The organism is Brevundimonas sp. NPDC058933, assembly GCF_049315965.1.
GTDB lineage: Bacteria > Pseudomonadota > Alphaproteobacteria > Caulobacterales > Caulobacteraceae > Brevundimonas.
On sequence record NZ_JBMOSL010000010.1, the window covers coordinates 1 to 54,355 of the forward strand.

At 66.5% G+C, this 54,355-nt stretch carries 57 protein-coding genes, 2 tRNA genes and 1 pseudogene (1 of these 60 cut by a window edge); 37 read left to right on the plus strand and 23 right to left on the minus strand.

Annotated features, from left to right (window positions below):
- Window positions 1–189 precede the first annotated feature (189 nt).
- From ACOZBP_RS14085 to ACOZBP_RS14095, 3 genes are all read left to right on the plus strand, one after another.
- Entirely contained in the window at window positions 190–1,164 is a 975-nt protein-coding gene (locus ACOZBP_RS14085; protein ID WP_422676949.1) for a cation diffusion facilitator family transporter, read from the plus strand.
- 187 nt (window positions 1,165–1,351) lie between these two features.
- Window positions 1,352–2,461, plus strand: coding sequence for a CobW family GTP-binding protein (locus tag ACOZBP_RS14090; RefSeq protein ID WP_422676950.1), 1,110 nt, complete (start codon window positions 1,352–1,354; stop codon window positions 2,459–2,461).
- Entirely contained in the window at window positions 2,458–2,667 is a 210-nt protein-coding gene (locus tag ACOZBP_RS14095) for a DUF2093 domain-containing protein (RefSeq protein ID WP_178824386.1), read from the plus strand. The genes ACOZBP_RS14090 and ACOZBP_RS14095 overlap by 4 nt, the downstream gene beginning before the upstream one ends.
- A 182-nt stretch (window positions 2,668–2,849) precedes the next feature.
- On the opposite strand, the gene ACOZBP_RS14100 is transcribed toward ACOZBP_RS14095, so the two are convergent.
- Window positions 2,850–3,551, minus strand: a complete 702-nt coding sequence (locus tag ACOZBP_RS14100) for an alpha/beta fold hydrolase (protein WP_422676951.1) — start codon at window positions 3,549–3,551, stop codon at window positions 2,850–2,852.
- A gap of 87 nt (window positions 3,552–3,638) precedes the next feature.
- On the opposite strand from ACOZBP_RS14100, the gene ACOZBP_RS14105 reads away from it, so the two are divergent.
- The 3 genes from ACOZBP_RS14105 to ACOZBP_RS14115 all read left to right on the plus strand — a co-directional run bounded on the left by ACOZBP_RS14105 (window position 3,639) and on the right by ACOZBP_RS14115 (window position 7,368).
- Entirely contained in the window at window positions 3,639–4,604 is a 966-nt protein-coding gene (locus tag ACOZBP_RS14105) for a WD40 repeat domain-containing protein (RefSeq protein ID WP_422676952.1), read from the plus strand.
- 40 nt (window positions 4,605–4,644) lie between these two features.
- On the plus strand, window positions 4,645–5,349 hold the full coding sequence (mtgA, locus tag ACOZBP_RS14110) for a monofunctional biosynthetic peptidoglycan transglycosylase (RefSeq protein ID WP_422676953.1): 705 nt from the start codon (window positions 4,645–4,647) through the stop codon (window positions 5,347–5,349).
- 198 nt (window positions 5,350–5,547) lie between these two features.
- Window positions 5,548–7,368 (plus strand): ubiquitin-activating E1 FCCH domain-containing protein, encoded by a 1,821-nt coding sequence (locus tag ACOZBP_RS14115; RefSeq protein WP_422676954.1) that lies wholly within the window; start codon window positions 5,548–5,550, stop codon window positions 7,366–7,368.
- An 82-nt stretch (window positions 7,369–7,450) separates the two neighbouring features.
- Here ACOZBP_RS14115 and ACOZBP_RS14120 read toward each other — a convergent pair whose 3' ends face one another.
- Window positions 7,451–8,362 carry an isopenicillin N synthase family dioxygenase gene (locus ACOZBP_RS14120; protein ID WP_422677055.1) on the minus strand — a complete coding sequence of 304 codons (912 nt, stop codon included), beginning with the start codon at window positions 8,360–8,362 and terminating at the stop codon, window positions 7,451–7,453.
- A gap of 239 nt (window positions 8,363–8,601) precedes the next feature.
- On the opposite strand from ACOZBP_RS14120, the gene ACOZBP_RS14125 reads away from it, so the two are divergent.
- The gene (locus ACOZBP_RS14125) at window positions 8,602–8,814 is read left to right on the plus strand and encodes a hypothetical protein (protein WP_422676955.1); all 213 of its coding nucleotides are present in this window, start codon (window positions 8,602–8,604) and stop codon (window positions 8,812–8,814) included.
- Window positions 8,815–8,864: 50 nt separating this feature from the next.
- Here ACOZBP_RS14125 and ACOZBP_RS14130 read toward each other — a convergent pair.
- The 3 genes from ACOZBP_RS14130 to ACOZBP_RS14140 form a co-directional block, all read right to left on the minus strand.
- Window positions 8,865–8,940, minus strand: a tRNA-Ala gene (locus tag ACOZBP_RS14130).
- 86 nt (window positions 8,941–9,026) lie between these two features.
- Window positions 9,027–9,102 (minus strand) — tRNA-Ala (locus tag ACOZBP_RS14135).
- Window positions 9,103–9,230: 128 nt separating this feature from the next.
- On the minus strand, window positions 9,231–9,698 hold the full coding sequence (locus tag ACOZBP_RS14140) for a TIGR02300 family protein (RefSeq protein WP_422676956.1): 468 nt from the start codon (window positions 9,696–9,698) through the stop codon (window positions 9,231–9,233).
- Window positions 9,699–9,873: 175 nt separating this feature from the next.
- On the opposite strand from ACOZBP_RS14140, the gene aroA reads away from it, so the two are divergent.
- The 5 genes from aroA to mscL all read left to right on the plus strand — a co-directional run bounded on the left by aroA (window position 9,874) and on the right by mscL (window position 14,976).
- A complete protein-coding gene (gene aroA, locus ACOZBP_RS14145) occupies window positions 9,874–11,157 on the plus strand; it encodes a 3-phosphoshikimate 1-carboxyvinyltransferase (RefSeq protein WP_422677056.1) in 1,284 nt (427 codons plus the stop codon).
- Between the two features lie 324 nt (window positions 11,158–11,481).
- On the plus strand, window positions 11,482–12,135 hold the full coding sequence (cmk, locus tag ACOZBP_RS14150; RefSeq protein ID WP_422676957.1) for a (d)CMP kinase: 654 nt from the start codon (window positions 11,482–11,484) through the stop codon (window positions 12,133–12,135).
- A 208-nt stretch (window positions 12,136–12,343) separates the two neighbouring features.
- The gene (gene rpsA, locus ACOZBP_RS14155; protein WP_422676958.1) at window positions 12,344–14,047 is read left to right on the plus strand and encodes a 30S ribosomal protein S1; all 1,704 of its coding nucleotides are present in this window, start codon (window positions 12,344–12,346) and stop codon (window positions 14,045–14,047) included.
- Window positions 14,048–14,259: 212 nt separating this feature from the next.
- Window positions 14,260–14,550, plus strand: coding sequence for an integration host factor subunit beta (locus ACOZBP_RS14160; RefSeq protein ID WP_292034669.1), 291 nt, complete (start codon window positions 14,260–14,262; stop codon window positions 14,548–14,550).
- A 15-nt stretch (window positions 14,551–14,565) separates the two neighbouring features.
- Window positions 14,566–14,976, plus strand: a complete 411-nt coding sequence (gene mscL, locus ACOZBP_RS14165) for a large-conductance mechanosensitive channel protein MscL (RefSeq protein ID WP_422676959.1) — start codon at window positions 14,566–14,568, stop codon at window positions 14,974–14,976.
- A 13-nt stretch (window positions 14,977–14,989) separates the two neighbouring features.
- Here mscL and ACOZBP_RS14170 read toward each other — a convergent pair whose 3' ends face one another.
- Window positions 14,990–16,156, minus strand: a complete 1,167-nt coding sequence (locus ACOZBP_RS14170; RefSeq protein ID WP_422676960.1) for an N-acetyltransferase — start codon at window positions 16,154–16,156, stop codon at window positions 14,990–14,992.
- Window positions 16,157–16,377: 221 nt separating this feature from the next.
- On the opposite strand from ACOZBP_RS14170, the gene ACOZBP_RS14175 reads away from it, so the two are divergent.
- The gene (locus ACOZBP_RS14175) at window positions 16,378–18,159 is read left to right on the plus strand and encodes a peptide MFS transporter (protein WP_422676961.1); all 1,782 of its coding nucleotides are present in this window, start codon (window positions 16,378–16,380) and stop codon (window positions 18,157–18,159) included.
- A 121-nt stretch (window positions 18,160–18,280) separates the two neighbouring features.
- Here ACOZBP_RS14175 and ACOZBP_RS14180 read toward each other — a convergent pair whose 3' ends face one another.
- A complete protein-coding gene (locus tag ACOZBP_RS14180) occupies window positions 18,281–20,317 on the minus strand; it encodes a TonB-dependent receptor plug domain-containing protein (RefSeq protein ID WP_422676962.1) in 2,037 nt (678 codons plus the stop codon).
- A 148-nt stretch (window positions 20,318–20,465) separates the two neighbouring features.
- On the opposite strand from ACOZBP_RS14180, the gene ACOZBP_RS14185 reads away from it, so the two are divergent.
- Window positions 20,466–21,443, plus strand: coding sequence for a TraB/GumN family protein (locus ACOZBP_RS14185; RefSeq protein ID WP_422676963.1), 978 nt, complete (start codon window positions 20,466–20,468; stop codon window positions 21,441–21,443).
- On the opposite strand, the gene tldD is transcribed toward ACOZBP_RS14185, so the two are convergent.
- The 4 genes from tldD to ACOZBP_RS14205 form a co-directional block, all read right to left on the minus strand.
- Window positions 21,440–22,870, minus strand: a complete 1,431-nt coding sequence (tldD, locus tag ACOZBP_RS14190) for a metalloprotease TldD (RefSeq protein ID WP_422677057.1) — start codon at window positions 22,868–22,870, stop codon at window positions 21,440–21,442. The genes ACOZBP_RS14185 and tldD overlap by 4 nt on opposite strands.
- A 105-nt stretch (window positions 22,871–22,975) precedes the next feature.
- Entirely contained in the window at window positions 22,976–23,755 is a 780-nt protein-coding gene (locus tag ACOZBP_RS14195; protein ID WP_422676964.1) for a GIN domain-containing protein, read from the minus strand.
- Window positions 23,756–23,780: 25 nt separating this feature from the next.
- Window positions 23,781–24,353, minus strand: coding sequence for a DUF1700 domain-containing protein (locus ACOZBP_RS14200; RefSeq protein ID WP_422676965.1), 573 nt, complete (start codon window positions 24,351–24,353; stop codon window positions 23,781–23,783).
- The gene (locus tag ACOZBP_RS14205; RefSeq protein WP_422676966.1) at window positions 24,353–24,769 is read right to left on the minus strand and encodes a PadR family transcriptional regulator; all 417 of its coding nucleotides are present in this window, start codon (window positions 24,767–24,769) and stop codon (window positions 24,353–24,355) included. Before ACOZBP_RS14205 ends, ACOZBP_RS14200 begins: the two co-directional genes overlap by 1 nt.
- 249 nt (window positions 24,770–25,018) lie before the next feature.
- Between ACOZBP_RS14205 and coxB the strand changes: the two genes are divergently transcribed.
- The 11 genes from coxB (at window position 25,019) to ACOZBP_RS14260 (ending at window position 35,202) form a co-directional block, all read left to right on the plus strand.
- A complete protein-coding gene (gene coxB / locus ACOZBP_RS14210; RefSeq protein WP_422676967.1) occupies window positions 25,019–26,005 on the plus strand; it encodes a cytochrome c oxidase subunit II in 987 nt (328 codons plus the stop codon).
- A 23-nt stretch (window positions 26,006–26,028) separates the two neighbouring features.
- Window positions 26,029–27,681, plus strand: coding sequence for a cytochrome c oxidase subunit I (gene ctaD / locus ACOZBP_RS14215; protein WP_422676968.1), 1,653 nt, complete (start codon window positions 26,029–26,031; stop codon window positions 27,679–27,681).
- A gap of 64 nt (window positions 27,682–27,745) precedes the next feature.
- Window positions 27,746–28,723 (plus strand): heme o synthase, encoded by a 978-nt coding sequence (gene cyoE, locus ACOZBP_RS14220; protein ID WP_422676969.1) that lies wholly within the window; start codon window positions 27,746–27,748, stop codon window positions 28,721–28,723.
- A 5-nt stretch (window positions 28,724–28,728) separates the two neighbouring features.
- Window positions 28,729–28,983 carry a hypothetical protein gene (locus tag ACOZBP_RS14225; protein ID WP_422676971.1) on the plus strand — a complete coding sequence of 85 codons (255 nt, stop codon included), beginning with the start codon at window positions 28,729–28,731 and terminating at the stop codon, window positions 28,981–28,983.
- Window positions 28,984–29,027: 44 nt separating this feature from the next.
- The gene (locus ACOZBP_RS14230; protein WP_422677058.1) at window positions 29,028–29,546 is read left to right on the plus strand and encodes a cytochrome c oxidase assembly protein; all 519 of its coding nucleotides are present in this window, start codon (window positions 29,028–29,030) and stop codon (window positions 29,544–29,546) included.
- 56 nt (window positions 29,547–29,602) lie between these two features.
- The gene (locus ACOZBP_RS14235; protein ID WP_422676972.1) at window positions 29,603–30,481 is read left to right on the plus strand and encodes a cytochrome c oxidase subunit 3; all 879 of its coding nucleotides are present in this window, start codon (window positions 29,603–29,605) and stop codon (window positions 30,479–30,481) included.
- An 89-nt stretch (window positions 30,482–30,570) separates the two neighbouring features.
- Window positions 30,571–30,888 (plus strand): DUF983 domain-containing protein, encoded by a 318-nt coding sequence (locus ACOZBP_RS14240; protein WP_422676973.1) that lies wholly within the window; start codon window positions 30,571–30,573, stop codon window positions 30,886–30,888.
- Entirely contained in the window at window positions 30,885–31,607 is a 723-nt protein-coding gene (locus ACOZBP_RS14245) for an SURF1 family protein (protein ID WP_422676974.1), read from the plus strand. Before ACOZBP_RS14240 ends, ACOZBP_RS14245 begins: the two co-directional genes overlap by 4 nt.
- A 50-nt stretch (window positions 31,608–31,657) precedes the next feature.
- The gene (locus ACOZBP_RS14250; RefSeq protein WP_422676975.1) at window positions 31,658–32,872 is read left to right on the plus strand and encodes a M16 family metallopeptidase; all 1,215 of its coding nucleotides are present in this window, start codon (window positions 31,658–31,660) and stop codon (window positions 32,870–32,872) included.
- Between the two features lie 42 nt (window positions 32,873–32,914).
- Window positions 32,915–33,538 (plus strand): GNAT family N-acetyltransferase, encoded by a 624-nt coding sequence (locus ACOZBP_RS14255; protein WP_422676976.1) that lies wholly within the window; start codon window positions 32,915–32,917, stop codon window positions 33,536–33,538.
- Complete coding sequence (locus tag ACOZBP_RS14260) at window positions 33,535–35,202, plus strand: putative bifunctional diguanylate cyclase/phosphodiesterase (protein ID WP_422676977.1); 1,668 nt, start codon at window positions 33,535–33,537, stop codon at window positions 35,200–35,202. The genes ACOZBP_RS14255 and ACOZBP_RS14260 overlap by 4 nt, the downstream gene beginning before the upstream one ends.
- 174 nt (window positions 35,203–35,376) lie before the next feature.
- Here the strand turns inward: ACOZBP_RS14260 and ACOZBP_RS14265 are convergent, their stop codons facing one another.
- A complete protein-coding gene (locus tag ACOZBP_RS14265; RefSeq protein WP_422676978.1) occupies window positions 35,377–35,946 on the minus strand; it encodes a YqgE/AlgH family protein in 570 nt (189 codons plus the stop codon).
- A gap of 148 nt (window positions 35,947–36,094) precedes the next feature.
- On the opposite strand from ACOZBP_RS14265, the gene ACOZBP_RS14270 reads away from it, so the two are divergent.
- Together ACOZBP_RS14270 and ACOZBP_RS14275 are read left to right on the plus strand one after the other, a co-directional pair.
- A complete protein-coding gene (locus tag ACOZBP_RS14270) occupies window positions 36,095–36,583 on the plus strand; it encodes a peroxiredoxin (RefSeq protein ID WP_422676979.1) in 489 nt (162 codons plus the stop codon).
- Window positions 36,584–36,606: 23 nt separating this feature from the next.
- A complete protein-coding gene (locus ACOZBP_RS14275; protein WP_422676980.1) occupies window positions 36,607–37,068 on the plus strand; it encodes a very short patch repair endonuclease in 462 nt (153 codons plus the stop codon).
- On the opposite strand, the gene ACOZBP_RS14280 is transcribed toward ACOZBP_RS14275, so the two are convergent.
- From ACOZBP_RS14280 to ACOZBP_RS14300, 5 genes are all read right to left on the minus strand, one after another.
- The gene (locus ACOZBP_RS14280; RefSeq protein ID WP_422676981.1) at window positions 37,011–38,915 is read right to left on the minus strand and encodes an ATP-binding protein; all 1,905 of its coding nucleotides are present in this window, start codon (window positions 38,913–38,915) and stop codon (window positions 37,011–37,013) included. The two genes, ACOZBP_RS14275 and ACOZBP_RS14280, sit on opposite strands and share 58 nt — an antisense overlap.
- Before the next feature lie 68 nt (window positions 38,916–38,983).
- A complete protein-coding gene (locus ACOZBP_RS14285) occupies window positions 38,984–40,021 on the minus strand; it encodes a quinone-dependent dihydroorotate dehydrogenase (protein ID WP_422676982.1) in 1,038 nt (345 codons plus the stop codon).
- Complete coding sequence (locus ACOZBP_RS14290) at window positions 40,018–40,371, minus strand: DUF952 domain-containing protein (protein ID WP_422676983.1); 354 nt, start codon at window positions 40,369–40,371, stop codon at window positions 40,018–40,020. The genes ACOZBP_RS14285 and ACOZBP_RS14290 overlap by 4 nt, the downstream gene beginning before the upstream one ends.
- A complete protein-coding gene (locus ACOZBP_RS14295) occupies window positions 40,368–40,865 on the minus strand; it encodes a SixA phosphatase family protein (RefSeq protein WP_422676984.1) in 498 nt (165 codons plus the stop codon). Before ACOZBP_RS14295 ends, ACOZBP_RS14290 begins: the two co-directional genes overlap by 4 nt.
- Before the next feature lie 9 nt (window positions 40,866–40,874).
- Entirely contained in the window at window positions 40,875–41,645 is a 771-nt protein-coding gene (locus tag ACOZBP_RS14300; RefSeq protein ID WP_422676985.1) for a class I SAM-dependent methyltransferase, read from the minus strand.
- A 217-nt stretch (window positions 41,646–41,862) separates the two neighbouring features.
- Between ACOZBP_RS14300 and gloB the strand changes: the two genes are divergently transcribed.
- Window positions 41,863–42,591, plus strand: coding sequence for a hydroxyacylglutathione hydrolase (gene gloB, locus ACOZBP_RS14305; protein WP_422676986.1), 729 nt, complete (start codon window positions 41,863–41,865; stop codon window positions 42,589–42,591).
- 12 nt (window positions 42,592–42,603) lie between these two features.
- Here the strand turns inward: gloB and ACOZBP_RS14310 are convergent, their stop codons facing one another.
- Window positions 42,604–42,918 carry a YdeI/OmpD-associated family protein gene (locus ACOZBP_RS14310; RefSeq protein ID WP_422676987.1) on the minus strand — a complete coding sequence of 105 codons (315 nt, stop codon included), beginning with the start codon at window positions 42,916–42,918 and terminating at the stop codon, window positions 42,604–42,606.
- 180 nt (window positions 42,919–43,098) lie between these two features.
- Between ACOZBP_RS14310 and chrA the strand changes: the two genes are divergently transcribed.
- On the plus strand, window positions 43,099–44,298 hold the full coding sequence (gene chrA / locus ACOZBP_RS14315) for a chromate efflux transporter (protein ID WP_422676988.1): 1,200 nt from the start codon (window positions 43,099–43,101) through the stop codon (window positions 44,296–44,298).
- Between the two features lie 66 nt (window positions 44,299–44,364).
- Here chrA and ACOZBP_RS14320 read toward each other — a convergent pair whose 3' ends face one another.
- From ACOZBP_RS14320 to ACOZBP_RS14340, 5 genes and pseudogenes are all read right to left on the minus strand, one after another.
- Window positions 44,365–44,616 carry a hypothetical protein gene (locus ACOZBP_RS14320; protein ID WP_422676989.1) on the minus strand — a complete coding sequence of 84 codons (252 nt, stop codon included), beginning with the start codon at window positions 44,614–44,616 and terminating at the stop codon, window positions 44,365–44,367.
- A gap of 60 nt (window positions 44,617–44,676) precedes the next feature.
- The gene (locus ACOZBP_RS14325) at window positions 44,677–45,504 is read right to left on the minus strand and encodes a DUF4908 domain-containing protein (protein ID WP_422676990.1); all 828 of its coding nucleotides are present in this window, start codon (window positions 45,502–45,504) and stop codon (window positions 44,677–44,679) included.
- A 48-nt stretch (window positions 45,505–45,552) separates the two neighbouring features.
- The gene (phbB, locus tag ACOZBP_RS14330; RefSeq protein WP_422676991.1) at window positions 45,553–46,278 is read right to left on the minus strand and encodes an acetoacetyl-CoA reductase; all 726 of its coding nucleotides are present in this window, start codon (window positions 46,276–46,278) and stop codon (window positions 45,553–45,555) included.
- Window positions 46,279–46,378: 100 nt separating this feature from the next.
- Window positions 46,379–47,449 (minus strand): NAD(P)-dependent alcohol dehydrogenase, encoded by a 1,071-nt coding sequence (locus ACOZBP_RS14335; protein WP_422676992.1) that lies wholly within the window; start codon window positions 47,447–47,449, stop codon window positions 46,379–46,381.
- Window positions 47,450–47,526: 77 nt separating this feature from the next.
- Window positions 47,527–47,943: pseudogene (locus ACOZBP_RS14340) on the minus strand (DUF72 domain-containing protein); the annotation flags it as partial.
- Window positions 47,944–48,017: 74 nt separating this feature from the next.
- Between ACOZBP_RS14340 and ACOZBP_RS14345 the strand changes: the two are divergent.
- The 8 genes from ACOZBP_RS14345 to ACOZBP_RS14380 form a co-directional block, all read left to right on the plus strand.
- On the plus strand, window positions 48,018–50,441 hold the full coding sequence (locus ACOZBP_RS14345) for a DNA-directed RNA polymerase (RefSeq protein WP_422676993.1): 2,424 nt from the start codon (window positions 48,018–48,020) through the stop codon (window positions 50,439–50,441).
- A 37-nt stretch (window positions 50,442–50,478) separates the two neighbouring features.
- Window positions 50,479–50,766, plus strand: coding sequence for a hypothetical protein (locus tag ACOZBP_RS14350; RefSeq protein WP_422676994.1), 288 nt, complete (start codon window positions 50,479–50,481; stop codon window positions 50,764–50,766).
- Window positions 50,767–50,780: 14 nt separating this feature from the next.
- Window positions 50,781–51,029 carry a hypothetical protein gene (locus ACOZBP_RS14355; RefSeq protein WP_422676996.1) on the plus strand — a complete coding sequence of 83 codons (249 nt, stop codon included), beginning with the start codon at window positions 50,781–50,783 and terminating at the stop codon, window positions 51,027–51,029.
- A 390-nt stretch (window positions 51,030–51,419) separates the two neighbouring features.
- Window positions 51,420–51,611, plus strand: coding sequence for a hypothetical protein (locus ACOZBP_RS14360; RefSeq protein WP_422676997.1), 192 nt, complete (start codon window positions 51,420–51,422; stop codon window positions 51,609–51,611).
- Window positions 51,608–51,823 (plus strand): hypothetical protein, encoded by a 216-nt coding sequence (locus tag ACOZBP_RS14365; protein WP_422676998.1) that lies wholly within the window; start codon window positions 51,608–51,610, stop codon window positions 51,821–51,823. Before ACOZBP_RS14360 ends, ACOZBP_RS14365 begins: the two co-directional genes overlap by 4 nt.
- 13 nt (window positions 51,824–51,836) lie before the next feature.
- A complete protein-coding gene (locus ACOZBP_RS14370; RefSeq protein ID WP_422676999.1) occupies window positions 51,837–52,163 on the plus strand; it encodes a hypothetical protein in 327 nt (108 codons plus the stop codon).
- A gap of 9 nt (window positions 52,164–52,172) precedes the next feature.
- Entirely contained in the window at window positions 52,173–53,690 is a 1,518-nt protein-coding gene (locus tag ACOZBP_RS14375; protein WP_422677000.1) for a portal protein, read from the plus strand.
- Window positions 53,690–54,355: the 5' portion of a capsid assembly protein gene (locus ACOZBP_RS14380; RefSeq protein WP_422677001.1), read on the plus strand. It continues 186 nt past the right edge of the window; only the first 666 of its 852 coding nucleotides appear in the window; the start codon lies at window positions 53,690–53,692; its stop codon lies beyond the right edge, outside the window. Before ACOZBP_RS14375 ends, ACOZBP_RS14380 begins: the two co-directional genes overlap by 1 nt.

A 54,355-nucleotide genomic window follows, 5' to 3' on the forward strand; every position in this document is an offset into this window, starting at 1 on the left:
CTTCACGCCCATCGCTGACCTCCGCCAAAGCGGAGACCTATGAATCACGCATCAGGCCGCCCGTGAATCCCTGAATGTCGATTGGACCTAGGCCTGATCGCGGGGTTACTGATAGGTTATATATTTACATTCAATGACTTACGTTCGCCGTCGTTGACGCGGTGATGCGGGCGGGCCTAGAGGGGTTGCATGGGGCACGATCACGCACACGACCATGACGACCATTCCCATGGGGGCCACGACCATTCGGGTCATGACCATGGCCACGGCCATTCCCACGGCATCGGCGGGCATCATCATGGGCCGGTGGATACGGGCGACTGGCGCTACGCCGTTGGCCTGATCGTCAACCTGGCCTTTGTGGTCTGCGAGTTCGGGGCCGGGATCTGGGCTGATTCAGCGGCGCTGATGGCCGATGCGGGCCACAACCTGTCCGACGTTCTGGGTCTGGCCATGGCCGGCGGCGCGGCCTGGCTGGCGCGGCGGGCGGCGGGACCCAAGCGGACCTACGGCTATGGCAAGGCGACGGTGCTGGCCGCGCTGGGCAACGCCCTGCTGCTGATTTTCGCCTGTGGTGCCATTGCGTTTGAGGCCGTGCGGCGGCTGGCTGAGCCTGCGCCCGTTCAGTCCAACGTCATCATGGTCGTGGCGGGCATCGGCTTCTTCATCAACCTGGGCACCGCCCTGCTGTTCATGAAGGACCAGCACAAGGACCTGAACGTGCGCGGGGCCTATCTGCACATGATGGCCGACGCCGCCGTGTCGCTGGGGGTGGTCGTCGCCGGAGCCGTGATCCTCTTGACCGGCTGGGCCGTGATCGACGCCCTCGTCAGCCTGGCCATCGTCGTCGTCATCATGCTGAGCACCTGGGGCCTGCTGAAGGATTCGGTCAACCTGGCGCTGGACGCCGCGCCGAACGGGGTCGAGGTGGCCGAGGTCCGCGAGGCCTTCCTGGCCCTGCCGGGCGTCAGCGCGGTGCATGACCTGCACATCTGGGGGCTGTCGACCACGGACACGGCCCTGACGGCGCATCTGGTGCATGACCGGCCCGACGCCGACGCCTTGCTGGGTGAGGCCCAGGCCGTGGCCCGCAGTCGGTTTGGCGTCAGCCACACGACCTTCCAGCTGGAAAGCGGCGTCCTGCCCGACTGCCCGGCCTGCTGAGCTCACGCTTTCCTCCCCATGTCATGGGGAGGTGGCGCGGCGGCGAAGCCGACGTGACGGAGGGGGCGACTCCCCGTCAGCCGTCTGCGCCGCCCCCTCCACCGCTACGCGGTCCCCCTCCCCATGGAATGGGGAGGAAAGCGCGGCGCCCTTTTCTTTCTTCTCTTGAAGCTCCATCTAGCCGCCCATGACCCAGAAGACTCCTGTCACCGTCCTCACCGGCTACCTCGGCGCCGGCAAGACCACCCTGTTGAACCGCATCCTCACCGAGGATCACGGCAAGCGCTACGCCGTCATCGTCAACGAGTTCGGGGAGATCGGCATCGACAACGACCTGGTGGTCGGCGCCGACGAGGACGTGTTCGAGATGAACAACGGCTGCGTCTGCTGCACGGTGCGCGGCGACCTGATCCGCGTCGTCTCGGGCCTGATGAAGCGCCAGCGCCCCGGCAAGCCCGCCTTTGACGCCATCATCGTCGAGACCACGGGTCTGGCCGATCCCGGCCCGGTGGCCCAGACCTTCTTCGTCGACGAGGAGGTCAAGGCCAAGACCCAGCTGGACAGCGTCACCGCCCTGGTCGACGCCAAGCATGTCATGGCGCGCCTGGACGATTCCAAGGAAGCGCGCGAGCAGGTGGCCTTTGCCGACCGCATCATCCTGAACAAGGTCGATCTGGCCTCCGAGGATGAACTGGCCGTGGTCGAGCGCCGCCTGCGCGCCCTGAACCCGCTGGCTCCGATCATTCGCGCCGAGCGCGCCAATGTGCCGCTGGATCAGATCCTGGGCCTGCACGGCTTTGATCTGGAGCGGATCGTCGAGGTCCGCCCCGACTTCGTGAACCCGCCCCACGGCGCCGAGGGCCACGTCCACGACGCCGACTGCGGGCACGGGCATGACCATGGTCACGACCACGTTCATGACGAGCACTGCGGCCATGACCACGATCACGCTCATGGGCACGACCATCACGACCACGGCCCGCGCGGCCACGCCCACAACGACGACATCAAGGGCATCTCGCTGACGCTGGACCGGCCGCTGAACGGCGCCAAGTTCACCGCCTGGCTGGACAAGCTGCTGGGCGAGCAGGGCCAGAACATCCTGCGCGCCAAGGGCATCATCGACGTGGACGGCGAGGACCGCCGTCTGGTCTTCCAGGCCGTGCACATGATCCTGGAAGGCGACCTGCAGAAGCCCTGGGGCGATAAGGAACGCCGCTGGAGCCGCGCCGTCTTCATCGGCCGCGACCTGAACGAAGCTGAACTGAAGGCCGGGTTCGAGGCCTGCGCGGCATGAACCCGCCCCCGCGCGCGCGGGTCGAGGCCAAGGTCATCTACGGCACGCCCGAGTTCGAGATCGTCAAGGGCGGCGACCATGTGGTCTGCGCCGTCTCGGGCGCGGTCATCCCGCTGGACATGCTCAACTACTGGAGCGTGGAGTTGCAGGAGGCCTACGCCTCGGGCGCGCTGATGACCCAGCGCTGGGTCGAGACGCACAAGTAAGCGGCCGACCCTCTCCCGGCGGGAGAGGGCTTGAGCGCACGGCGGCGCAGCGATTGGCGAAGGCGAAAGGGTGAGGGGCTAAGGCCTCCGTCGGCGTAAGCCGGCGCGCCACGGCCTTCGGCCGACGTTCGTCCGCGACCCTCACCCTTTCGGCTGGCGGATCGCCTTCGGCTCTCCGAGCCTCAAGCCCTCTCCCAATGGGAGAGGGTATCCAGCCAATCCGTCATCACCTTCGCCAGCGACTGTGGCTGTTCCAGCGGGATCATGTGGCCGCTGTCGGGGATGTGAACCAGGGTCGAGCCCGGAATCCCGCGATGCAGTTCCTCGGCCTCGTCCGGCCCGCGCAGGCGATCGGCGTCGGCGGCGATGATCAGCGTCGGCTGAGTAATCTCGGCCAGCCGGTCCAGGTCGCCGGCGCGGGCCATGGCCGACTGGCGATGGAAGACTTCGCCGCCCAGCCGCAAGCCCATGTCGCGGACGCGCGCGATCATGGCCTCATCGGTCGCCAGATCGGGATGCAGGGACGAGACGATGGCCGGGCGGCTCAGGCCCTTGAAGGCCTTCGGCGCGGCCTTCAGAGCCGAGCGGCGCTGGCGGATCAACTCCTCGGTGTCGCCGCGGGCCGAGGTGGCGATCAGGATCAGGGCGCTGACCCGCTCCGGCGCGATCCGCGCCAGTTCGCGCGCCACATAGCCGCCCATGGAAAAGCCGACGGCGACGAAGGTGTCGGGCGCGTCGCCGAGGAGGGCGGCGGCCATGCTCTCTATGTCCTCGCCCCGGCTCAGGTCGGTGGCGACCAGCGGCCCGAACGGGGTCAGGTCGGCGGTCATGGCGTCCCACAGGGTCGCGTCGGCCATGAAGCCGGGAATGAGCAGCAGGGTCATGGGCGTCTCTATAGGCCCGGCGGGCGACAGACGCGACGGAGGAGGCTATGAGGCGCGTCTGACCTTTTTCTCTGCCTGCGAGCCGACATGACGACCTTCTCCTTCGACGCCCAGGTCACCGCCGCCCTGTTCGACAAGACGGGCGCGATCTTCGCCCTGGGCGACGGCTCGGTGCGGTTCGAGAACGGCGCCCGCAGCGAGGTCCATGACGGCGCCATCCTGTGCGCCTGCGTCCACCCCTCGGGCGAGGGCGTCGTCACTGGCGGCGACGACGGCAAGGTGGTGTGGAGCCGCGAGGGCGAGGCGGTGCTGCTGGCCACCGCCAAGGGGCAATGGATCGACTCCATCGCCGCCTCGCCGGCCTCCGGCCTGATCGCCTTTTCGGCGGGGCGCACCCTGTCGGTGATCGACGTGAAGGACGTGAGCTTCCGCCGGGATTTCCAGCATGAACGCACCGTCTCGGGCGTGGCCTTTGATCCCAAGGGACGGCGCATCGCCACCGCCACCTATGGCGGGGCGGCCCTGTGGTACGCCCGCATCGAGCAACAGCAGCCGGTCAAGCTGGCCTGGGCCGGGTCGCACCTGGCGGTGGCCTTCTCGCCCGACGGCGCCTTCGTCGTCACCTCGATGCAGGACGCGCAACTGCACGGCTGGCGGCTGAAGGATCAGAAGAACATGCGGATGGGCGGCTATCCGACCAAGGTGAAGAGCTTCGCCTTCATGGCCAAGGGTCAGTTGCTGGCGACCTCGGGCGCGCAGGGCGTGGTGTTGTGGCCCTTCATCGGCGCCAATGGCCCCATGGGGCGCGAGGCGACCGAGATCGGCTTTGACGAGACGACCCTGATCGCCCACGTCGCCGCCGCCGAACAGCATGGGCGGCTGGCCGCAGGTCTGGAAGACGGCCGCGTCTGGTGGGCCGATCCGGCCGGGCAGGGGCTGGCCTTCATCAAGGAGGACAAGGGCGCGCCCATCGTCGCCCTGGCCATGAGCGCGGGTTCGGCCCGCATCGCCTGGGCCGACGAGAACGGCCAGGCCGGCGTGGTCTCGCTGTAATCTCGCTTGCGCTGACGCTTGAGCCCGGCAGGATGACGGCATGACCCGTGCGAAGACCCGCAAGCGGCGCCCGCTGCTGACCCTGCTGCTGATCCTGGCCCTGATCCCGATTGGCGGGGTGGTGCTGCATCGCTTCGTGCCGCCGTTGTTCACCATCCTGATGGTCCAGCAGGCGGCGGCGGGCCAGGGCCTGGACTATCGCTGGCGGTCGCTGGACCATATCTCGCCGCGTCTGGTCGAGGCGGTGATCGCCGCCGAGGACGCCCGCTTCTGTCAGCACCACGGCTTTGACGTCGAGGCTATCCAGAAGGCGATGGCGGCTAATGAACGGGCCGAGCAGCGCGGCTCGGACAAGCGGCGCGGCGCCTCGACCATCAGCCAGCAGACCGCCAAGAACGTCTTCCTCTGGCCCAGCCGCGACTGGGTCCGCAAGGGCCTGGAGGTCGGCTACACCGGCCTGATCGAGGTCGTTTGGGGCAAGCGGCGGATCATGGAGATGTATCTGAACGTCGCCGAGTGGGCCCCGGGCGTCTATGGCGCCGAGGCCGCCTCGCGTCACTGGTTCAACAAGAGCGCCGACAATCTGACGGCGCGCGAGGCCGCGCGCCTGGCCGCCATCCTGCCCAGCCCGCGCCGCTATCGGGCCGCCGACCCCGGCCCCTATGTCCGCCGCCGCGCCAGCCGCATCCAGGCCGCCATGGGCACGGTGCGCGAGCAGGGGCTCGACGCCTGCGTCGACCGCTAAGGCGGCGTTAACCGTCGCCATAGGGCCAAGCCTTAACCGAACCGCGTCACCTTCGGTCAGAGTGCGGGTCTGCGCCCGTGGACGAATTCTGGGGTTGGAACGGTGAAGCACGGGGCGATAGGCGGACTGGACCGATGGGCGCGCGCGGCGCGGCGTTTTGCAGCGCGCTTCGCCAGAGGCAGGCGCGGCAACGTCGCGATGATGTTCGCCCTGGCCCTGCCGGCCCTGGTGATGGTTTCGCTGGGAGCCATCGACATCCACCAGGCCTCCAAGGTGAAGGCCAACCTGCAGGACGCGCTGGACGCCGCCGCCCTGGCCGCCGCCCGCTCCAAATACACCGATGATGCCAACCTGGACCGCATCGGCCTGGCGGCGCTGAAGGCCAACATGCCCGCCTATTTCAAACCGGACTCGGGCGACACGGCCAGCTTCAAGCTCGACGGCAACAGAATTGTCGCCGACGCCCGTGTGAACGTGAAGGTCATCGTCGCCAACATCGTCCTGCCGCCCTACGGCAAGATCCTGGACGACTACCTGCCGGTCGGCAGCCATTCCGAAGTTCTGCGCGCCTCGCGCGACGTCGAAGTCGCCATGGCGCTGGACATCACCGGTTCGATGAAGGGCCAGCCGCTTATCGACCTCAAAGCGGCGGCGACTGAGCTTATCGGCATCGTCGTGCAGGACCAGCAGACGCCCTTCTATTCCAAGGTCGCCTTGGTCCCCTACGCCGTCGGCGTGAACCTGGGAGGCTATGCGGCCAGTGCGCGCGGGGCGATTCCAGGCCCGGTTTCAATTACCGACATCCAGTGGAAAACAGGCGTAGCCAAGAATATTTCAGGCATCACCAGGGCCAATCCGGCGGTCTTCTCGTCGAGCAATCACGGTTTCGCCAACGGCGACGTTGTCTGGATCAGCGGCATCAGAGGCATGACCCAGATGAACGGTCGCGCGCTGGAGATCGTCAACAAGCAGAACAATACGTTCCAGGTCCGCGTCCCCGGTCAGTCCTCCGCTATCAGCACCTCGTCCGGGTACAGCACCTACACATCGGGAGGGACCATACAAAAGTGCGTGCTTTCCGACTGCTCGGTCCGGGTGACGGCGAACAATCACGGCTATGCCAACAGCGCCTATGTCTGGATCGACAAGGTTGAGGGCATGACGGACGTAAACAAGCGAGCCTTCCCGGTCAGTCAGGCGACGACCAACACCTTTTCGATCGGGGTCATCGCCCCATCCTACAGCGCCTACTCCGGCAATGGCGGCGTCTGGTGCACCACGCAGGGCTGTCAGGCCTATCGCTTCGACAATGCTTCGGGCGGCAAGACAACCTATGAGGTCAGCACCTGCGTCAGTGAACGGACCGGGGGGCAGGCCTATACGGATGCGGCGCCCACGGCGAGTGCACGCGTGGGGCGCAGCTATACGGACCCGTCGGGCAACGCCTGTCCTGCTGCTGCGGTCACGCCCCTTTCCAGCACGCGAGGGACCTTGACCGATCAGATCGATCTTCTGGAGGACGGAGGATCGACCGCAGGTCAGATCGGTCTCGCATGGGCCTGGTACATGATTTCGCCGAACTTCAATTCGTTGTGGTCCGGCGACAGTCAGCCGGCGGCCTACGATCCTGCAAAGACGTTGAAAGTCGTGATCCTTATGACGGACGGCGAGTTCAACACGCCCTTCTGTCAGGACGTGATCGCTAAAAGCGCCACGACGGGCAGCGGCGGAGCGGCAAGCCACATCAACTGCAACGCTACGAATGGGAATGCCTTCGGGCAGTCGGTGAAGCTGTGTGACGCCATGAAGGACCAGCAGGTTGTCGTCTACACGGTTGGGTTCAACCTGGGCGCCAATCCCAGTACCGGCGGCATGGGCATTGATACCGCTATCGAAGTGCTGAGAGACTGCGCCACCAGCGAAAACACCCACTTCTTCAACGCCAACAGCGGCACGGACCTGAAGGAAGCCTTCAAGTCCATCGGTCGCGACATCACTCGGCTGCGCATCGCGCGCTGACGCGGGCGACAGGCGCGCAAACAAGAGGACCGGCGGATGGATCCGCCGGTCCTCTATTCGTTCGGGCGATGTCCTGATCGGCCTAGATCAGGCGGATCTCCTTGAGGCGTTCCATCAGGAAGTCCTCGGCCAGGATGGTCTTGCCGGCGTAACGGTCGGGGTTTTCCGGGGTGATGGTCGAGGGCAGGGTCTCGATCGGGAAGTCCGGGTTGAAGTGCAGGAAGAAGGGCGTCGAATAGCGGGCGAAGCCGCGACGCTCGGGCGCGGGATTGACCACACGGTGCGTCGTCGACGGCAGGACGTGGTTGGTCAGGCGTTGCAGCATGTCGCCGATGTTGACCACCAGGGCGCCGGGCGGGGGGGCGATGTCCAGCCATTCGCCGTCGGCGTCCTTGAGCTGCAGGCCGGCCTCTTCGGCGCCCAGCAGCAGGGTGATGACATTGATGTCCTCATGGGCGCCCGCACGCACGCCCGGGGCGTCGGCGGGAACCGGCGGATAGTGCAACATGCGCAGGACGCTGTTGCCCAGCTCGACCTTGTCCTCGAAATAGTCGTCGCCCAGCTTCATGTAGCGGGCGATGGCCTTGAGGATCTTGCGGCCCAGCTGATCCAGGGCGTCGAACATCCCATAGAGGTGAGACTGAAAGCCCTCGATCTCGGTCGGCCAGACGTTGTCGCGCATATACTGGCGATAGGGATGGCCTTCCGGCAGTTCGCGGCCGACGTGCCAGAACTCCTTCAGGTCCACGGCGGCGGCGCCCTTGGCGGCTTCGACGCCGAAGGGGGTCAGGCCCCGCGCGCCGCCGGTGCCGGCCTGATGGTACTGGCGCTTCACATCCTCGGGCAGGGCGAAGAAGGCCTTGGCGTCGGCGATGGCGGCGTCGATCGTCGGCTGGTCCAGGCCGTGGTCGGCGATGACGGCGAACCCGTAGCGCGAGAAGGAGGCGCCCAGGGCGTCGGCGAAGGCCTGGAAGTCGGCGTCATAACCCTGCATCGACACGGGGACGATGGCGCGGGTCCTGGTCCTGTCCTCGGCGGAGGAGGCGGCCAAGGCGGAAGGGGGCGGCGATGAACTCACGGGCGAATAAGGCCTCTGATTGGGTGATCTGACGGTCTCCATACGCCTTGCCGGAACAAATTGGCAGCCCGGCGCCCTTTCGGATTCTGCTGCAAATCTTTGACTCTCAAGCGTCGCTGTTGTGGTGTGGCGGTTCAGTCAGAGGGGAATGACAGATGGACACGCGATTGCAGCCTGACCCGCCGAAAGGCGAAGGGGATTGGGCCCTGCTCCAGACCCGGACCGATCGCAGCTTCTGGCAGCAGACCGTGAAGGCGGGAGAGGGGCGGTCGATTACCTGGTTCGTGATCGTTCGTCCGCCCGAACAGCTCGCCTATGATACCTTCGACGAGGCCGAAGCCATGTTCGAGGCCATGGAAGACGAATGACGGTTCCAGACAGGACAAAGGCCCCGCGAGCTGTCTCGCGAGGCCTTTGATGGTGGAGCTTAGCGGAGTCGAACCGCTGACCTCTTGCATGCCATGCAAGCGCTCTACCAGCTGAGCTAAAGCCCCAGGCCTTGCGGCGAGGATATATGTGCGCTCCGGCGCGCCGGAGCAGATAGGACGAAGGCCCCGCGGGATTTCCGCAGGGCCTTCGATGGTGGAGCTTAGCGGAGTCGAACCGCTGACCTCTTGCATGCCATGCAAGCGCTCTACCAGCTGAGCTAAAGCCCCGAACCTTTCGGTCGGTCTCGCCGGAGACCGAGGTGGGCTGCGGCGAGGGGCGGAAACTATGTCAGGGCTTTTGAGAGATCAAGCCAGTCTGACAACTTTTTTTCCGCTTATTTTTCCGAACCTTGGTGTCAGTCGTCGTCGCGCGAAGGCTTGACGATGTCGTCGTCGAGGCTGTCGTCGTCCTCGTCTTCGATGAAGGGCACCGAGTCATCATCGTCGTCGCCAAGGGCGTCCTCGTCGTCGCCGTCGGACGCGCCCATGCCGGCGTCGTCGGCGCTGGGTTCAGCATCGTCGTCGTCGTCAGGGGTCAGGATCGGCTCATGGCCTTCCTCGTCGATTTCTGGGGTCGAGGGTTCGGCTTCCTCGTCCTCGTCGTCGGCGTCCTTCGCCTTGTCGGCCACTTGATCCTCGGCCTCTTCGTCCGCGGCGAAGCCCGGGCCGGTGCGACCGCGAACGCGGCGGTTGCGCATGGCTTCTTCAAGCGGATCGAATTCGGCGTCGCACTTGGGGCAGTGCGCCGGGCGACGGTTCAGGTCGTAGAATTTGGCCTGGCAGTTCGGGCAGACCTGCTTTTGGCCCAGTTCGGGATTGGCCACGGCATTACCTTCGGCAGGAGTTGAATTTTGGAATTCGGCCGGCTCCCTTGCCACCCACGGGGGCCGCTGTCAAAAGCCTTCTTCTCCGCGTCAGCGCGGCGTTTCCTGAACAATCGGAGTTTTTGGCCAGGTGACTGCCCCTTCGACCCTTACTGCGCGTCCCGTTTCCGTTCCTTTGAAGGGCGCTGTGCGAGCCCCGGGCGACAAGTCCATGTCGCACCGCTCGCTCATCTTTGGCGGCATGGCCGAGGGCGTGACCGAGATCGAGGGCCTGCTGGAAGGCGACGACATCCTGGCCACGGCCCGCGCCGTCGAAGCCTTTGGCGCGACCGTCGAGACGTTGGGCGAGGGACGCTGGCGGGTGACGGGCCAGGGCGGTTTCAAGACGCCCGGCTCGGTCATCGATTGCGGCAACGCCGGCACCGGCGTGCGTCTGCTGATGGGGGCCGCCGCCGGCTATGACCTGAGCGCGACCTTCGACGGCGACGCCTCGCTGCGCAAGCGGCCGATGAAGCGCGTCACCGGGCCGCTGGCCGACATGGGCGCACGCCTCGACTGGAACGGCGCCGAGGATCGCGTGCCTTTGACTCTTCACGGCGGCGGTCTGAGCGGCATCGAGTATGTGCAGACGGTGGCCTCGGCCCAGATCAAGTCGGCCATCCTGCTGGCCGGTCTGAACGCGACGGGCGAGACGGTCGTGGTCGAACCGGAAAAGAGCCGCGACCACACCGAGCGAATGCTGCGCGCCTTTGGGGCGGTGGTGGACGTGACTGAAGACGGCGAGGGCTGGCGGATCCGCCTGAAGGGCGGGCAGAAGCTGACCGGAACCGCCGTGGCCGTGCCGGGCGATCCGTCGTCGGCGGCCTTCCCCCTGGCGGCGGCGCTGATCGTTCCGGGTTCGGAAGTGACGGTCGAGGGCGTCATGCTGAACCCGCAGCGCACCGGCCTGTTCGACACCTGGATCGAGATGGGCGCCGACCTGACCATCTCCAATCGCCGCATCAGCGGCGGCGAAGATGTAGGCGACATCACGGCCCGCTATTCGGCGCTGAAGGGCGTGACGGTGCCGGAAGGCCGCGCCGCCTCCATGATCGACGAGTATCCCATCCTGTCGGCGACCGCCGCCTATGCCGAGGGTCGCACCGTCATGCGCGGCATCGGGGAGATGCGGGTCAAGGAAAGCGACCGTATTGCGCTGATGGTGGCTGGCTTGACCGCCTGCGGCGTCGCGGTGGAGGAAGAGGCCGAGGGCTTCATCGTCACTGGTTCCGTGGGGGGTGGTCCCGTGAAGGGCGGCGCGACCGTCGCCACCGCCCACGATCACCGCATCGCCATGAGCCACCTGATCCTCGGTCTGGCTGCGGAGGCGCCCGTCTCGGTGCTGGACCCGGAAATGATCGCCACCAGCTTCCCCGGCTTTGTCGAGTTGATGAACGGGCTGGGCGCCAAGGTGGAATAGATGGGCTGGTGGCATCGACTGAGTGACAGGGATGATCGACGCCTTCATCAGTTGTCACTGGTTGCGGCCGTCCCGGGTTTCGTTCTGTTCACCTACTATTTTTACGCCATTCTCGTTGAGAAGCGGATTCCTCTCCGTCACCGCGACCTTCACCTATCTGAAGCTTCTCATGAACATCTGTGGGTCGCTGGGGCGATCATCCTACTGCCGGTGTTCATGTTTGGCGGTCACCGGCTGATTTTTGGGCGAGGCGATGCCCGACGATTGGATCGCTGGGTGACAAGGAACTTGGATAAGGCGCCGGTTGGTCATACGAGGACGCACATGAATGGCCTTCCTCTCGTTATCGCCGTCGACGGCCCGGCCGCATCGGGCAAGGGCACCATCGCCGCGCGTCTGGCGACCCACTACGGCCTGCCGCATCTGGACACGGGCCTGCTGTATCGCGCCGTGGGTCTGGCGGTTCTGGACGCGGGGCAGGATCTGGGCGACGCGGCTGCGGCCGAGGCGGCCGCCCTGTCGCTGGACCTCGCTGGCCTGTCGGACAACGCTCGCCTGACCGAGCGTGACGCGGGCGAGGCGGCCAGCCGGGTCGCCAGCCATCCGGGCGTGCGCGCGGCCTTGCTGACGCTGCAACAGGACTTCGCCGGCCAGCCCGGCGGCGCGGTTCTGGATGGCCGCGACATCGGCACGGTCATCGCCCCGGCCGCCGTCGCCAAGCTCTATGTCACCGCCACGCCCGAGGTTCGCGCCGAGCGGCGCTGGAAGCAGCTGACGGCGCGGGGCCAGGACATCGCCTTCGCCGACATGCTGGAGGATATCCGCCGTCGCGACGCGCGGGATTCGGGCCGGGATTCCGCCCCCATGGTCCAGGCCGACGACGCGGTCTTGCTGGACACGACCGATCTGGGTATAGAAGCGGCCTTCGATGCGGCCCGCCGTATCGTCGAGGCGGCGCGAGTCCGGGCCGGGGTCTAGAATTCCCTCAAGCAGCGATGCGGTAGGGAAGGCATAGAGACCCTGCTGGACAAATCCAACGCTCCTGACCTCGGCTTCCGCGGGCGCTCTGGCTTTATTTGTTTGCGCCTCTTGCGCCGGCCTCGCGTCCTGACGACCTGACTTTCCCTTTCCCTGACTTTCCACCCGTGCGGGACCACCCGGTCGCGCGCCCCAACCCCAGAGCTATATGACCGACACCCATAACCCCTCGCGTGACGATTTCGCCGCGCTGCTCGACGAACAACTGCAAGGTCGCGACCTTGGCGAAGGCCAGGTCGTTCACGGCCGCGTCGTCGGCATCGAGAAAGACATCATCATCATCGACGTCGGTCTGAAGACCGAAGGTCGTATCCCGGCCCGCGAATTCGGCATCGGCGAAGGCGCCGTCATCCCGAAGGTCGGCGACAACGTCGAAGTCTACCTCGAGCGCGTCGAGAACGCCCTGGGTGAAGCGGTCATCAGCCGCGACAAGGCCCGTCGCGAAGAAGCCTGGACCCGTCTGGAAGTCGTCTTCGCCGAAGGCCAGCCGGTCAACGGCGCCATCGTCGGTCGCGTCAAGGGCGGCTTCACCGTCGACCTGGGCGGCGCCTCGGCCTTCCTGCCCGGCAGCCAAGTCGACATCCGCCCGGTGCGCGACGTCGGCCCGCTGATGGGCAAGGAACAGCCCTTCGCCATCCTGAAAATGGACCGTCCGCGCGGCAACATCGTCGTCTCGCGTCGCGCCATCCTGGAAGAAGCCCGCGCCGAACAGCGCACGGAGCTGGTCGGCCAGCTGCAAGAGGGTGAAGTCCGCGAAGGCGTCGTCAAGAACATCACCGACTACGGCGCCTTCGTCGACCTGGGCGGCATCGACGGCCTGCTGCACGTCACCGACATGTCGTGGAAGCGCGTCTCGCATCCGTCGCAGGTCCTGGCCGTCGGCGACACCGTCAAGGTCCAGATCGTCAAGATCAACCCGGACACCCAGCGCATCTCGCTCGGCATGAAGCAGCTGCAGTCGGATCCGTGGGACGGCGTCGAAGCCAAGTACCCGGTCAACGCCAAGTACACGGGCCGCATCACGAACATCACCGACTACGGTGCGTTCGTTGAGCTGGAAGCCGGCGTCGAAGGCCTGGTCCACGTCTCGGAAATGTCCTGGACCAAGAAGAACGTCCACCCGGGCAAGATCGTCTCCACCTCGCAGGAAGTGGAAGTCATCGTCCTGGACGTCGACAGCGCCAAGCGCCGTATTTCGCTGGGCCTGAAGCAGGCTCAGAACAACCCCTGGGAAGCCTTCGTCGAGGCTCACCCGATCGGTTCGACCGTCGAAGGCGAAGTCAAGAACGCCACCGAGTTCGGCCTGTTCGTCGGCCTGGACAACGACATCGACGGCATGGTCCACCTGTCGGACCTGGACTGGAACGTGTCGGGCGAAGAAGCCATCCAGCGTTACCGCAAGGGTGAAACGATCAAGGCCAAGGTGCTGGACGTCGACATCGAGAAGGAACGCGTCTCGCTGGGCGTCAAGCAGCTCGGCGGCGACCCGATGGAAGGCGACGTCTACAAGCGCGGCCAGCAGATCACCGTCACCGTGACGTCGATCGAAACGGGCGGCATCGAAGTCAAGTTCGGTGAAGACGACGCGCCGGTCACGGCCTTCGTCCGCAAGTCGGACCTGTCGCGTGACCGCAACGAGCAACGTCCGGAACGCTTCGCCGTCGGCGATCGTATCGACGCCATGATCACGGGCATCGACAAGGCCACGCGCCGCGTCTCGGTGTCGGTCAAGGCGCTGGAAATGAAGGACGAGGCCGAGGCCATCGAACAGTTCGGTTCGTCGGACTCGGGCGCTTCGCTGGGAGACATCCTGGGCGCCGCGCTTCGCGAAAAGGCCGGTTCGAAGGACTAATCGTCCTCTTCGACCAGAAAATGGGGCGGCTGGAGCAATCCAGCCGCCTTTTTTCTTGCGCGACGGGCAAGAACCCGCGCCAATGGCGAGGCTACCCCTTGAGAATCGCTCTTAATCCGATGCGCCCTCTTTATTCCTGTGGCGTCAGACGGTTAGGGTGCGGGCCTGAGCGGAAGCGACTGCATCTGAAACAGCCACGGGCGGGGGCCTGAATGATCAAGTCTGAACTGATCGAGAAGCTGGCGGCCGAGAATATCCACCTGACCCACGCCGAGGTGGAGCGGGTCGTCAACGTCATCCTGGGTCAGATGACCGAGTCGCTGTCGGATGGCGGCCGGGTCGAACTGCGGGGCTTCGGCGCCTTTTCCGTGCGCAGCCGTCCGGCTCGCGTCGGTCGCAACCCGCGCACCGGCGACACGGTCGAGGTTCCGGCCAAGGCCGTCCCCTTCTTCAAGAGCGGCAAGGAACTGCGCGAGCGCCTGAACGCTTCTGGCGACGCCTGAACGAAAGACTGAGCTATGAGCCTTCTGACCGAGTTCCGTGAATTCGCCGCGCGCGGCAACGTCGTCGACCTGGCGGTCGGCGTCATCATCGGCGCCTCGTTCGGCAAGATCGTCACCAGTCTGGTCGATCAGGTTGTGATGCCGCCGATCGGGCTGCTGCTGGGCAGGGTGGACTTTTCCAAGCTGGAATGGGTCCTGGTGCCCGAGGACCCGGCCACCACGGCGGTCGAGAAGGTGGCGATCCAGTACGGCGCCTTCATCAACACCCTGATCCAGTTCCTGATCGTCGCCTTCGTCGTCTTCCTGGTGGTCAAGGCGATCAACAAGCTGCGCCGTGAACAGCCGACGGAAACCGCCCCCGCCGCGCCGACGCCGACAGAGGCGCTGCTGGCGGAAATCCGCGACGAGTTGAAAGCCCGCCCCTAGGATCATGCGCACGCTAGGTCGAAGCGCCGGCCTTTGACATGGTGGGGTCCTGCTTGTCGGAGAACCATTGCCGGCGTGCGCGCGGCGATCGGATGGGCAGCGGGCGAATGCAGAACGAATAGTCGCCGTCAAACGGTGTCGGGCGCCAGCCGTCGGCCGCGTCGACGTCAGGCGTGAAGATGACATGGCAATGGCCCCATCCGCCCTCCCGTCGCGCCCTGTGCGCCAGCGCGCCCAGGTCCTGCAGCACCACGTCGGTGACCATTGGCAGGCGCACCTTGGCGGCGCCGAGTGTCGGGGCGAGTTTCAGCAGGGCGGCGACCAGGGCCGGGATCGCCAGGCGATCACTATCCAGCGCCTCCAGGTCGAGAATCTCCAGCGTCGGCGGCTCGATGGAGTTGCCCTTGCCCAAAAGAGCGATCGCGTGACCGGTGATCTCATCGCCGAGACGGCGCACGAGGTGGAGTGGCCGTGACGTCAGGTCGGGATCCGCCAGTCGCCAGCGCAGCATGGCCGGACTGCGATCGGCCACCAGCCGCCCTTGTCGGCGCAGCGCCTGCCAGAAGCGATCATAGGGTGACTGGTCGGACAGATCCTGCAGTTCCGAAATCCCGTCCGGCAATCCCGCCGCGGCGACAGGACGGGGCGCGCGCCCGCGTGGCATCAACTGCTCGCCCAGCCAGCGAGCGGCGCGAGGCTCACGCGCAACCAGGGCTCGGAGGCCCCGGCTGTAGAGACAGGCGGCGGGATTGATGATCCATGACAGCTTGAGCGCATGGGTGGCGGGCGGCCAGGCGATCATTCCAAACCGCTTGTACAGGGGGCTGGAGCGGGCGTTGGCGTTCAGGGTGTACAGCGCGAAGCAGCCCGGTTGCCGCACGAAGGCGCCGATCAGGTCGCGGCTGCGGCCCTTCTGGTCGGGCGGCACGATGACGGAGAAACCTGTTGCTCCATAAAGGGCGCGATCTCCGATCCAGAAACGCTGGACAAAGTTGCCGAGGAAGGCGGCCGGGACGTCCGAGGCGTCCGGCACCACCCAGCCCGCCGGGGCGCCCAGATCGCGGCGCGCGGGGTTGTCGTCCAGCCAGCGCCAGCCCGCCGACGAACGTTCCGGCCACCACACTGCGCGGTGCAGGTCGTTAACAGCGGAGACGTCTGAGGGCCGAAATGGGCGGGTCATGACACAGCGTTATTCCGTTATGGTACAGCAACTGTCGATATGGCTTTGAGTTGCATCGGACGTGCCGCCCCGGCTCTTACACGCAAAGGTTGTGGCGCGAAGGCTGACAAATGCGTCATTGCGGTGACGGGTTGCGGGGTTAACGCTTGTTCGCGCGGTCCTGTCGTGCTGTTTCTCCGCCCTTGAAGCGCCAGTCAGGCGTAGCTTTTGGGAGAACGCCGTTGAGCACGACGGATGGGGGGGGCGCGCTGTCGGCGGCGCCTCGCAAGACGTTTCTGGGACACCCGCGGGGGCTGGTGGTCCTGTTCCTCACAGAGATGTGGGAACGCTTTTCCTACTATGGCATGCGGGCCCTGCTGGTCCTCTATCTGACCCAGCACTTCCTGTTCGGCCCGAAAGAGGCGCAAGGCATCTACGCCGCCTATGCGGCGCTGGTCTATCTGATGCCGGTCGTCGGCGGCATGATCGCCGACAAGTATCTGGGCTCGCGCAAGGCCGTCATCATCGGCGCCGTCCTGTTGGTCGCCGGCCACTTCACGATGGCGTTCGAGGGCAAGGGCGGTCGTGAAAACCTGACCATCGGCGCAACCACCTACGAGCTTCAGGTCGAAGGCCGCGATCAGAACCGCACCATCTTCGCCGTCAACGGCGACCAGCGGACCCAGATCACGATCTCGCCGGAAGGCATTTCGCGCGTCGGCGCTGAGCCGGCGGCTGCGATGGCGGCAGATGCCGCGGCGCCGGCCGTGGCGCCGGCGGCGGGCGGTTTCCCGGCCTTCACCGCTACGGATGGATACAGGCTGGAAACCGTGCGGGATCTCGGCTTTGGGGAGCCGGTTCTCTTCTTCGCCCTGTCGCTGATCATCGTCGGCGTCGGCTTCCTGAAGGCCAACATCTCGACGGTCGTCGGCGCTCTCTATGAAGAGAATGACCCCCGTCGCGACGGCGGTTTCACCATCTTCTACGTCGGCATCAACCTGGGTTCCGTGCTGGCTACTGCGGCCTGCTCCTATCTCGGCATCACGTATGGCTGGGCCTATGGCTTCGGCCTCGCCGGCATCGGCATGCTTCTGGGCCTGGTCACCTTCATTCTCGGTCAGAGCTGGCTGGAAGGTCGCGGCGGTCCGCCGCAGCCGGAAATGCTCAAGACCCGCAAGGTCTTCGGCCTGCCGTTCGAAGCCATCTTCTGGATCGGCGGCCTGGTCGCCGTCTTCCCGGTCTGGCTGCTGATGCAGCGTCACCATATCATCGAGACGGCTCTGCCCTGGCTGGCCGGCGTCATCTTCGCTTCCGTGGTGGGCTATGTGGTGCTGAAGCTGCGTGGCGCAGAACGCAGCCGCATGCTGGTCGCCCTGACGCTTATCTTCTTCTCGGTCCTGTTCTGGGCCCTGTTCGAACAGGCCGGTTCGTCGCTGACCCTGTTCGCGGACCAGTCGACGGCCATGCCGTCGTGGTTCAATGCCCCCATGACCCAGATGTTCAACCCGGGCATCATCGTCATCGGCGGTCCGATCATCGCCGCACTCTGGGTCTGGCTGGGCAAACGGAACATGGAGCCTTCGACCCCGGTCAAGTTCTCCTTCGCCCTGGTCCTGGTCGGCGCCGGCTTCCTGCTGCTGACCTGGGCCTCGGCCACGCAAGCTGGCGTGGACTTCCGCGTGCCGCTGCTCTTCCTCTTCCTGACCTATTTCCTGCACACCATGGGCGAGCTCTGCCTGTCGCCGGTGGGCCTGTCGATGATCACCAAGCTGTCGGTGGATCGCGTCGTCGGCCTGATGATGGGCGTCTGGTTCCTGTCCAGCTCGGTGGCCCACATCGCCGCCGGCTTCATCGCCCAGGCGACCTCGACCGATACGGTCGCGGGCGTGGTCACCAGCCCTGAACTGGCGTTGCAGACCTATGGTTCGATCTTTGGAACCATCGGCTGGACCGGCGTCGTGGTCGGCGTGGTGCTGCTGATCCTGTCGCCCCTCCTGAAGAAGGGCATGGCGGGCATCCACTGATCGCCTGACATCCTGATCGACAAGGGAACGGCGGCGTCTCGCATGAGGCGCCGCCCTTTTCATTTGGTCATGGGGCCTTCCTGCTTCCTCGGGGAGGCGGCGGAGGTCCTGGCCTTCCGCCCTAGAAGGTCTTGCGGACGCGGATCTGCCAGAAGGTGCGGGGATCGACGAACCGCTCCTCGACGAAAGCCACGGGCCGGGTCTCACGGTCGGCGAAGACGGTGCGGGTCACATCGAAGTCGTTCCAGATATTCACCTGGGTGCGGATCGACAGGGTCGGGGTCGGCTTGTACTCGGCCCACAGCTCGTAATAGTCGGTGCCGCGCCAGCCCGAAATCTGGTCCGGCTGATAGCCCTTCTGGCCCAGCAGGGGAATCCAGGCGCCGCCCCATTGCAGCTTCAGCCCCGTGATGTCCTGCTGGAAGGTGATGGTCGCCTGGGTGGCGCGAACGTCCGAGATCGGGCGCTTCTCACCTGTGGTCGGGTCGGTGACCTCGGTCTTGTTCCAGGTGTTGCGGAAACCGAACTTGCCGCCCGAGACGCCCAGCTTGTCGGTGGGGATGGTCACGTTCAGGGCCAGTTGGTCCAGGGTGCCGTCGCCGATATTGCCGACCGCCGACAGGCCGCCGTCCAGCGGGATCAGGTCGATGGCGTTGGTGATCTCGTCATGGCGCAGGCCCAGGCTGACGATGCCCTCGCCCCAGAAACGCTTCTCGAAGGTGGCTTCGCCGACCCAGCGTGATTCCGGCTCCAGGTTGACGTTGCCGCCGAAGACATTTTCGTCGGCGAACTCGGCCGAGGCGGCGAAGTCGCCGAAGTCCAGCTGGCCCACGGTGCGTTCAATGCGCAGCCGCACCTGGGTGTTGGCCATGGGGGTCCAGGTCGCCAGAACGCGCGGCTTGGCGAAGAAGAAGCTCTTTTCCTGCGAGGCGTCGCCGGACTGGCTGATGGTCGAGGATTCCAGCCGCAGACCGGTTTCCAGCGTCCACTTGGGGTTGATCCGCCAGGTCGCCTTGCCGAACAGCTCGCCACGCGTCTCCTCGACCTTGACTGAGGCCGAGGGCAGGGGGACGGCCACGCCGCCGACCGTATAGGCCTGTTCGACCTCCAGCATGTTGTAGGCGATCTCGCCGCCGGCCTCGAAGTCCATCGCGGACGAGCGCTCGTAGCGGACCAGACTGCGCAGGATGGTCTCCGACGACTCGCCTTCGCCGCTGAACAGCTGTTCGGGGCTATCGACCCCGGCCAGTCGGGTGCGCGAGGTCGAAACGCTTTCAAAGTCGCCGAACTCGTGGATGAAGCGGCTTTCCAGCTTCAGCTTCTCGGACAGGGGGCGGGTGAAGACCACGCCGAACTCGCCGCTGTGGCCGTCCTCGTCATAGAGGCTTTCGCGGCGGACGTCGGGGGCGGTCTGCAGGTTGATGTTGTGCCAGTCATTGAGGCCGTAACGGGCCGTCAGGTCGATCTTGCCGCCCATGAAGGGGTTGGAGAAGTTGCCCCGGATCGAAGTCCCGCCGCCGTAGCCGTCGTTGTAATACTGCTCGTTGCGCAGGACGTTTCCGTTGGCGTCGGTGCGAACCACGTAGCCGGCGCCGTTGGAGTCGCTGGACGAGATGCCGTCGCTCAGCGTCACGCCCCAGGTGCGCTCGCCCTCGCGTGCGGTGAACTGATAGGAGCCGCCGAACAGGTCCTGGCCGCCCTCGAACAGGCTGGCGTTGGCAGTCAGCACGTGCTCGCGGCTGGACGTGGTCTTCAGGATGACGTTGGCGACGACCGAATAGCCCTGCATGTCGATGCCGGGGGCGCCGCCGCGCACCAGTTCGATCCGCTCGACCTGCGTCGCCACGGTGCGGCCCAGGACGTTGGAGCCGGTGTCGTTCTTGGACGCCGGGCGCGAGCCGTTGATCAGGATGTTGCCGACCGCGCCTTCGAAACCGCGCGCGCCGTCGCCGTCGTTGACCGAGAAGCCCGGCACCCGGTTGACCATGTCCAGCGCCGTATTGGGGCGGGCGTCCTTGAAGAAGTCGGGGGCGAAGACCAGGACGCCCTGATCGCTGGCTTCGGCGGTCTGGGGCGCGCGCGCGGTGTCGGCGAAAGCCGGTGCGGCTGCGGCGAACGCCAGTGCGGCGGTGGTGGCCAGCAGAATGGTCTTGGTCATGACGTCGTCTCTCCCTCGGTCGTGGGGAGAGGTGTGACGGCGGCGACGCCCGGTCTCCAGTTACAAGCCTGACAGGTGGATTAAATCTCCGACAGCATTACGGAATGGTCAGATTACACGCCTGTTAGATACTGTTACGCCAGCCTTCATGAACTCTCATATCCTTGCCCTCCTGGCGCTTGTTCTTGGCCTGTCGCTGGGCGCGCCGGCCTTGTCACAGGAGGTTTCGGCCACGCCGGTGACCACCGTGGACGAGGTTGTCGTCACCGCCCGCCGCACCGACGCCCCCATCTGGGAAGTGAGGCGCGGAGGCAGCACCCTCATCCTGGTTGGAGCCATCAGCGGCGTGCCGCGCGATGTCGAATGGCGACCCGAGGCGCTTGAGGCGGCGACGCGCCGCGCGCAGCGCATCCTGTTTCCTCAGGAAGGCCGCGCCTCGGTCGCCGATGTCCTCCGCCTGATCTGGCGTATCCGCACCGTGGCGACCCTGCCGAAAGGGACCACGACCGCCGACTATCTGGCCCCCGAGGTTCAGGCGCGGCTGGACGCGGTCATGGCGGATCAGCGTAATGACAGCTGGCGCACCAACAGCTTGATGATCCTCAGCATGGATCTGATGAGCGACAAGGCGGGCTATGAGCGCGGCCGCACCCGCAACGCCACCGATGTGATCAAGAAGGCGGCGCGCGACGCCCGCATCCCCGTGCTCCCGGTCGGAACCGTGCGCGGCGACGAGATCGTCGACAGCCTGATCACCGCTCCGCCGGCCACCTATGCGACCTGTCTGGAGACGGCCTTGTCGGCCGCCGAGGCCGGCCCCGAGGGAGCTGCGCTTCGCATCGCCGCGTGGAAGGCTCGTCGCGTGTCGGATGTCATGGCCCAGCCGCTGGAGCAGGCGCTGGGCCTGTGCTGGCCCTGGGGCGATCCCGAGATCGCGCCCTTGCTGCGCCGCCAGTGGGCCGACGCGGTGCAGACCGCCCTTGGCGAGCCAGGCGTGACCATGGCGGTGGCGCAGCTCCGCGTTCTGGCCGAGCCGGACGGCGTGCTCGATCAGTTGGCGGCTAAGGGCTACGAGATCGAAGGACCGGAGTGGAAGGCGGATCTCGCCGAAGCGACAGCCCCCTAGACCGCCGTGCCGCCGACCGTCAGGCCGCCCATCTTGAGGCTGGGCTGGCCGATGCCGACGGGGACGCCCTGGCCGGCCTTGCCGCAGACGCCGACGCCCGGGTCGAAGGCGAAGTCATCGCCGACCATCTGGATATGGGTCAGGGCCGTGGCCCCGTCGCCGATCAGGGTGGCGCCGCGGACGGGTGCGGTGATCCTGCCGTCCTCGATCAGATAGGCCTCGGTGCACTGGAAGACGAACTTGCCGTTGGTGATGTCCACCTGTCCGCCGCCGAAGTTGGCGGCGTAGAGGCCGCGCTTGGTCGAGGCGATCATGTCCTCGAACTTGTCGTTTCCAGCCTCCATGAAGGTGTTGGTCATGCGCGGCATGGGCATGTGGGCGAAGGACTGGCGACGACCATTGCCGGTGGCCTGGGCCCCCAGCTGACGCGCCGACAGCCGGTCGTGCATCAGGCCGACCATGATGCCGTCCTCGATCAGGACGGTGCGCGAGGTCGGGGTGCCTTCGTCGTCAAACGACAGGGAGCCGCGACGCCCGGCGATGGAGCCGTCGTCCACCACGGTTACCCCCGGAGCGGCCACCCGCTGGCCCATCTTGTCGCTGAAGACCGAGGAGCCCTTCCTGTGGAAGTCGCCCTCGAAGCCGTGGCCGATGGCTTCGTGCAGCAGGACGCCGGGCCAGCCGGCGCCCAGGACCACGTCCATCTCGCCCGCCGGGCAGTCGATGGCGTCCAGGTTGACCAGGGCCTGCCTCAGGGCCTCGTCGATCTGGCCCTGCCAGCGGTCGGGGGCTAGCCAGGCCTCGAAGCCCGCGCGGCCGCCGGCGCCGGCCGAGGCGCTCTCGCGCTTGCCGTCGCGCTCGACCGTGACCGAGACGTTGACGCGGACCAGGGGGCGCACGTCGCTGAGCAGGCGGCCGTCGGCGCGCAGGATCTCGATTGCGCGGCGTTCGCCGGTGATCGAGGCCGAGACCTGAACCACGCGCGGGTCGCGGGCTCTAGCCCAGGCGTCGATCTCCGACAGCAGTTCGATCTTGTCCGAGAAGCCGGGCGAGGCGAGGGGATCGACCTCGTCATAGAGTTTCTGGTTGGTGGCGCGCGGGGCCGCGGCGGCTTGGCCGGAATAGCCGCGCTTGGCCAGGGAGGCGCTGTCTGCGGCGCGGCGGATGGCGGCGGCGGAAATCTCGTTGGCGTGGGCGTATCCGGCGGTCTCGCCCGCCACGACGCGCAGGCCGAAGCCCTCGACCGCGTCGTATGAGGCGCCCTTCAGCCGGCCGTCGTCAAAGACGAGCGATTCGCTCTCGGTCTTTTCCAGGAACAGCTCGCCGTCGTCGGCGCCGGCCAGGGCCGTCTGCAGGATGGACAGGGCCTCGTCGGGGGCCACGCCGGCGGCGTCGAGGATGGGGGAGGGGGAGGCGGCGTTGCTCATGAAGGCTAGATAGGGGCTGAGGGGCGCTGCGTCACGGCCCGTCAAGGCGATCGGCCCCTCTCGCGGTGCGAAAGGGGCCGAACCATCATTGTTGTCGGAAGGCGATCAGTCCTGGGTGACGTCGCCCGAGCCGCTGATGTCCTGACGCAGCTGGGCCGGGCGGCGGGTCAGACGGACCGAGCCGCTGCCCGAGACATCGACCTCGGCCTTGCCGGTCGGGCCGACCTCGGCGTCGCCGCTGCCGCTGACGCGCAAGGTTGCGTCGGTGACGAACAGCTCTTCCAGTTCGGCGTTGCCGGAGCCCGAGATGTCCAGGGTCACGGCCTCGGTCTTGCCCTGGGCGCGAACCTCGGAGCTGCCGGTCAGGGTCAGGTCCAGCGCGGGCTGGTCATAGCCGCGGATGTTCAGCTCGGTCGGGCCCGACAGGTCGAAGGCCTTCACCGAGGGGGCCTTGATGACGACCTTCAGCACGTCGGTCTCGCTCCAGCCGTGGATGCCCGTGCGGGTCCAGCGGATGTAGCTGCGGTCGCCGCGCGGGACGTCGTCCATCGTCAGGCGGCCGTTGGAGAAGCGGACGCGGTCCACAACGGTCTTGGGACCGATGATGGTGATGCCGGGCTCGTCGGCCTGCTGGTCGTAAGTGATGTCGGCGGGCAGATCGATGGCCAGCCGCTGGTCGCCGGTCCAGGCGATGGTGCGGGTGGTGTCGGGCGAGACGGCGCCCCGCTCGACCTTGAAGCTGTCGTCGCCGGCGTCGTCGTCGGTGACCACCCAGGTCCAGTCCTGGCGGGCCAGGTCGCGTCCGCCGACGGCGAAGGCGCCGCCGATGCCGACGATGGCCAGGATCAGACCGGCGCCCGAGATGATGAGTAGATTGCGGATCATGTCAGTTCCTCCCTCAGGTCCAGCTTCAGGCTTGCGATTGGGGTTCGAGCGCGGGCTTGACCACGCGGTAGTGCAGGCGGGCGTACCAGACGGTGGCGTCGATCAGCCACTTGGTCAGCAGGGCCATGGTCCCGGTCATGAAGATGCCCAGACCCATCAGGCCGACGCCCAGCAGGGCCGCCGCGAGGGCGCCGCCCGGCACGCCGATGAAGGGGCCGACCACCAGGACGGCGCCGCCGGCCACGAAGACCGCAACCCCGGCGATCAGCAGCGACAGCACCGTGCCGAACACCGGCAGGGCGATGGGCAGCAGGATCAGGATGTCGATCGCGCCCAGGCCCAGGATGCCGAAGATGGCCCCGGCGGCCGAGGAGGCGGTCTGCTCCTGTCCCCAGCGCTTGGCGCTGGCCTCGGCCTTCAGCTCGCGGGCCAGGCGGTCAGGATCGCCCAGGGCCTCGGCGACCTGCGCCTCGGTGCGGCCGGCGGCGAGGCCGTCGGCGAAATGGCTCTCATAGTCGGCGACGATGTCGGCCGCCGTGGTGGTCGGCAGCCCGACCAGGCCGCGTTGCAGGCGGGCCAGGAATTCGGCGCGGTTCATTATTCATCTCCCCGTTGAGCGTCTGCGGATTGGTCAGTCAGGGCGGCCGGTTCGACCGGCGCGCCGGCGGCGATGGTCTCGCTTCGGGCCGCGGCTGTGCCGGCGACCAAGGCGTCGACAGCCTGGGCGAAGGCCCGCCATTCGACGGTCTGGCCTTCCAGGGCGGCGCGTCCCGATGCGGTCAGGCGATAGTATTTGCGCGAAGGACCGCTGGAGGATTCGACTAGATAGGTCTCGACCAGTCCGTCGGTCTGCATTCGCCGCATCAGCGGATAGATGGTGCCTTCGCCCATGCCGATGGCGTCGGACAGGCGGCTGGCGATTTCGTAGGCGTAGCTGTCGTCGCGGGCCAGCAGGGCCAGCACGCACAATCCCAGCACGCCTTTCTTCAGTTGGATGTCGATGGATTCGGGCATGGCGTTCCCTTCGGTGATGACGAATGGGTATCGCAAGGTATCGTGTGGTGCAAGGTAGCTATCTTTACATGACAGCGAATTAATCCGCCGAAGTTTCGCCTCATCTCTCCACTTGCGGCGCTTGATCGCTTGGCAAGCGCAACCCGAGCCGATAAGGACCGGCCTGAAACGCCGAGGTCCGCCAAGGGCCCGGGGGTGTTTGCGAATTGCTCGCAAGTATCGGCTGCGAAACGGTTTATGAGGACTCGAATGGGGATGGGCACGCGAGCCATGGCGCGGATCGGAGGCGGTGTCGCCGCGACCGCCCTTGCCGCCTTCGTCGCCGCGCCGGCATGGGCGCAGGATCTGCTGGGGCAACCGACCCCGGGCGGAATCAACCTGCAACCCGCCGCCGCGCCGCTGAAGCATGAGGCGATCTTCTTCCATGACGTGGTGCTGATGCCCGTCATCACGATCATCACCCTGCTGGTTCTGGGCCTGCTGATCTGGATCGCCATCCGCTTCAACAAGAAGGCCAACCCGGTTCCGGCCAAGTGGAGCCACAACACGGTCATCGAGATCATCTGGACCGTGGTGCCGGTGCTGATCCTTGTCGGCATCTCCCTGTTCTCGTTCCGCCTGCTGTTCGCCTATCACGACATGCCGGACCCCGACCTGACGGTTAAGGTCACGGGCAACCAGTGGAACTGGGCCTATGAATACCCTGACCAGGGCGTGGCCGAATATATTTCGAACATGACGCCCGAGGACCGGGCGCCGCCCCACCTCTATCGTCTGGCCGCCGACGAGCCGATGGTCGTGCCGGTCGGCAAGACCGTTCGCCTGCTGGTCACCGCCTCCGACGTGATTCACGCCGTCGCCTTGCCGGCTTTCGGCCTGAAGACCGACGCCGTCCCGGGCCGAGTCAACGAGACCTGGTTCAACGCCGAGAAGACCGGCATCTACTACGGCCAGTGCTCCGAGCTGTGCGGCGTCGACCACGCCTTCATGCCCATGCAGATCAACGTCGTCACCGAGGCCGAGTTCGCCGCCTGGGTCGCCTCCAAGGGCGGCTCCATGACGAAGAAGGCTGATGAAGCCGCCGCTGCCGCCTCTGCGGCCGCCGCCGCCGCCCCGGCCGCCGCCGCCGCAGTCGTCGCCGCTCCGGCTGCTGACGCCGCCGCCGTCCCGACCGCCGCCGCCGCTCCCGCGGCCCCCGCAGCCGCTGCCGCGCCCGTCGCGCCGGCCGCCCAGTAACAAGACGCGAGAGCCCAACGATCATGGCCACCGCTGCCGCAACGCACGACGATCATCACGACCACAAGCCGGGGTTCTTTACCCGCTGGTTCCTGTCGACCAACCACAAGGACATCGGGATTCTGTACCTGGTGTTCGCCATCTTTACCGGCATCATCGGCGGCGCCCTTTCGGGCCTGATCCGCTGGGAACTGGCTGAGCCGGGCATCCAGCTGTTCAAGGAAGGCACGATCATCCAGCAGCTGGGTCTCGTCGAGGCCTCCAAGCACGGCTACAACGTCACGGTCACGGCCCACGCCCTGATCATGGTCTTCTTCGTCGTCATGCCGGCGACCATGGGCGGCTTCGCCAACTACTTCACGCCGATCATGATCGGCGCGCCGGACATGGCCTTCCCGCGGATGAACAACATCTCGTTCTGGCTGCTGGTCGCGGCCTTCATCCTGCTGTGCATCTCGATGTTCGTCGACGGCGGACCGGGCAAGGGCTTCGGCGGCGGCTGGACGGCCTATCCGCCCCTCTCCACCATGGGCCACACGGGGCCGTCGTTCGACCTAGCGATCTTCTCGCTGCACGTCGCCGGCGCCTCGTCGATCCTGGGCGCGATCAACTTCATCACCACCATCTTCAACATGCGCGCGCCGGGCATGACCCTGCACCGCATGCCGCTGTTCGCCTGGGGCGTGCTGATCACGGCCTTCCTGCTGCTGCTGTCGCTGCCGGTTCTGGCGGGCGCCATCACCATGCTGCTGACGGACCGCAACTTCGGCACCTCCTTCTTCGATCCGGCCGGCGGCGGCGACCCGGTGATGTACCAGCACCTGTTCTGGTTCTTCGGTCACCCCGAAGTCTACATCATGATCCTGCCGGGCTTCGGCATCATCTCGCACATCGTCTCGACCTTCTCGAAGAAGCCGATCTTCGGCTACCTCGCCATGGCCTACGCCATGGTCGCCATCGGTTTCATCGGCTTCATCGTGTGGGCGCACCACATGTACACCGTGGGCATGAGCATCAACCTGCGCGCCTATTTCGTGGCCGCGACGATGATCATCGCCGTGCCGACCGGGGTGAAGATCTTCAGCTGGATCGCCACCATGTGGGGCGGCTCCATCACCTTCAAGACCCCCATGCTGTGGGCGATGGGCTTCATCTTCCTGTTCACTCTCGGCGGTGTGACCGGCGTGGTCCTGTCAAACGCCGGCATCGACTACAGCCTGCACGACACCTATTACGTCGTGGCCCACTTCCACTATGTGCTGTCGCTGGGCGCGATCTTCTCGATCTTCGCGGGCTTCTACTACTGGTTCGAGAAGATGTTCGGCGTGAAGTACAACGAGTTCCTCGGCGCGGCCCACTTCTGGATCATGTTCGTCGGCGTGAACCTGGTCTTCTTCCCGCAGCACTTCCTGGGTCTGCAGGGCATGCCGCGTCGTTACATCGACTACCCGGAAGCCTTCACGCTCTGGAACCAGGTCTCGTCGGTCGGCTATCTGATCACCATCGTCGGCGTCGCCGTCTTCCTGGTCATGCTGGTTGAAGCCGCGGTCCGTCGCCGCAAGGGCGAGGCCAATCCGTGGGGCGAAGGCGCCACCACGCTGGAGTGGACTCTCTCGTCGCCCCCGCCGCACCACCAGTTCAACGAACTGCCGGTGGTCAAGGCGGACAACCACTGATCCGAACCGGATAACCCTTGAGAGGCCGCCCTTTCGTCACCGGAAGGGCGGCCTTTGGCTTTTAATGACCATGACCGACCACCCCCCACGCGAGACCCCGCTCGTTTCGACGGCCCAGCCGGAAGACTTCTTCCAGTTGCTGAAGCCGCGCGTCATGTCGCTAGTGGTCTTCACCGCCGTGACCGGCCTTGTGGTCGCGCCGGGCCATTCCAACCCTCTGCTGGCCGCCATCGCCGTCCTGTGCATCGCCGTGGGGGCCGGTGCTGCGGGCGCGCTCAATATGGCGCTGGAAGGCGAGACCGACGCCCTGATGCGGCGCACGCGCGGTCGTCCGGTCGCGGCGGGCCGCGTTCGCAAGAATGACGCCATGGCCTTTGGCGTCATCCTGTCGATCTTCTCGGTCATGCTGCTGGGCATGACGACCAACTGGCTGGCCGGGGGGCTGCTGGCCCTGACCATCGTCTATTACGCCGGCTTCTACACCCTGCTGCTCAAACGCCGGACGCCCCAGAACATCGTCATCGGCGGCGCCGCCGGCGCCTTGCCGCCGGTCATCGGCTGGGCGGCGGTGACGGGCCAGGCGCCCTGGCAGGCCTGGCTGCTGTTCCTCATCATCTTCCTGTGGACCCCGCCGCACTCCTGGGCCCTGGCCCTCTATTCGGCCGGCGACTACGCCAAGGCCGGCATCCCGATGATGCCGGTGGCGCGCGGCGCCAGGTCGACCCGGCTGCAGATCCTGATCTACACCCTGATCTTCGTGCCGGTGGCCATCGCCCCGGCCTTCCTCGGCCTCGGCGGCGTCGTCTATCTGGCGGTGTCGGTGGCGGGCGGCCTCTTCTTCCTGGCCCTGGCGATCCGCCTTTGGCGCTCGCGTGCGGGCGATCAGCCCGACAAGGCCGAGGCGGTGGGGCGAGAGGCCGCATTGTATGACGTTCGGGCCGAGGCCAAACCGGCCCGCAACCTGTTCGCCTTCTCCATCCTGTATCTGATGGCGCTGTTCTCGGCCTTGCTGGTCGAGCAGCTGCCGGGCCTGGGAGCCTGACCCGCGTGAACCGTCCGAATTTCATCAAACTGACCGACGAACAAGTGCGGGCGCGCAAGCGCCGCAACGTCGCCATCGCCCTGGGCCTGATCGGCTTCATCGTCCTGGTCTTCATCGTCACCGTCGTGAACCTTCAGCGCAACACCGAGGCCCGCAAGGCGGCCGAGGCGGCGGCTCTGGCCACGGTCGAACGCGCTGATCCGGCCCTGCCTGCGCCTGTGGCCGCACCGGAGGCGCCGGTCTCGGAGCCGGCGCAGTGAAGGACCGCAAGAATCTCGTCGCCTTCATCTGCGCCGCCGTGGTTATGGGCATGACCGGCGCGGCCTTCGCCGCCGTGCCGCTGTATCAGCTCTTCTGTCAGGTGACGGGCTTCGACGGCACGGTGAAGAAGGCCGAGGCGGCCCCGACCCAGATCCTGGACCAGAGCGTCCTGATCCGGTTCGACACCAACGTCCGCAACCTGCCGATGGACTTCAAGGCCGAGCAGGTCAGCCAGCGGGTTCGCATCGGCGAAACCGGCATGGCCTATTTCAAGGTGACCAACACCTCGGATCAACCGATTCACGCCACGGCCGCCTACAATGTCGTGCCGGAGCGCGCCGGACCCTATTTCCAGAAGCTGCAATGCTTCTGCTTCGAGGGGCAGGCGATCGCGCCGGGAGAGACCAAGGAATTCCCGGTCCAGTACTTTGTCGCCCCCGAGATGGCGACCGACGCCGAGTCCAAAGGCGTGCGCGAAATCACGCTCAGCTACACCTTCTTCCCCACCAAGGGGTTCCAGCAGGCGGCTTCTGGTGAAACCGCTACTGGCAAAGCCGGATAGCGGGCGCTATAGCCCCTGTAAGAACGATCTCTCGCCGTAATTCAGAGACCCTGGCCATGGCCGACGCGCACGCAAAACCGCATCACGACTATCACCTGGTGGACCCGAGCCCCTGGCCGCTGATCTCGTCCATGGCCTGCGTGGTCATGTTCGTGGGCGCGGTCATCTGGATGAAGGGCCTCTTCGGCCTGCCGGAAGGGTCGAAGATCGTCTTCTTCGCCGGTCTTGCCGGGGTGCTCTACGCCATGTTCGGCTGGTGGTCGGACGTCATCAAGGAATCGAAGAAGGGGGATCACACCCCGGTTGTTTCGATCGGTCTGCGCTACGGCATGGTGCTGTTCATCGCCTCGGAAGTGATGTTCTTCGTCGCCTTCTTCTGGATGTTCTTCGACATGGCGCTCTTCACCGAGTCGCGCGCCCTGACGCCGGAAGTCGGCAACTGGGCCGACACAGCCGCCTCGTGGACGACCTGGCCGCCCAAGGGCGTCGAGCTGCTGGACCCCTGGGGCCTGCCGCTGCTGAACACCGTCATCCTGCTGCTGTCGGGCACGACCGTCACCTGGGCGCACCACGCCTTGCAGGTCGGCGACCGCAAGGCCGCCAAGCTGGGTCTGCTGATCACCGTCCTGTTGGGCGTCATCTTCACGGGCGTTCAGGCCTACGAATATCACCACATCCTGCACGAGGGCTACTTCTTCAACGAAGCCGCCACCCACTCGAAGCTCTATGGCTCGGTCTTCTTCCTGACGACGGGCTTCCACGGCTTCCACGTCCTGATCGGCACCATCTTCCTGGCCGTCTGCCTGCTGCGCCTGCAGATCGGCCAGATGACGCCCCAGAAGCATTTCGGCTTCGAGGCCGCTGCCTGGTACTGGCATTTCGTGGACGTGGTCTGGCTGTTCCTGTTCGCCTTCGTCTACGTCACCTTCGGGTGAAGACGGGCGAACCAGCCTCTGCACTTCAAACGGCGCGGGACGAACAGTCCCGCGCCGATTTGCTTGGCGGGCAGGCCATTCTCGCCGGCATGCGGGGGCTTTGTCCTCGCTGTGGCGAAGGGCGACTGTTTGAGGGCTTCCTGAAGGTCCATCCCGCCTGTGACGCTTGCGGCCATGAGCTGGCCTCGGTCGAGACCGGCGACGGCGCCGCCACCTTCATCATGCAGATCGCCGGTTTCGTCGTCGGCTTCTCGGCCCTGGCGGTCGAGATCGCCTGGCGTCCGCCGATCTGGCTGCACCTGATCCTCTGGCTGCCCTTGGTCGCCGCCCTGGCCCTGGGCCTGATGCGACCCGGCAAGGGGCTGATGATCGCCCTGCAGATGCTGAGAACTCGAGACCTGAAATGACTGCCGCCGTCCGCCCCCGTTTTCCCCTCGTGCTGACCGTGCTGGCCCTTGTCATGCTGGGCGTCCTGCTGATGCTGGGCGTCTGGCAGGTGCAGCGGATGCAGTGGAAGGAGGGCCTGATTGCGGGCGCCGAGGCCGCGGCCGACAAGCCGCCACTGCCGCTCGTCGAGGCGCTGAGGGTTGAGAACCCCGAGTTCCGCCGCGTGATCCTGACCTGCCGTGGTCTGGCGGCTGCGCCCTTTGTCGAGCTGCAGTCGATCGAGAACAGCGATGCGGGCGTGCGCCTGATTTCAGCGTGCGCGGTCGATGGCGCTCCGACCCTGCTGGTCGATCGCGGCTTTGTCGCCGCCGAGGCGTCCGCCCGGCCGCCGGTCAACGCCGCCGACACCATGCCCGTAGTCATCACCGGCGTCCTGCGTCGCGCCCCGGCGCCCAGCGCCCTGACCCCGCCCCCTGCCGAGGGCCGCTTCTATGGTCGCGACGCCGATGCCATGGCGCGCGTATTGAAGATCGAGGGGCCGGTCTCGCCCTTCACCGTCTTCGCCACGACATCAAGCAATCCCGACTTGCAAGCGCTGAAGCCTTCGGCCCCGCCCGCCGCATTCTCCAACAACCACCTCGGCTACGCCCTGACCTGGTTCGGTCTCGCCGCCGCCCTGATCGTCTTCTACGGAGCGCTGCTGCGCCGCCGCATGACCCGCAAGGACACAGAATTCTGACCGCTCGCCTGCACACCCTCGCCAACGGCGTCCGCGTCGTCTGCGATCCCATGCCCGGTCTGCGGACCTTCGCCCTGACGGTCGCCGTGCGCGGCGGCGCGCGGATGGAGGATGAGTCCCGCTCCGGCTGGTCGCACCTGCTCGAACACCTGGTGTTCAAGGGCGCTGGCGAAATGGGCGCGCGCGACATCGTCGAGCGTATCGAGGCCGAAGGCGGCTCGATCAACGCCGCAACGGGCTATGAGCGCACCAGCTTCGAAATCCGCGCTCTGAATGGTTCGCTGCCTCTGGCCATGCAGATCGTCTCCGACCTGGTATTCCGCCCCACGCTCGATCCCGCCGAGATCGTGCGCGAAAAGGACGTCGTGGCCCAGGAGATCGCCGAGGCCTTCGACACCCCCGACGACCATGTCTTCGAGATGGCCCAGACGCGGGCCTATGCCGGCCAGTCGTTGGGGCGGCCCATCCTCGGCACCGTCGCCAGCTTGGAGCCCGCCGATCGCGCCGCCGTGGCCGACTGGCGCGCCCGGCTCTATTCGCCCGACCGTATGGTTGTGGCGGTGTCCGGAGCTGTCGATGAGAACGAGCTTCTGGCCCTGGCCGAGCGCTGGTTCGGGCAGGAGGCGGCGACGCCGCTGGCCCCCCTGGCGCCCGCCGTCTTCGTCGGCGGTGAAGCAAAACTGACCCGCAAGATCGAGCAGGCCAATCTGGTCTTCCAGTTGCCGACCATGGGGGCGCTGGATCCGCGCCTGCCGGCCCTGCGGCTGTTTACCGAGATACTGGGCGGCGGCATGGCGTCACGGCTGTTCCAGAGCGCGCGAGAGGATCGGGGGCTGGCCTACGCCATCGACGCCTATCAGGAGGCCTATGAGGACGCAGGCCTTTTGGGCATCTACGCCGGGGCCGCCGCCGACCGGGCGGTCGAACTGGCCGAGGTCAGCGCCGCCGAGCTTCTGGACCTGGCCGAGAAGGGGCCGAGCGACGCCGAGCTGTCGCGGGCCAAGGCCGTGCTGAACGCCACCCTGTGGATGGCCGACGAAAGTCCCGCCAGCCGTGCGGGCCGCAACGCCGCCCAGACCCTGATCTTTGGCGGGCCGGTCTCGTCCGAGGACAGCGCGGCCCGCATACTGGCCCAGACCAGCGAAGACCTGCGCGCTGTGGGGGCCGCGATGGTCGAGGCCGGGCGGTCGGCGACGGCGGTGCTGGGGCCCAGGGCGGCGGCGCCGGCGGGCGCCGCCTTTACCGCGCGTCTGACGGGTCGATAAGTCGTGGCTGGCGTCGGGCGCGCGCTGAGGTAGTCTGCCGCCATGGCGCTGTTTGACTGGATGGCCGAGACGACTGGACCGGTCCTGTGCGGGCGGGGGGTCCTGCTGCGCCCGCCACGCCCGTCGGATTACCCGCAATGGGCCGAACTGCGCGGGGGGTCGCGTGACTATCTGCAACCATGGGAACCGGCCTGGGCCGAGGACGACCTGACCCGATCGGCGTTCCGGCGGCGTCTCGGCGTCTATGCGCGTGAAATGGAGCTTGGGACGGCCTGGCCGCTTTTTGTGTTCGACCCCGAAGAAGAAGCTCTGATGGGGGCCATCACCCTGTCCAATATCCGGCGTGGCGTGGCTGAGACCGGCACCCTGGGCTACTGGATCGGCCTGCCCTATGCGGGGCAGGGCGTGGGGACAGCCTCGGCGCAGGCCATGCTGGGCTTTGCTTTCGGCGCGCTGAAACTGCACCGGGTGGAGGCCGCCTGCGTCCCGGCCAATCAGGCCTCGCGCCGCGTTCTGGAAAAGGCGGGCTTTCGCCACGAGGGACTGGCGAAAGCTTATCTGAAAATTAACGGCGCGTGGGCAGACCATCTGCTGTTCGGCGTCACACAGGACGAGTTCGTCCCTGACCCGGCCGTGTCCAGTTCTTACACCCGGGAATCGCTTTGAGCACACGATCCAGAGCGCTGGCCTGGGACCCGACGACGGCGATCGAGGCGCTGGCCGCCGCCGACGCCGCCTTGTGGATATGGACGCCGGCCGACGACCAGATACGCTTTACCGGGGCGACCCGGTCGCTGGGCCTCGGGCCGCTGGCGCCGGAATGTTCGGGCGCCGCCTTCGCGGCCCTCGCCATGCCCCAGGACCGCGCCCTCGCCGACCGCCTGCTCAAGCCCCAGGCCGAGGGGACCGAGATCGCCGTGCGCCTGCGCATGCGTGGATGCGAGACCTGTCTGTGGCGCGGCGTATGGCTGGAGGACGGGCTTCGTGCGGCCGGCGTCGTCGCGCTGGAGACCAAGTTCGCCGGAGCGGACCGGGACACCCTGACCGGCCTGCTGGATCGCCGCACCTTCCTCGTTCGCGTCGCCGAAACCCTGGCCCAGCCGGGCGACTATGAGCTGGTCGTGGCCGATGTGGATCGGCTGCGTCGTCTGAACGAGGCTCTCGGGCACGAGCGCGCCGACCTGGTGCTGTCGGCCCTGGGCTCGCGTCTGGCGGCCGCCTTTTCACAGGAATGCTCGCCCGCGCGCATAGGCGAGGACGAGTTCGCGGTCCTGGCGCCCCGTGGGGCCACTGGCGCCAGCGAGCGAATGCGGGAGGCTCTGGAGCAGCCGCTGAGGGTCGCCGGCTTCGACATCTATCCGACCGTCTCGATCGGCGCGGTCGCCGCCGAGGGCGGGCCGGACGCACCCGATCCGGCAGAGCTTCTGCGCCGGGTCGAATTGGCGGTGGAGCAAGCCAAGACCGCCGGGCGCGGCGGCGCGGCGGCCTACGGCCGGGCGCTCGAATCCGACAGTCTGTCGCGACTGGCGCTGGAGGCCGACCTGCGCAACGCCTTCGTGCGCGGTGAAATCGAACCCTTCTATCAGCCCATCGTCAATCTGAAGACCGGCGCTGTCGCAGGCTTCGAGGCCCTCGTGCGCTGGCGCCATCCGCAGCGTGGCCTTGTGCCGCCGGACGAGTTCCTGACGCTGGCGGACGAAATGGGCCTGATGAACGAGCTCGGCCTGTTGATGATGACCCAGGCCTCGCGCCAATTGGCGGAATGGCTGCATCGTCATCCCGGCGCCGGGGCGCTGTTCTGCAGCGTCAACCTGTCGGTGGGCGAGATCGAGCGCGATCATCTGGTCGAGGACGTGGCCCGGATCATCCAGGAGACGGGCCTGCCCCGCGGCGCGCTGAAGCTGGAGGTCACGGAGGGCGACATCATGCGCGACACCGCGCACGCCGCCGAGGTGCTGACGAGACTGCGCGAGGCGGGGGCCAGCCTGGCGCTGGATGACTTCGGCACCGGCTTCTCGTCCCTGTCCTATCTGGCGCGCCTGCCCTTCGACACGCTGAAGATCGACCGCTACTTCGTTCTGACGATGAACAAGGACGAGGGCTCGGCCAAGATCGTCAAATCCGTCGTCAACCTGGGTCGTGACCTGTCGCTTGAAGTCGTGGCCGAGGGGGTCGAGAACGCCGAACTTGCCGGCCTGTTGCTGGAGGCCAGCTGTCACTATGGCCAGGGCTTCGGCTATGCCCCCGCCCTCCCGGCCCAGGAGGCCGAGGTCTATCTGAACGAGTCCCTGGCCGACGGCACGGCCCCGATCAAGGCGCGTTCGGCGTAGCTTTTTCTTTCGTCATCCTCCGGCAAGCCGCGCAGCGGCGCTGACCGGGGGACCCAGCGGCGCCCGGAGGGCGAAAACCGCTGCGCTGCCTTGGCCGTGAAGATCGCCTTCGGCGCCGCTGGGTCCCCCGATCTCCGCTTCGCTTCGTCGGAGGATGACGGAGAGACTAGTGCTTCAGGCCCGCCCGCTTTGCGCCGACAGGCGGGCGGCGTCGACGCCAAGGCCGGCAAGGGCGCGGCTCCACTTGGTCTGGTACTCGTCGTCGAAAATCAGGTCGGGATCGGCGTCGGCGGTCAGCCAGACGTTTTCACTCAACTCCTCTTCCAACTGACCCTCGCCCCAGCCCGCATAGCCCAGCAGCAGGATCGATTGGCGCGGTCCTTCCTCGACGTCGGTCATGGCGTTCAGGGCGTCGCGGGTCCCGGTCATGGCGAGGCCGTCGCCGAAGGCCATGGTGGCCTCGTCGCTGGACCAGTCGTCGGTGTGAAGGACAAAGCCGCGTTCGCGCTCGACCGGCCCGCCGATCAGGACCGCGCGATCCCGAAGCGTTTCCGCGTTCGGGGTCTCCAGCTTGATCAGCACCTCGGACAGGGACACGCCAGGCGCCGGCTGGTCCAGCCGCAGGCCCATGGCATGCTCGTCGTCATGGGCGCAGATCAGGATGACGGCGTGGCGGAAACGGTCGTCGTCTATACCCGGCATCGCTACCAGAAGACGCCCGGTCAGGGAGGAGAAGGCGGTCATACCCCTATCATCGGGGGCGGCAAGCGCCTGCGCAAGACGCCCAGCGAGACTGAGGGAACGAAGCCGGCTTGGCGATCCTTCTTCCCGTCTCTATCTGACAGTCGAACGCCGCCCGGATTTCCCGGGCCTTTCAGCCCCGGAGACCTGCATGACCATCCAGATCGGCGACCGTATCCCCGACGCGACCCTGACCACCATGACCGCGGACGGCCCCAAGCCGGTCACCACCGCTGAACTGTTCGGCGGCAAGACGGTCGCCCTGTTCGCCGTCCCCGGCGCCTTCACCCCGACCTGCTCGGCCCGCCACCTGCCGGGCTATGTCGACAACCGCGCAGACCTGACGGCCAAGGGCGTCGACACCGTGGCCTGTGTTTCGGTCAACGACGCATTCGTCATGGGCGCCTGGGCCGAGGCCAACGACCTGAACGGCACGGACGACGTGGTCATGCTGGCCGACGGCAACGGCGACTTCACTCGCGCGGTCGGCCTGGCCCTGGACGCCAAGGGCTTCGGCATGGGCGAGCGCTCGCAGCGCTATTCCATGCTGGTCAAGGACGGCGTCGTCGATCAGCTGAACATCGAACAGGGCGGCGAGTTCAAGGTGTCCTCGGCCGAGCACCTGCTGGCCCAGCTCTGATCCGGTCTGTCATGGTCTGATCCATGACGGACGTCTTCACCCCGGAGAAACGCAGCGCGGTCATGCGCCGGGTGAAGGGGCGCGACACCGCGCCCGAATGGAAGGTCCGGCGGATGCTGCGCGCCGCCGGGATCGGCTACCGTCTGGGCGGGTGCGGCCTACCTGGACGGCCCGACGTGGTGATGAAGGGGCGTAGGGTCGCCCTCTTCGTCCACGGCTGTTTCTGGCACGGTCACGACTGCCCGCGCGGCGCGCGAAAGCCAAAGGCCAACGCCGACTACTGGATCGCCAAGATCGACCGCAACCGGGCGCGAGACGCGCGCGTTGCGGCGGAACTGACCGCCGAGGGTTGGCGGGTGGTGACGGTCTGGGAGTGCCGCTTACGCGAGCCGGGCTCTGCTGAAGCGCTGGTGGCTCAGGTTCGAGATCAGGCCGCTGCGCTCTCCGCCGCGTCAGCGGCCTCCGCCGCCTCGGTCAGCACCTGAGACAAGGCGCCCAGCAGCGATCCCGGCGTCAGGGGTTTGGAGACGAAATAGTTCATCCCGGCGGCGGTGCAGGCGGCGATATCCTCGGGCGCAGTGTCGGCGGTGACGGCGATGACCGGGACGGCGGCGTTCAGCCCGCCCCCGGCCCGCAGGCGGCGCGTGGTCTCGCGGCCGTCCAGTTCCGGCATCCGCACATCCATGAAGACCACGTCGAACTGGGCCCGTTCACAGGCCTCCAGCGCCGCCAGCCCGTCCTCGGCCATGGCGATTTCGCAGTCTACCGATTGGAGGATCAACTGGATGGCGCGGCGGTTGATGGCGTGGTCATCGACCACCAGCACGCGGAGAGGCGATTCCGAGACGTCGTCTTGAGGGGGGAATGTTTCGGCGGAAGTCGGAGCAGTCTCTGCCTCGATCTCGCGCTCTGGCGCGGTGGGCAGGACCGTGTCCGAGGGCCGGGCCAGGGCCCGAGTGATGGTGGCGCGGGCTTCAGGCTCGAGGGTGGCGGGCGGCGCTTCGGCCGTCGCGCCGCGTGGCAGGCTCAGCGACAGGGTGAAGGTCGATCCTCGACCCGGCGCGCTACGCACAGTCAACCGACCGCCCATCAACTCGATCAGGTCGCGACTGATGCTGAGGCCCAGGCCTGAGCCGCCGAAGCGGGCGGCTACGCCGTCCGTGGTCTGGTCGAAGGCGGTGAAGAGACGACCCAGTTGCTCGGTGGTCATGCCCGGCCCTGTATCCTCGATGTCGATCAGCAAGAGGTGGGCGCCGTGCTCGTCAGGCCAGGATTGCAGACGCAGCGTGATGGCGCCGTCGTCGGTGAACTTCATGGCGTTGGAGATCAGGTTGTTCAGCACCTGACGCAGCCGCATGGCGTCGCCGCGGACCATGCGCGGCAGGTATCGTGCGCCCTCCATCCGCAACCGCAGGCCCTTGGCGCGGCTGGGGGCCTGCCAGAGGCGGGCGGTCTGGGACACCAGGAGGCGAAGGTCGAAATCTCGGCTGTCGACGCTCATGCGTCCGGCGTCGAGCCGGGCGTGATCCAGCAGGTCGTCCAGCAGGGCCTTCATCATCAGGCCGGCGTCCGTGATCAGGGCGACCTGCTGGCGGGGCGATCCCGCCTTTCCGCCCCGTTCCAGCTCGTCGGCTCCGGTCAATATGGCGCTGATCGGGGTGCGCAGGTCGTGGGCGACGGCGGCCAGGAAGGCGCCGCGGCTGGCCATCGCGGCCTCGGCCTCGGCCCGCTTGCGGTCGGCTTCGATGCGAGCCTCGGTTTCGGCCCGGTTGGCGCGGAACAGGTGCCGACGCGTGCTCAGACAGAAGGCGGTGTAGGTCAGGATGGCCACGGCGACGGCTGTGACGATGTGGGGCGGCGCGCCCAGCTGAGCCATGAACAGCGGCGTCAGGGCGAAGATCGCCAGTTGTGGCAGGACGGTGCAGGCGAAGATCCGCATTGATCCCGCCGACATGACGACCGAGTTGATCATGCCTGCCGACAGCAGGACCGAGGCCGCCACCCCGCCCATGGCGCCGCCGATGACCCACAGGGGCACGGCGATGACGCCGAAGAAGCCGGCGTTCAGCATCAGCACCAGATCGCCATAGACCCCGCGCCAGCCGGTCGGTTCGACGACCTTGCCCTGGACAAGGGGCGCAAAGACCTCGGCTTCCAGAAACTGGATCAGGGTGTAGAGCACCAGCCAGATGGCGCTGAAACGCCAGCCCAGCATGGGGCTGAACACCAGAGCCGTCGCTGCGCCCATGACGATGCGTTGCAGCATCGCCTTGCGGCGTTGTCGAATTGCGGGCGCCCAGATGGTCGAGGCGTCGGCGGCGATCTGCGTCATGCGACATTCCGAGCGGGCGATTTTCGCCTATCAGAACAGATGATGCAGCAGCTTGCCCTAATGCTCCGTCAACGGCCGGAACCGACCGCATCTGAAAGGCAGGCGAAGCCTTCGGCGCGCAGGCGGGCGGCGAGATCGCGCTTGATCCGCCCGATCAGACCGGGCCCCTCATAGATGAGGGCTGAATAGATCTGCACGGTCGAGGCGCCGGCCCGGATACGCGCCCAGGCGTCTGCGCCGCTCTCGATGCCCCCTACGGCGATCAGCGGCAGGCGTCCGGCGGCAGCCTCTGCTGCGGCTTCCAGCGCCTTCTGCGCGAAGGGCTTGAGGGGGGCGCCGGACAAGCCGCCGGCTTCGCCCGCAAAGGCCGACTTCAGCGAGGCGGGACGTTCCAGGGTGGTGTTGGATACGATCAGGGCGTCGATGTGATGCGCCAGAGACGCCTCGACGATCATGCCGATCTCGTCGCCGACCAGGTCGGGCGCGATCTTCAGGAAGACCGGAGCGCCGTTGGCGGGTCGCGCCTCGTTGATCCGGCCCAGGAGGTCGTCCAGGGCCTCGCGACCCTGCAGCGCGCGCAGACCCGGGGTATTGGGCGAGGAGATGTTGACGGTGAAGTAATCCGCCAGACCGGCCAGACGGCGCAGGCCGGCGACATAGTCCGCCGCCTTGTCCTCGGTATCCTTGTTGGCCCCCAGGTTGGCGCCGATGGGCGTGCGTTTCGGGCGGCGCGTCAGACGCGCGGCGAAGCGCTCCAGCCCCTCGTTGTTGAAGCCCATGCGGTTGATGATGGCCCGGTCGTCAGACAGACGGAACAGGCGTGGTCTGGGGTTGCCGGCTTGGGCGCGCGGCGTGACCGAACCGCATTCCACCGCGCCGAAGCCGAGGCGCGACAGGCCGTCCAGCGCCTCGCCGTTCTTGTCCAGACCGGCGGCCAGACCGACCGGATTGGACATCTCCAGCCCGGCGATGCGGGTCTTCAGGATCGGATCCTCGGCGCCCGGCGCGGGCAGGGGCGTGACCTGAAGGGCGCGAATAGCCAGACGGTGCGCCGTCTCAGGGTCCATCTGGCGCAGGAGGACGGCGCCGAGATCGGTCAGGCTCATGGAAACTCGCTCAGGATCATGTCGCCCGCGTCCGTCACCGACAGGGCGCGCACGCCTCGCGTCGCGGCCACGGGCAGGCGGCCGTAGATATGGGGAAACAGGGCGCCGCCGCGCGACGGCTCCCAGATCAGGGTCTCGCCCAGGGCGTCGAGATCGACCTCGACCAGCACCAGGTCGCTCTGACCCGCATAGTGTTTGGCGGCGGTCACGGCCAACTGGTCGGCGGCGGACAGGTGAATATAGCCGTCGGCCTGATCGACAGGCGAGCCCTCATAGGCGCTCTCGGCCAGGGTCGCACGCCAGTCGGCGCGGCTCAGGATCTTGAAGGCGACGGTCGGCAGGTCGGTCATTTGGTGAGATCGTGCGGCGTCAGCCAGCCTTCATAGGTGGGCCGTCCTGCGACATCGACGGTGAAGATTGCGGCCGCCCCGGTCGGGAAGCCGCCGCTCATCTTGTCCAGCACGCTGGGCGAGGCGGCGCTTTCGATCAGGTATTCGACCGCCAGCTGATGCACGCCCGGATTATGCGCCACCAACAGCAGGCAGCCCGCCTCGTCCTCGGCGGCTTCGACGGCCCGCCGCAGAGTGTCCGCGGAGGCGTTGTAGAGAGCCGGCGACAGTTTGAGGTCGACGTCCCCCATGGCCTCGCTGACCGCATCCCAGGTCTGATGCGTACGCGTGGCGCTGGACACCAGGGCTGTATCCGGGCGGAGTCCGCGCGCGGCGAGGGCTCGTCCCATGGCCAGGGCGTCGGCGCGCCCGTGTTTCGACAGGGGGCGGTCGATGTCGCCGCCGGACGCGTTCTTCTCGGCCTGGGCGTGGCGCATGATGATCAGTCGCTGCATGGGCTCGCCTTAAGGCTGTTTGCTTTCGCCGACCAGAGCGTGAGCGGGCGGCCCATGGTCGCGCGAGGCGGGCGAGGGCGTCAGCGCGGGCCGCCCCGCGAGCACGGTCTGGGCCAGGCCTTGTGGACGGACACGGGCATAGGACTGACGCGACGCTTCCAGCATGATCAGGCCCGCCGCCCCCGGCAGCAGCCACCGGCCCACCTGTTCGATCCCGTCGGCCATGGGCAGCAGGGGACGCCAGGGCGGGACATAGAGGGCCTGGGACCAGGCGGCCGGCTCCAGCCCCACCTCGCGCACCAGTCGTTCAAGCTGGCCGCGTGTGAAGGGACGGCCGTGGCCGAAAGGCGTGGCTTCCGCCCGCGCCCACATGCCGCCGCGCGCCGCGGTGGCCAGGATGATCCGACCCGCCGGGGCGAGGGCGCGCACAGCCTCGGTCAGCAGGGCGCGAGGATCATCGGCTTCCTCGAGGGCGTGGACCAGCAGGATGCGGTCAAAGGCGCCGGCGGCGAAGGGCAGGCGTCGTTCATCGACCAGCAGGGTGCGATTGCGCCCGCCGGCTGCCCATTGCTCGGCCCCCTGGCCGCCGGGCATGGCTGCGATGACCCGTCGCGCCCCGACGAAGCCGTCCAGCCAGGGCGTGGCGTAGCCCAGCCCCAGCACGTCGCTGCCCTCGGCCTCGCCCCAGGCGTCGTCCAGCCGCCGCGCCAGCATGCGCCGCACCAGCGCGCCGGTCGGCTCGCCGTAGAAGGTGCGAAGATCATCGATGCTGCGCCGCATGGAGGCATTATGGCTGAAAACACGATGGATGTCGGCCTTTCCCGCCCCCATCCGCTCATCCTCGCGGAGGCGGGGACCCAGGGCTTCGGCCTCACGCGCCTTACCAAGAGGGGCGGCAAGTTGACGATGGCGCTTGAAGTTCTTACCGGGTCCCCGCCTCTGCGGGGATGAGCGGGTGTTGATGGGCGCGCGCCGATCAGCCTGCTAGGATGCCTCCATGACCTTGACCGTGCGCCAGTTCGCCTGCCTGTCCGACAACTACGGCTTCCTGATCCGCGACGAGGCGACCGGAATGGTCGCGGCCGTGGATACGCCGGACGCCGAAGCCATCCTGGCCGAGATCGAGGCCTCCGGCTGGGGGCGTCTGGACCTGATCCTCAACACCCACTGGCACCCCGACCACACCGGCGGCAACGAGCGGCTGAAGGCGGAGACCGGCTGCGAGATCGTCGGCCCGGAAGAGGTGCGCCGCGCCGCGCCGCTGGATCGCGTGGTGGTCGATGGCGACGTGGTGATGTTGGGCGGGACCCGATTCGAGGTCGTGCTGTCTCCGGGTCACACCCTTGGCCATGTGGTCTATCGCGCGGTCGAAGATGATCTGGCCTTCGTCGGCGACGTCATCTTCGCCCTGGGGTGCGGTCGCCTGTTCGAAGGCTCCCCGGAACAGATGTGGGACAGCCTCAACCGCATCGCCGCCTGGCCCGAGACGACAACGCTCTACTACGCCCACGAATATACCGCATCCAACGCCCGCTTCGCTCTCAGTCTTGACGAGCGGCCCGAGATGCTGGCCCACGCCCAGGCCATCTTCGCCGCCCGTGAACGCGGCGAGCCGACCGTGCCGACCAGCGTCGGCGTGGAGCGCCGCTTCAACCCCTTCCTGCGCGCCGCCGACGCAGCCGGATTCGCCGCGAGGCGTGCGGCCAAGGATGATTTCAAGGGCTAGGGCGGCGGCCTTCTAGGGCCGGTCTTTCGCCTTCTGGTCAATCAGGACGGCCTTTTGCCACGGGCTCGGCGCCTTGTCCGTGCGATGGATGCAGCCGACCCAGCAGCAGGGACGCTTCTTGCCCTCCCGTAGTTCTTCGGCGGTCCGCTCAATGCGACGCTGACGTGTCTTCGGCTGTTTGGCGTCATCCACCCAGCAGATGAACTCGTTGCGGCCCAGAGGCGTCAGTCCCTCCCACAGGGCAAGGACCTCGGCGTCCGATCGCAAGGCCGCCTGAAGATCCCCGCCCGCCTTGTGGACGACGCCATGCGGAAAATCCTTGGCCATGAAGCCTCCGGGACATGCGGCCCCGCCGCAACGTCAGAGCTTGTTCGCAGGGCGACAGAATGTCCACTGGCTGTCGTGAATACGAGTTCGCTTATGGGGGAGGCGGACATTGGGCTTGAGCGCGTCGCGGACATGGTGATGATCGGACGTTGAGGCATCGGTCTCGGTCGAGGTTCCCGAATGGTTGATGCTGAACCCAGCGAAGCGTGCCCGCCCCGGCAAACTCTGACAGCACTGTTCCTGCGCTTTCTGCGGTTTGGTGTTCTCGCGTTCGGGGGACCGGTCGCGCAGATCGCCATGATCCGCCGCGAGTTGGTCGATGAGGAGCGGTGGATCGACAGCAGCCGGTTCAATCGTCTGCTGGCTGTTATGCAGGTGCTACCCGGACCAGAGGCGCACGAACTTTGCGTTCACATGGGCATCAGGGCTCGCGGGCGGCTCGGCGGGCTACTGGCCGGACTCGGGTTCATGCTTCCCGGTCTTGTGCTGATGCTGCTGGCGGCTTGGGCCTACTCGGAACTGGCGGGGCGGTCTCCAACTCTTGCAGCGGTGTTCGTGGGGGTTCAGGCCACCGTCTTGGCGATCATTGCTCGTGCCGTGCATCGCATCGGCGAACACATCCTCACGTCGCTTTCGCTATGGATCATCATGGGGGCGACGGCAGTCGCCACGGTTGCGGGCCTGAGTTTCTGGATCGTCCTGCCGGCAGCGGGATTATCCTACGCCGGCGTGAGATCGGGGCGTTGGTGGCTTGTCGCCCTCGCCCTCTTCGCGGCGATTGCCTTGGGGCTCATCACACAGTCTGACGCGGCGGAGTTTGCTTCACCGCCAAGCGCCGCAATGGCGGCGACAACCTTTGCCCTTTTTCTAGCGGGGCTAAAGGGAGGACTGCTGACGTTCGGCGGTGCCTACACCGCCATTCCATTCGTGAGGGCAGACACCGTGGATCGTGGCTGGGCCACAGATGCCCAGTTTCTGGATGGGGTAGGCCTGGCGAACGTGCTGCCCGCACCTCTGGTGATCTTCGCCACTTTCGTCGGCTGGATGAGCGGGGGCCTGACTGGCGCATTAGTCATCACAGCGGGGATGTTTCTCCCTGCCTTCGCCTTCTCGATGATCTTCTATGAGCGACTTGAGCGCGTTGTAGAAAACGAACGGCTCCAAACGTTCCTAGCAGGGGTCGCTGCCGCTGTGGTGGGCGTCATCGCAGTCACGACGTTCGAGCTTGCGAAAGCGGCTGTGGCGAACACCCCGAACCTTCTTCTGACAGCCTCGCTCTTCCTCGTCGGTCTCGTCGTCGTCTACTTCTGGAAAAGCCGATACAGCGCGCCGCTCGTGCTTGTGACCGGAGCGATCATTGGCGCGGCGTTGCCTAGGTGATCCTGCGCAGCCGCTAGGGGTCGAACGCGCTCCTCCCGCCGGCCCGCTTCAGGCGGGATCCCTGGATCAATCCGCGTCGTTGAAGGGCGGCGGCAGGTGGCCGGACTTGAAAATGATCGTCGGCTCTTCGTCGTAGTCGCCCAGCTCCGTGTCGGCCGAGACGGAAAAGGCCACGACGCCCAGTCTCAGGGGCGCCAGGCGCTCGGCCTTGCGACGGGCTTCCTCGCTGTCCTTGCAACCGACCTGGGGTTCGGCCCGCAGGGCCGAGCCCTTGCCCTGAACATAGGCCTGGACGATGTAGACGGTTTCGCTTGCCATCCCTGTCCAAGGGGCCTGTTCGGCGCCCAGGTCAACAGGGAAGACCCGGATGCGACCCTGTCAGTCCTGGGGGATCACCGCGCGGATGACGCGGGCGGAGGAGGGGCGGCCGCCGATGCCGCGCCTGGGGTCGACCACGACGCGCAGGTCGCCGTTGGAATAGCTGACCGAGGCGCGCGAGCCTTCAATCACGGTGATGCTGCGCAGCCGGTCCAGGAAGGGGCGGGCGCTGGGCGAACGGGCGATGCGCACCACGGCGTCGGTGGTGACGATCAGGGCCTCGATGCACAGGGCCTCGGATTCCTGGCCGTCCAGATTGATACGCACCAGCCGCCCCAGGGCCTCGCTGACCAGGCTGCTGCGGCGCGTCATCAGGTTGAACATCTGCACCGGGCCGAGGCTGGTCGGCTCCAGGCTGACGGCGGGGCCGGTGAGGGAGACAGGCGAGCCGCCGGGATTGCGGGTGGTGTAGACGGTGATGCCGCCGCTGGGCGTGACGCGCAGCACCTGCTCGCCGGCGTCGTTGCGATAGATGGTGTCGCCGCGCGGGGCCGATGTGGGGCGCAGAGCCCAGGTCTCGGTCGAGCGCTCGAAGCGCAGCAGGGTCAGGGACCCTGCGCGATCCAGCATGAAGGTCTGCCCCGCCTCGGACGAATATCGGCCCGGGGGCGGCAGGGTGCGCGTCACCGACTGGTCGCGGATGGCGCGGCTCTGCTCGACCTGGGCGTTGGAGCGCAGCTGCGCCGAGGCCGGCGTCGCCGCAAGGCAGGCGGTCAGCAGCATCAGGGCGGTCAGATCGAGGCGCACGCCTGCGACCGTCCGGGCGCGCGGCGCCGGGACGGCGAAGGACAGCGGATTCTCCGCCTCAACCTCGACCGTTGCCATCATGACTGAAGTGGTGGAACGCCCGAACGGCGGATTTTAGGCAAAGCGGATTTAGCCAACCAGGTACTGGCCGCCGTTCAGCGACAGGGTGCAGCCTGTGACATATCCGGCACGTTCACCCGACAGCCAGGACACCATGTCGGCGATTTCCTCGCCTTTTCCGAGCCTTCCGACCGGAATCTGGGCGATGATGCTGTCCAGCACCTTCTGGTCCATGGCGCCCACCATTTCAGTGTCGATATAGCCGGGCGCGATGCAGTTGACGGTCACGCCCTTGCGCGCGTTTTCCAGCGCCAGGGCCTTGGTGAAGCCGATCATGCCGGCCTTGGCGGCGGAATAGTTGGCCTGGCCGATCTGGCCCTTCTGGCCGTTGATCGAGGAGATGTTGACGATGCGGCCGAAGCCCCGGTCGCGCATCCCGTTGATCACCTGGCGCGTCATGTTGAAGACGCTGTCCATGTTGACGCGGATCACGTCCGACCACTGATCGGCGCTCATCTTGTGGAAGAACCCGTCGCGGGTAATCCCGGCGTTGTTCACCAGGGTGTCGATGGGACCCAGTTCGGCCTCGACTTCCCGCACCGCCCGCTCGCAGTCCTCGAACGAGCCGACATTGCCCTTGATGACCATGACCCCGAGTTCGCGGGCCGTGGCGGCCGCCGCTTCATCATTGCCGGAATAGCCGGCGGCCACGGACATGCCGTCTTCCCGCAATCGCTGGACGATCGCCTTGCCGATGCCCCGGGTTCCCCCCGTAACCAAAGCCACTCTCGCCATGATGCGTTTCCCTGTCCCTTGATTTGAGGCGCCGTCGCAGACGACGCCCCACCCTCAAGACTACGCTTTAACGTGGCAAGCGTTGCCAGAGAAGACATGGTTACGCGGCGGCGCCAATCTGGGCCATGTCGATGACGAAGCGATAGCGGACGTCGGATTTCTCCATCCGCGCATAGGCCTCGTTGATCTGATGCGGGGCGATGGTCTCGATGTCGCAGGCGATGCCGTGCTCGGCGCAGAAGTCGAGCATCTCCTGGGTCTCGCGAATACCGCCGATCAGGCTGCCGGCGACGCTGCGGCGACGCCACAACAGGGGCATGGCGAAGACCGGCAGGCCCTCGGTGGTCAGGCCCAGCATGACCATGGTCCCGTCACGCGCCAGCAGATTCAGGTGGCTGGCGATCTCGTGGGTGGCGGAGACGGTGTTGATGATCAGGTCGAACTTCTCGGCCGCCGCCTTCATCGCATCCTTGTCGGAGTTGATCAGGAAGTGGCTGGCGCCCATCCGCTCGGCGTCGGCGCGCTTTCGGTCGGAGGTCGACAGGACGGAGACTTCCGCCCCCATGGCGACCGCCAGCTTGACCGCCATGTGGCCCAGACCCCCGAGGCCGACCACCGCCACCTTGGATCTCGGCCCCACCTTCCAGTGACGCAGCGGGCTATAGGTGGTGATGCCGGCGCACAGCAGGGGGGCGGCCGCGTCCAGCGGCAGGCTGTCGGGGATGGACAGGACATAGTTCTGATCGACCGTGATCCGGTCGGAATAGCCGCCCTGGGTGACGATCTGGCCGACGTCGGCGCCCTTGGGATCCGGCGAGCCATAGGTCTGGGTCATGCCGGGGACGCAGTACTGCTCCTCGCCCGCCTGGCAGGAGACGCAGGTGCGGCAACTGTCGACCATGCAGCCCACGCCGACCCGGTCGCCTTCCTTGAAGCGGCTCACATTGGCGCCGACAGCCGTGACCACGCCCGCGATCTCGTGGCCCGGGACGATGGGATAGCGGGTCCCGCCCAGGTCGTTTTGCACGATGTGCAGGTCGGAATGGCAGACGCCGCAGTATTTGATCTCGATGGCCACATCGTCCGGGCCGGGATCGCGCCGGTCGAAGCTGTAGGGGCTCAGCGGCTGGTCAGCGGCGGTGGCGGCGAAGGCGCGTGCGGCGATCGGCATGGAACATCCTCAAGCTTTGCAGGAAGGGCGCGTCGCAGATGGGACGTCCTCCGCAGCGCCGCAAGACGATCCGGCGGCTATTTCAGCTTTGCGATCAGCGCCTGGGCCGCCGCCGGGTTCCGCACCTTGGCCCCGGAAATGAAGTAGGCGAAGACGTCGCCGCGCTCGGCCCATTGGCGGGTCTGCGCCGCCACGGCGTCCAGTTCGGCCGAGGTCATGCCCGTCTGTTCGTCCTCGCGGCTGGACATCAGCCGGGCGTAGGTAAAGTCGGCGGCGGCCTCGTCGATCTGAGGCCAGGTCGGCTCCTCGTCATCGACCGCATAGACGATGGCCGCGCCATACTTGCGCGCCAGGTCGTAGAACTCGGCGCAGGCGAAGGTCGGGTTCCTGACCTCCAGCGCGTGACGCAGCCGCACCCCGTCCTTCTCCTTGGGCAGCAGCTTCAGGAAGCCCTCAAAGTCCTCGGCGTCGAACTTCTTGGTTCCCATGCCTTGGGAGACTAATGCACAAGCCCCTGTCTGAGGGTTCTCTCCGGCCTTAAGGCCCCGCCCGCCTGTCTAAATAGACGGTGCGAACCGAAACATTCCGAGACAAGCTGGCGCGTCAAATCGCGCTGGAAGATGAGAGCCGCGCCCTTGGCGCCAGCCGCTACCGTGCGCGTCGTCCGCTGCCGTGGCGACATGAACCCTCAAGCGCTGACGAGGAAGGCGAACTGCCGCCCGGCCGCGCGCTGCTGCGCCTCGCGGTCCAGCCGACCGCCGAAGCGATCCGGTCCTTCTGCGACATCGTGAACCACGGCGGCGGCGCCCGAACCCCGGAAGCCGCGCTGATCCTATCGAGCGTCGGCCCCGAGGAAGCCGCCTACCTGACCGGCCGCGTGATCCTGTCGGCCGCAGCCGAAGGCAAGAAGCTGACGGCCACGGCCATCGCCGTCGCCGATGCAATCCTTGAACATGGACAGATGGAGCGCCTTCGCCGCGCCCGCGCCGATGTCTTCAAGGGCGTGGTTCGCGTTCAGGCGCACGGCGTCCGAAGCGCCAAGATGCGCCGCAAAATCCAGAACGTCATGGTCGAACACGGCGTGGACCAAGAGTTCCCGCTGGCCATGCGTATCCGCACCGGCGTGAAAGCCATCGAGCTTTTCTGCGACTCGACCGGCCTGTTCGTCATCGAGAGCCAAGGCCAGCGCACCAAGTATGTCCGTCCAACCGAGGCCGTGCATCGTTGGCTGGAGCAGCAACACGCTCGATGCGAATTGCTGGAGCCGATCTGCCTTCCCATGGTGATCCCACCGCGCCGGTGGAGCAGCCCGTTCAAGGGCGGCTACGTCACCAAGCAGCCGGGCAACCGTCTCGTGAAACAGGCGAACGCCGCCTATCACGAGCAGCTTCGCGATCAGAACATGCCCGCCGTCTACGACGCCGTGAACGCGGTTCAGGAGACGGCTTGGAAGATCAACGCGCCCGTCCTCGCCGTCATGCGCGAGATTTGGGACTCGGGCGGGGTGCTGGGCGATCTGCCCGCCCGTAATCCGCAGCCGATCCCGCCGCGCCCGGCTGACTACGAGATCAATGAGGACGCCGCGTCGCGCTGGAAGCGTGAGGCGTCGGACATCCATGACCTGAACGCCAAGAACGTCAGCAAGCGGCTGGCTCTGTCGCAGCGCCTATGGGTCGCGACGAAGTTCGCCGACGAAGAGGCGATCTATTTCCCGCATAGCCTCGACTTCCGTGGCCGCGTCTATCCGCTGGCCACCGGCGGCCCGCACCCGCAAGGTGATGATGTCGCCAAGGCCCTGCTGACGTTCGCCAAGGGCGAGCCGATCACGGACGGCGGCGCCCACTGGCTGGCGGTGCACCTCGCCGGTCTGTTCGGCATCGACAAGGTTCCGTTCAACGAGCGGGTCGATTGGGTCATCGCCCACGAGCATCTGATCCTCGACAGCGCCGCCGATCCTCTCGACGGCCAACGGTTCTGGGCGACGGCCGACAGCCCCTTCATGGCGTTGGCGGCTTGCATGGAATGGGCGGGATACGTCCGCGAAGGTCCGTCGTTCGTCAGCCACCTTCCAGTCAGCCTCGACGGCTCGAACTCCGGCCTCCAGCATTTCAGCGCCATGCTCCGTGATCCTATCGGGGCCAAGGCGGTCAACCTCATGCCGGGCGACCGACCGCAGGACATCTACGCCGATGTCGCTGCCGCCGTTCAGGCCAAGGTCAACGACAGCTACGCGCCCGAGGCCACGCCGTGGAAGGGAGGCAAGGTCACGCGCAAGATTACCAAACGTCCGGTGATGACGTTCACCTACTCGGCCACGAAATACGGGTATTGCGACCAAATCCTGCAAACCCTCGCGGAGATCGACGCCAGCGGGACACCCCACCTCGACGCGGACAACTACGTCGCCGCTCGCTACATGGCGTCCGAGATTTGGGACGGTGTGCAAGGCACTGTCGTTGCGGCTGCCGAGGCGATGGCATGGTTGCGATCCGTCGCGTCGATCATGACGAAGGCGGGCCTCCCGCTGCGCTGGACCACGCCCACCGGCCTCCCGGTTCTCCAGACCTACGCCAGCCGCAAGACCGGCCGTGTCGTGGTCAACTACAAGGGGCAGCGTATCCGCCTCGACGTGAAGATCGAGCAGCGCAAGCTCGACGGAAAAAGACAGGCCAACGGGATCAGCCCGAACCTGATCCACAGCATGGATGCATCACACCTGATGGGGGTGGCGAACCGTTGCCACGACCACGGCATCCGCTCGCTGGCCGTTGTGCATGACAGCTTCGGCGTCCATGCCGCTCGCGCCTACGAGCTTCGGGACATCCTGCGTCACACATTCGCCGACCTGTATTCGACGAACTGGCTTGAGGTCTTCCGCGAAGAGTTCGCGGCCCAGCTACCGCAGGAGATCGCTGACACCCTCCCGCCGCTCCCGGCGCAGGGCGACTTCGACATCGAGAGCGTCCGCCGCTCCGACTACCTGTTCGCGTGAGCCGACAGCCCGCTATTGAACAATCACGCACACGCTCATGAATCCTCTTCCCTCAATCGGTGATCGGGTCCGCACGGACTCCACGGTCGCCAAACTGCGCGAGCCAGCCTTCCTGCTGCTGTCGCGTATCCAAGACGAGAACCCTTCGGATCAGGTCCGCGCGCTCTACCTCGTGGCGGCGGTCATCGCCGAGGCTATCGGCATCGACGGCCATGACGCGCTGAACAGCGCCCAACGTATGCTTTCGACGGCGGAAGGCCCGCACACCGTCCACGTCCAAGCGATCCGCGACTACGCCCAAAACGAGTTGCGCCACGTCGATTGAAGCCGGATGCTCTGATGATGGTTGGGTTCGTGCGATTGCTCCTATCGGATGCGTCGCACTTCCTCCTGCCGACCGACCTCGGGGACGAGGCGTCGGCATGGCTGCTTTCACAGGGCATCCAGCACGACGCCCATGATTTCTACGTCATGGGACACGGCGTCACCGGCGGGACCGTGATCTCCATTGCCGACGACATCGGCGCCTTCGCCTTCCGCATGTGGGGCGACGATCAGGTCATCGGACCTGTCACTTTCGGCCTGTAGGCTTCGTTCGGCACTCTGAGCTGCAATAGACCCGTGGCTTACCTGTTCGGGGATAGCTGAAATCCACCAAGCAGGTGCGGCAAGTCGCGGTTGTCTCGACCGCAGCCCCCTTCGCCTCCGGCATTCCCAACGAACGTCGCTTCGCGGCAGACGTTTTGCAGATGACCCCGCAGAAGCGTCGCGTTTGGACTGACATCGGAAGCTCGCGACCACAGTAGGCGCATCCGCCTTCAGCTTCTGAGAGCAGACGCGGCTCCGGCTCGGCGACCACAGCGATTGTGTGCGGTGCCAGCAGTTCTTCGATTTTCGCGGCCCACCGGCCCTCACATTTCAGCATCCTCTATTTAACGCGGATGCCCCTTTCCCCTCAATTTTCACGAAAGGCGCAGAATGGATTTCACCGCATTCTATCGCTTCGTCCTCCAGCGCATGGGCGAACGCTCCACCTACGTCGGCATCGTCGCGATCCTGACGGCTTTCGGCATCGCCATCGAGCCGGATCAGCTTGAGGCAGGTATCGCCATCGGCGCCGCAATCGGCGGCACGATCAACATTCTCTGGAAGGAAAGCCCTTCCACTTGAGCCGTCACCAGCCCACCGCCCACGGTGCGGACAACACCTTTCCGACGAACATCCCTGACCTGATGCTGTGGCTTGAGAAGCATTGCGCTGAGCCAATGCCTCGCCCCGGTCAGAGCCTCGACGAAGTGATGTTCGCCGCCGGGCGCCGCGATCTCGCGCGCCAGATTCAACGCCAATACGAACGGTCCATCCAGCGGCCCGACGCTCTCTAAGGAGTCCCGGCCGATGTGCTCCCTTTTCAAGAAACCGAAGGTCGTCTCGGCGCCGCAAGCGGCTGAACCCGGCGTCCTTCGCAACCCCTATCTCGACGGCCTTGATGCCGTCGTCCGCGCTCGCTCTGGCGGCGTCCGCTCCCTGACAATTCGCAAGGCCACGCCCGGCGCCCCGGCGCCCGCACCGGCTCCGACAGCGCCACCGGCACCGCTCACGCCCACGCCCACGCCCACCCCCGGCGGCGGCTCTGGCGGCAAGCTGCACGACATGGCCCCCACGCTCGCCAAGATGCCCGGAACGCTGGGCCTCGTCGGCAGAACCATTCTTTCGAAAGCCTAAGCCTCACGCATGAAGACCGCAGCAGCGCGTTTCAGCGCGCTGTCTGTCGCTCGCACCTCCGTTCTGGAGAAGGCGCGTCAAGCATCGCGCCTGACCATCCCCGGCCTGATCCCCGAAGCGGGTCAGAACGAACACACCAGCACCACCCAGCCGTATCAGTCGGCGGGCGCCCACGGCCTCCGCAATCTGTCGGCCCGGCTGCTTTCGACCCTGTTCCCCACGAGCGTCCAATTCTTCCGTCTTGAACTCGACGCCTTCGCCGCCGCCCAACTCGGCGCCGACAAGAACGACGTGGACACTCGTCTCTCGCAAGTCGCGGAAACGACCGCCGCGATGATCGACGATCTAAACGTCCGCCCGGGTCTGGGCGAGGTCATCAAGCAACTGATCGTGGCGGGCAACGTGGTCGCCTACCTCCCGCAGGATCGCGCGCCCCGCGTCTACCGGATCGACCAGTTCGTGGTGAAACGTGACAACTACGGCGACTTCACCGACATCATCATCCAAGAGAAGGTCTGGCCTTCCACGCTGCCCGAGAAGGTTCGCACCCAACTCGGCCTGAAGCTCGATCCCAACAAGGACGAGGAACAGATCGACGTCTACACCGTCGTCGAGCAGCGTGAAGGCAAGGTCACTCACTGGCAGGAGATCAACGGCACGGTCGTTGACGGCACGAAGTCGGAAGCGATCCCGGTCGAAGAGGCCGGTTGGTTGGCGCCGCGTTGGCTTGTCGTCCCCGGTTCAGCCTACGGCCGCAGTCACGTCACCGAATATCTCGGCGACTTGCTGTCGATGGAAGACAACTACAAGGCCATGGTCGATTTCGCGGCCATCGCTTCGCGCGTCATCACGGTCGTCAACCCGAACTCGTCGGTCGATCTGAACGAACTCGCCGCCGCCGAGACCGGCGACTACATCTACGGTGAAGTCGAAGCCGTCCAATCGCTGGCGCTGAACAAGTCGCAGGACTTCGCCGTCATCAAGGACGTGACCGCGACCATCGAAGCGCGGGTCAAGCAAGCCTTCCTCGTGAGCAATTACCGCGACGCCGAGCGCGTCACGGCCGAGGAAATCCGCAGCCAGTCGGAGGATTTGGAGAACACCTTGGGCGGCACCTTCTCGGTGCTGGCCGCTGAACTCCAGCGCCCGATTGCGTCTCGCTACCTCTATGTCGCCGCACAGCGAAAGCTCATCCCGCCGGTTCCGAATGGCATCCGTCCCAAGATCGTGACGGGCCTCGCCGCGCTGGGCCGGGCCGCCGAGGTGAACCGCCTCCGCACCTTCGCCTCCGATGCGATCTCCATCCTGACGCCGCAGGTCTTCGCGGGACTCATCAACGCTCCGGCGTTCCTGAGCCGCCTTGGCAACGAGCATGGCGTCTCCAGCCTCGAAACCCTCCTGAAGACGGAGGAACAGATGGCCGAAGAACAGCAGCAAGCGATGGCGCAGCAAGCCATGCAAGCCGCGACCCCGGCTATCGCGGAAGCCGCCATCGCGGCGACCCAAGACCCTAACCAAGGAACTTAATGAGCCTCGAAAGCACGGTCACTGAGACCACCACGCCCGCACCTGACTACTCCCAGCTTCCGGCGTCGGCCTTCCCCGAGGGCGCCGACCCCTCGACCTACGTCGCATCACTGACGGCGCCGGAAACCCCTTCGATCCCGACCCGCCCTGACCACATCCCCGAAAAATTCTGGGATGCTGACAAGGGTGCGATCCGCGCCGAGGACATGGCGAAGTCGTATGCGGAACTGGAAGCCAAGCTCCGCGCTCCGAAGTCCGAGGAAACGACCGCTGACGAAGCGGCCAAGCCGAACGATCTGACCATCGAACCGAAGACCGAGACTCCGGCCGAAGCCGAGGCCAACCCGGTCACGACGGCGTTCGAGGCGTTCCGTTCGCACTACGAAGAAACCAAGGGCCAGCCCGCCGCCGAACAGATCGCAGAGATCGTGAAGCTGGGCGTCCCGCAGGAAACCGTGGACACCTATCTCGCCGGTCTGGAGGCGTTGTCGCAACTGGCGTTCCAGCGCGCACACGCCACCGCTGGCGGCGAAGATGTCTTCAATGCTGCGTCCGATTGGGCGGCCTCATCTCTGAGCGCCGCCGAGATCGACAGCTACAATACCCTCGTGTCCAACCCGACGACCGCCACACAGGGCGTCGAATGGCTGGTCGCGAAATACAAG

Coding starts and splice junctions, on each gene's coding strand:
- ACOZBP_RS14125 (WP_422676955.1), top strand. CDS start 8,602: ATGGACACGCGATTGCAGCCTGACCCGCCGAAAGGCGAAGGGGATTGG.
- ACOZBP_RS14120 (WP_422677055.1), bottom strand. CDS start 8,362: ATGCAGGGTTATGACGCCGACTTCCAGGCCTTCGCCGACGCCCTGGGC.
- ACOZBP_RS14085 (WP_422676949.1), top strand. CDS start 190: ATGGGGCACGATCACGCACACGACCATGACGACCATTCCCATGGGGGC.
- ACOZBP_RS14285 (WP_422676982.1), bottom strand. CDS start 40,021: ATGAGCCTGACCGATCTCGGCGCCGTCCTCCTGCGCCAGATGGACCCT.
- ACOZBP_RS14275 (WP_422676980.1), top strand. CDS start 36,607: ATGACGGACGTCTTCACCCCGGAGAAACGCAGCGCGGTCATGCGCCGG.
- ACOZBP_RS14185 (WP_422676963.1), top strand. CDS start 20,466: ATGAACTCTCATATCCTTGCCCTCCTGGCGCTTGTTCTTGGCCTGTCG.
- ACOZBP_RS14170 (WP_422676960.1), bottom strand. CDS start 16,156: ATGACCCGCCCATTTCGGCCCTCAGACGTCTCCGCTGTTAACGACCTG.
- ACOZBP_RS14255 (WP_422676976.1), top strand. CDS start 32,915: ATGGCGCTGTTTGACTGGATGGCCGAGACGACTGGACCGGTCCTGTGC.
- ACOZBP_RS14310 (WP_422676987.1), bottom strand. CDS start 42,918: ATGGCCAAGGATTTTCCGCATGGCGTCGTCCACAAGGCGGGCGGGGAT.
- ACOZBP_RS14200 (WP_422676965.1), bottom strand. CDS start 24,353: ATGAACCGCGCCGAATTCCTGGCCCGCCTGCAACGCGGCCTGGTCGGG.
- chrA (WP_422676988.1), top strand. CDS start 43,099: ATGGTTGATGCTGAACCCAGCGAAGCGTGCCCGCCCCGGCAAACTCTG.
- cyoE (WP_422676969.1), top strand. CDS start 27,746: ATGACCATGACCGACCACCCCCCACGCGAGACCCCGCTCGTTTCGACG.
- ctaD (WP_422676968.1), top strand. CDS start 26,029: ATGGCCACCGCTGCCGCAACGCACGACGATCATCACGACCACAAGCCG.
- ACOZBP_RS14230 (WP_422677058.1), top strand. CDS start 29,028: ATGGGCATGACCGGCGCGGCCTTCGCCGCCGTGCCGCTGTATCAGCTC.
- ACOZBP_RS14105 (WP_422676952.1), top strand. CDS start 3,639: ATGACGACCTTCTCCTTCGACGCCCAGGTCACCGCCGCCCTGTTCGAC.
- mtgA (WP_422676953.1), top strand. CDS start 4,645: ATGACCCGTGCGAAGACCCGCAAGCGGCGCCCGCTGCTGACCCTGCTG.
- phbB (WP_422676991.1), bottom strand. CDS start 46,278: ATGGCGAGAGTGGCTTTGGTTACGGGGGGAACCCGGGGCATCGGCAAG.
- ACOZBP_RS14370 (WP_422676999.1), top strand. CDS start 51,837: ATGTGCTCCCTTTTCAAGAAACCGAAGGTCGTCTCGGCGCCGCAAGCG.
- ACOZBP_RS14090 (WP_422676950.1), top strand. CDS start 1,352: ATGACCCAGAAGACTCCTGTCACCGTCCTCACCGGCTACCTCGGCGCC.
- ACOZBP_RS14360 (WP_422676997.1), top strand. CDS start 51,420: ATGGATTTCACCGCATTCTATCGCTTCGTCCTCCAGCGCATGGGCGAA.
- ACOZBP_RS14335 (WP_422676992.1), bottom strand. CDS start 47,449: ATGCCGATCGCCGCACGCGCCTTCGCCGCCACCGCCGCTGACCAGCCG.
- rpsA (WP_422676958.1), top strand. CDS start 12,344: ATGACCGACACCCATAACCCCTCGCGTGACGATTTCGCCGCGCTGCTC.
- tldD (WP_422677057.1), bottom strand. CDS start 22,870: ATGAGCAACGCCGCCTCCCCCTCCCCCATCCTCGACGCCGCCGGCGTG.
- ACOZBP_RS14290 (WP_422676983.1), bottom strand. CDS start 40,371: ATGACCGACCTGCCGACCGTCGCCTTCAAGATCCTGAGCCGCGCCGAC.
- mscL (WP_422676959.1), top strand. CDS start 14,566: ATGAGCCTTCTGACCGAGTTCCGTGAATTCGCCGCGCGCGGCAACGTC.
- ACOZBP_RS14205 (WP_422676966.1), bottom strand. CDS start 24,769: ATGCCCGAATCCATCGACATCCAACTGAAGAAAGGCGTGCTGGGATTG.
- ACOZBP_RS14115 (WP_422676954.1), top strand. CDS start 5,548: ATGATGTTCGCCCTGGCCCTGCCGGCCCTGGTGATGGTTTCGCTGGGA.
- ACOZBP_RS14095 (WP_178824386.1), top strand. CDS start 2,458: ATGAACCCGCCCCCGCGCGCGCGGGTCGAGGCCAAGGTCATCTACGGC.
- ACOZBP_RS14355 (WP_422676996.1), top strand. CDS start 50,781: ATGATGGTTGGGTTCGTGCGATTGCTCCTATCGGATGCGTCGCACTTC.
- ACOZBP_RS14270 (WP_422676979.1), top strand. CDS start 36,095: ATGACCATCCAGATCGGCGACCGTATCCCCGACGCGACCCTGACCACC.
- ACOZBP_RS14240 (WP_422676973.1), top strand. CDS start 30,571: ATGCGGGGGCTTTGTCCTCGCTGTGGCGAAGGGCGACTGTTTGAGGGC.
- ACOZBP_RS14100 (WP_422676951.1), bottom strand. CDS start 3,551: ATGACCCTGCTGCTCATTCCCGGCTTCATGGCCGACGCGACCCTGTGG.
- ACOZBP_RS14320 (WP_422676989.1), bottom strand. CDS start 44,616: ATGGCAAGCGAAACCGTCTACATCGTCCAGGCCTATGTTCAGGGCAAG.
- ACOZBP_RS14280 (WP_422676981.1), bottom strand. CDS start 38,915: ATGACGCAGATCGCCGCCGACGCCTCGACCATCTGGGCGCCCGCAATT.
- ACOZBP_RS14300 (WP_422676985.1), bottom strand. CDS start 41,645: ATGCGGCGCAGCATCGATGATCTTCGCACCTTCTACGGCGAGCCGACC.
- ACOZBP_RS14160 (WP_292034669.1), top strand. CDS start 14,260: ATGATCAAGTCTGAACTGATCGAGAAGCTGGCGGCCGAGAATATCCAC.
- ACOZBP_RS14350 (WP_422676994.1), top strand. CDS start 50,479: ATGAATCCTCTTCCCTCAATCGGTGATCGGGTCCGCACGGACTCCACG.
- ACOZBP_RS14295 (WP_422676984.1), bottom strand. CDS start 40,865: ATGCAGCGACTGATCATCATGCGCCACGCCCAGGCCGAGAAGAACGCG.
- ACOZBP_RS14180 (WP_422676962.1), bottom strand. CDS start 20,317: ATGACCAAGACCATTCTGCTGGCCACCACCGCCGCACTGGCGTTCGCC.
- ACOZBP_RS14235 (WP_422676972.1), top strand. CDS start 29,603: ATGGCCGACGCGCACGCAAAACCGCATCACGACTATCACCTGGTGGAC.
- ACOZBP_RS14265 (WP_422676978.1), bottom strand. CDS start 35,946: ATGACCGCCTTCTCCTCCCTGACCGGGCGTCTTCTGGTAGCGATGCCG.
- ACOZBP_RS14325 (WP_422676990.1), bottom strand. CDS start 45,504: ATGATGGCAACGGTCGAGGTTGAGGCGGAGAATCCGCTGTCCTTCGCC.
- gloB (WP_422676986.1), top strand. CDS start 41,863: ATGACCTTGACCGTGCGCCAGTTCGCCTGCCTGTCCGACAACTACGGC.
- ACOZBP_RS14250 (WP_422676975.1), top strand. CDS start 31,658: ATGCCCGGTCTGCGGACCTTCGCCCTGACGGTCGCCGTGCGCGGCGGC.
- ACOZBP_RS14245 (WP_422676974.1), top strand. CDS start 30,885: ATGACTGCCGCCGTCCGCCCCCGTTTTCCCCTCGTGCTGACCGTGCTG.
- ACOZBP_RS14375 (WP_422677000.1), top strand. CDS start 52,173: ATGAAGACCGCAGCAGCGCGTTTCAGCGCGCTGTCTGTCGCTCGCACC.
- cmk (WP_422676957.1), top strand. CDS start 11,482: ATGAATGGCCTTCCTCTCGTTATCGCCGTCGACGGCCCGGCCGCATCG.
- coxB (WP_422676967.1), top strand. CDS start 25,019: ATGGGGATGGGCACGCGAGCCATGGCGCGGATCGGAGGCGGTGTCGCC.
- ACOZBP_RS14195 (WP_422676964.1), bottom strand. CDS start 23,755: ATGATCCGCAATCTACTCATCATCTCGGGCGCCGGTCTGATCCTGGCC.